This window comes from Streptomyces chumphonensis, assembly GCF_014779715.1.
GTDB classification, from domain to species: Bacteria; Actinomycetota; Actinomycetes; order Streptomycetales; family Streptomycetaceae; genus Streptomyces; species Streptomyces chumphonensis.
Genome location: NZ_JACXYU010000002.1, coordinates 286,417 through 342,613, shown reverse-complemented (window position 1 = coordinate 342,613; position 56,197 = coordinate 286,417). Strand labels below are relative to the sequence as shown.

Here is a 56,197-nt window from a genome sequence, read left to right as displayed (position 1 = left end):
TCGCCGCCGCCGTGACCCGGATCGGCGAGCACACCTGGCCGGTCCACCTGACGCCGACCGTCCGGGCGGCCCTGCGGCGCCTGGCGGAGCTGCACGGCCTCGACGCCGGCGGCCTGGACGGCCCGGACGCCGGCGGCGCCGCCGAGGAGCTGCTGGGCGCGCTCGGGTCCGCCGCCGACCTGATCCGGCCGGTCCTGCGCAACAGCGGCAACCCGACGATGCTCGACGCCGGGTACAAGGTGAACGTCATCCCCGGCCGCGCGGGCGCGCACGTCGACGGGCGGATGCTGCCGGGTGCCGAGGAGGACTTCGCCCGCACCCTCGACGCGCTGACCGGCGACGGCGTCGACTGGGAGTTCCAGCACCGCGAGATCCCGTTGGAGGCGCCCGTCGACAACGCCACGTTCGCCGCCCTGTGCGAGGCGCTGGAGCACTTCGACCCCGGCGCGCACGCCGTCCCGTGGTGCCTGACGGGCGGCACGGACGCCAAGCAGTTCTCCCGGCTCGGGATCGACGGCTACGGCTTCTCACCGCTGCGGCTGCCACCCGGGTTCGACTACGGGGCCCTCTTTCACGGGGTGGACGAGCGGGTCCCCGTCGACGCCCTCCACTTCGGGGTGCGGGCCCTGGACCGCGCCCTGCTGTCCCTCTAGCCTCCCGGCCGTGTTCCGACCGCCCGTCCGAGACCGCAGCAACCGTCAGGAGACGCACCGGTGACGGCTTCGCAGATCCTCCCGCACGGCACCTGGCCCACGCCGATCGACGCCGCCCTGGTGGCCGCGCACGACGGCCGCCCCGAGTACCTGGGCGCCGTCGGCGGGGAGTTGTGGTGGACGGAGCCCCGGCCCGAGGAGGGCGGGCGCCGTGCCCTGATGCGGCTGCGGGCCCCGGGCGGGGCGGTGTCCGGGGACGCCCCCGAGGAACCGGAGTCCGTGCTTCCGGAGCCGTGGAACGTGCGGAACCGGGTGATGGAGTACGGCGGACTGCCCTGGGCGGCAGTGCCCCGGGCGCGGGGCGGCCCCCTCCTGGTCTTCACCCACCACGGCGACCAGCGCCTGTACGCCGTGGAGCCCGACGTCCCCGGCTCGGCGCCCCGCCCCCTCACGCCGGTCTCCGGAGTGGGGGGCGGTCTGCGCTGGGCCGACCCCGTGCTGCGCCCCGGGCGGGACGAGGTCTGGTGCGTCCTGGAGGAGTTCACCGGCGAGCGGCCCACCGACGTGCGCCGCGTGCCGGCCGCGGTGCCGCTGGACGGCTCCGCCGCCGAGGACCGGACCCGCGTGAGGGAGCTGAGCCGCGACGGGACGGCCGTCGGCGGCGGCGACTTCGTCACCGGTCCGCGCGTCTCGCCCGACGGGCGGCACGTGGCGTGGCTCGCCTGGGACCACCCGCGGATGCCCTGGGACGGCACCGAGCTGCGGCTGGCCGAACTCACCGGGGACGGGGTGCCGGGGGAGGCCCGCACGGTCCTGGGCGGCCCCGAGGAGTCCGTGGCGCAGGTGGAGTGGGCCGCCGACGGCTCGCTGCTCGCGGTGACGGACGCCTCCGGCTGGTGGAACCTGCACCGCGTCGACCCCGGCGGCGGGCCGTCCGTCAACCTCTGCCCGCGCGAGGAGGAGTTCGGCGACGCGCTGTGGCGCCCGGGGCAGCGCTGGTTCGCGCCCCTGGAGGACGGGACGGTCGCCGTGCTGCACGGCCGGGGCGCGAAGCGGCTCGGCGTGCTCGACCCGCGCACCGGCGCGGTCGTGGACGCCACCGGGCCGTGGACCGAGTGGTCCGCCGCCCTCGCCGTGGACGGCACCCGGGTCGTGGGCATCGCCGCGGGGCCGCACACCGCCCACGAGATCGTCGAACTCGACACGGCCACCGGGCACAGCACCGTCGTCGCCGCACACCACACCGATCCGGTGGACCCGGCGTACTACCCGGTCCCCGTCCCGCGCACCGTCACGGCCCCCGGAGGACGCGAGGTGCACGCGCAGGTCTACCCGCCCCGCAACCCCCGGGCCCGCGGCCCGCAGGGCACGCCGCCGCCGTACGTGATCTGGGCGCACGGCGGGCCGACCGGTCGCGCCCCTGCCGTCCTGGACCTGGAGATCGCCTACTTCACCTCACGCGGCATCGGCGTCGCGGAGGTCAACTACGGGGGTTCCACCGGGTACGGGCGCGCGTACCGGGAACGGCTGCGCGGCCGCTGGGGCGTGGTGGACGTCGAGGACTGCGCGGCGGTGGCCCGGGCGCTGGCCGACGAGGGCAGTGCCGACCGGCGGCGGCTCGCGATCCGGGGCGGCAGCGCCGGCGGCTGGACGGCTGCCGTCTCCCTGACCTCCCCGGCCGCCGCCGACGTGTACGCCTGCGGCACCATCAGCTACCCGATCCTCGAACCGGAGAGCTGGTCGGGGGACGCCACGCACGACTTCGAGTCCCGGTACCTCGAAGGGCTCATCGGGCACCCCGACCGGGACGCGGAGCGGTACCGCCGGCGTTCACCCGCCCGCAACGCCGCCCGGCTGACGGTCCCGTTCCTGCTGCTCCAGGGGCTCGACGACGCCATCTGCCCGCCCGAGCAGTGCGAGCGCTTCCTCGCCGCGCTGGCCGGGGCGGGGGGCGAGCCGGTCCCGCACACCTATCTGACGTTCGCCGGCGAGGGGCACGGCTTCCGCCGGGCCGAGACCATCGTGCGGGCGGTGGAGGCGGAGCTGGAGCTGTACCGGCGTACGTTCGGCGCCCGCTGAGCCGGGCGGACCGGGCCCGCCCACCGCTACGTCCGCTGCGGTGGGCGGGTGCATGCGGGCCGGACACACGCCGGCGCGGCCGGGCCGGGGCGCGGGGTCAGCGGGCGTAGACGCGTTCGGCGAAGTGGGCGATCTGGTCCTCGCTGAGGTGCTGGGCGAGGTCGGCCTCGCTGATCATGCCGACCAGCCGCTTGTTCTCGATGACCGGGAGCCGCCGGATCTGGTGGCCCTCCATCTCGCCGAGGACCTCGGTCACGTCCGCCGAGGAGTCGATCCAGCGGGGCGTGCCGTGGCACAGCGCCTCGCAGGTCACGCGGGAGGGGTCGTGGCCGCGTGCCACGCACTCGACCACGATGTCGCGGTCGGTGATGATGCCGCAGAGCCGCTCGTCGGCGTCGCTCACGGGCAGGGCGCCCACGTCGAGCTCGCGCATGAGCTGGGCCGCGCGGTCGAGGGTCTCGTGCGCGGGAATCCACTGCGCACCCGGATGCATGATGTCCTTCGCCGTGGTCATCGGGTACCTCCACGTCGAGCCGGTGCCGCACGGGGGCCGTACGACACCAGCCATCCTGCGCCCCGGCCCGGACCCCGGCAACCGCAGTCCGGCGGGCCGCCCGACGGGGCCCGGGACCGGGCTCAGGGGCGGCAGAGGAGCTGTCCGTGCAGCACGCCGAACCAGGCGTCGGGGTCCGCGCCCCAGGCCCGCCAGGCCGCCGCGATCCGCGCCAGTCGCTCCGTCGTGGCGTGGCCGCCCTCCACCGCGAGCCGCGCGTACCGGGACTCCACGGTGCGGTCCGCCCACAGCGCGCTCCACCACGCCCGGTCCTCGGCGGTGGCGAAGCACCACACGTCGGCGGAGGGCGTGATCTCGGTGAACCCGGCCGCCCGGGCCCAGGCGAGCAGTCGCCGCCCCGCGTCGGGTTCGCCGCCGCCCGCCCGCGCGACCCGGCCGTACAGCTCCTGCCAGGCGTCCAGGACGGGGGAGGCCGGGTACCACGTCATGGCGTCGTAGTCCGCGTCGCGCACGGCGACGACCCCGCCGGGGCGGCAGACGCGGCGCATCTCGCGCAGCGCCCGCACCGGGTCGCCGACGTGCTGGAGCACCTGGTGCGCGTGCACGACGTCGAAGCTGTCGTCCGCGAAGTCCAGCGCGTGGACGTCACCCGTGGTGAACACCACGTTCGCCACGCCGCGCTCCCGCGCCGCGGCCCGCGCGGCGGGCAGTACGTCGGCGGCGTGTTCGAGTCCGGTGACGGTCCCGGGGGCCACCCGCGCGGCCAGATCGGCGGTGATGGTGCCCGGGCCGCATCCGACGTCGAGCACGGAACGGCCCGGGCGCAGTTCGGGGAGCAGGTACGCGGCCGAGTTCTCCACCGTGCGCCAGCGGTGCGAGCGCAGGACGGACTCGTGGTGGCCGTGGGTGTACACGGCGGTCTCTTCCGACATGGCCGCCACTCTAGAGCGAAGTCCACATCGCGAGAGAGATTGTCTCATCCTGTGGGCCTAGTGGGCCGGCGCGCCCGTGCGGCGGCGCCGGCCCGGTCCCTCAGCCGCCCTCCGTCTCGCCCTCGGCGTACGGCCAGCGCAGGACGGCGCCGAAGCCGCCGGCCGGCTCGTCGGCGACGGTCGCGCCCGTCCCCTCCCGGTCCGTCAGCGGCCGGACGGCCAGCACCTCCGCGCCCGTGGCCGCGGCGGCGCGCAGCAGCGCGTCGTCGGCCCGTGCCGACAGGGGCTCACCGGTGCCGAGGGTCTTCGCGTCCGTGCGGCGCACCGCGATCTGCTCCGGCTCCCGGCCGACCCACACCTCACGGCCGAGGTCCGGCCCTCCGGTCCGCACCAGCAACTGCGCGATGCGGTGCTCCCGGGCCGCCTCCACCAGGGCGGGCACGCCCTCGGCCGCGTCCGTACGGCCGCCGTCTCCCCGTCCGGCGCGGAAGCGGTCGAGCGCCGCCGAGGCGTGCCGTTCGGCGTGGGCCCCGCGGATCGCGGCCAGCTCCTGGTCCAGCAGGTGCTCACCGGCCCTGGCGCTGCTGCCCGGGTGGCGGGTGCCGTGCTCGGCGAGGACCGTCACCTCCCGCAGGGGCTCCGGCAGCCGGTCGCGCACCGCCACGCACTCGCGCTGCTCCCCGGCGAGGACCACGACCTCGGCACCCGTCCGCTCCCGGTGCTCGGCCAGCGCCTCGGCGACCAGGGCCGCGTTGCGCTCCCAGGTGTTCTCCACGGCGTTCTGGACGTGCCGCTCCGACCAGTCGGCGCTCCCGGTGCGGTGGAGCGGCCGGTCCTCGCCCTCGGCGCCCCCCGCAGGGGCGCTGCTCAGCGGCCCGCGCAGCTCGAAGTCCGCGCCCTGCCGGTCGATCCGGGCCAGCAGGCACACCGGCTCCGTCGCGGCCAGGTCCACCAGCGGCGCGGCGCGCGGCAGCGGTGCCCAGCCGACGTCCACGCGGCTCTCCGGCGCGGTGGACAGCGGCCGGTCGAGGACCACCTGCCCCTCGGTCGCGAAGACCGCGCGTCCCGGCGGGTTGGTGCCGTCCGGGACCGTCCGCAGGGCTTCGTACACCGCCCGGCACGTGGCGTCGTCCGCGCCCTGATCGCCCAGCGCCTCGCGGGCCTCACGGGCGAGCAGCTCCTGCCTGGCGGCCGCGTCCTCGGTACCGCCGGCCGTCGCGACGTAGGCGCTGGCCCACGGGCCCGAGCGGTCGTAGAGCGGGCTGAGGAATGCGAGATTCATGAAGTCTCCCGGAGAGGGGTCGTGCGGTGGTCGGGGTCGGGCGAGCCGGGGCGGGTGACGGCCGTCCGCGCCGGGGCCGTCGGCCCGTGGTCCGCGCGGACGCGGAGGTACCCGTACCCGGTCGTCACCCGTTCCCCCGCCATGTCGTCGCAAGATCGCGAACAGACCCCGGGTACCGCGTGAAGGGAGTGAAAAACCTGGTTTCGTCCCCGCATGCAGGGGTAATCGCCCCGTCGTGCTTCGGACCGTAGGCACATCCTTGGGAGCGTCACGACCGCCGCCCGGGTGTCCACCGGTCCGGTGGCGTGTCCCTCCCGTGCCCGCAGCACCACCCCGCTTGGGAGAGACCCGCATGACCCTCGCAGTACCGCGTACTCACAGCACACGCCATCCGCACGACGACGCCCCCGACACGGCCGAGCGCTTCTGTCGGCTGGCCCGTCTTCCGGAGGGGCACGAACGCGAGGAGCTGAGCCAGGAGATCGTCCGCGCCTGGATGCCCATGGCCCGGCGTCTGGCCCGCCAGTTCCGCAACCGCGGCGAAACCCTGGAGGACCTGGAGCAGGTGGCCGCCCTCGGTCTGGTGAAGGCCGTGGGCCGGTACGACCCGGCGCACGGCAGCGCCTTCGAGAGCTTCGCCGTCCCGACGATCGTCGGCGAGATCAAGCGCCACTTCCGGGACCACACCTGGGGCCTGCACGTACCCCGCCGGGTGCAGGAACTCCGCAACCGGGTCCGCACCGCGCACCGTCAGCTCAACACCGGGCTCGACGCCCACGCCCCCAGCGTCAGCCGCGTCGCCGAACACACCGGGCTCACCGAGGAGGAGGTGCGCGCCGGCTCGGAGGCGATGGAGAGCTACAGCACGCTCTCCCTCGACGCGGAGATGCCCAGCTCCGACGACGGCTACTCCCTGCTGGACGCGCTCGGCACGCGTGAGATCGGCTACGACCTCGTCCTCGCCCGTGAGGCGGTCAAACCCTCCCTCAGCCGACTGCCCGAGCGTGAACGCCGCATCCTGTACATGCGGTTCTTCTGCGACATGACGCAGAGCCGCATAGCCGAGCAGCTCGGCATCTCCCAGATGCACGTCTCACGGCTGCTCAACCGCACCTGCGACCGCCTGCACGCGGACGTCGAGCGGTCGGCCGCCCGTCTGCGGAACTGACTTCCCCGCCCCCGGCGCCGCGCGACGGCGCCGGGGAACTGCGATCGTGGAGGTCAAGGAGCGGCAGCGGAGGGCACGGATGCGCGATGAAGGCCGGAGCCCGGACCTCAGGCGGGCCGCCTGCGGGTACTGGCGGCGGCGCGGCCTGCCCACCGAGGCCGCACAGGTGGTGCCCGCGCGCACCGGCGACCTGCTGCTCCTCGCCCTGCTGGCCGCGACGCCGGGCCGCGTCTACCTGCCCGCGCCCGGGCCCGTCCGGCACCGGGCGCAGGCGCTGCTGCTCGACCGCGCACCGCACCGGTTGCCGACGCCCGCCGAGTGCGGCGGCGTGCCCGACCCCTTCGCCCTGCTGGAGGCCGTGCGCCGGGACCGGGCGGCGGGCCTGCGCCCCGGCGTCCTGCTGCTCTCCGTCGTCGACGACCCCACCGGGACCGTGCCGCCGCCGGAACTGCTGCACGAGGTGTGCGAGGCGGCGGCGGGCGAGGGCCTGGTGGTCGTCAGCGACGAGAGCCTGCGCGACACCTCCCACGACCCGCACGCCACCGTGCTCGTCTCCCCGGCGGAGATCCCGCACCCGAACGGACCCGACGCCCAGGACGTCGTCGTCCTCACCGACCCCCGCGCCGGTCACCTGCCCGGTGCGGAGGGACCCCAGGGGCAGGGGGCGGCCCTGGCCCGGTTCTCCGCCACCGCGCGCGGGGCGTCCCGCGCCGGGGCCGTCCGGCAGGTGCTGGACGCACTGGACGCACACGTGGGCGACGCGCCGGCCGTGGCGCGGGCGCTGGAGGAGCCGGCGGAGCTGCGGGCCGAAGCCGAGGCGGCAGCCCGGGCCGCCGGGCGTCACACCGCGACCCTGAGCCGGGTGGTGGCGGCCGCGGGCGGGGTGTGCCGGCCACCGCAGGCCGGGCGGCACGTCTACGCCGACCTGGAGCCCCTGCGTCCGCGGCTGGCCGCGCGCGGCGCCACGGACGCCGCTACCTTGGAGGCCGCGCTCCTGGTGCGGCTCGGCACCGGGGTGCTGGGCGGCCACCGCTTCGGGGACCGTCCGCGTGCCCTGCACGTCCGGCTGACCGCCGCCGCCCCGGGCGCCCCGGTACCGGAACACCGGGGCGGGCACGAGGCGTTGGCGAGGGCGGAAGCCGCCCTGGCCGACCTGGCGGGTCACTCATCCACGGGGAGTCGACGATGACGGAACAGCACGAGGACACGGGATCACCGCGGCCCACCGCCCCGCCGAGCCCGGCCGCGAAGCCCCGCGGCCGGCCGCGGAGCTTCGCCGACCGGCTCACCGAGCCGTTGCCCGGTACCGGGGCCGTGCTGCGCGCGGGCCTCACGGGCCGCTTCCGGCCGCGCGGGGAGGACGTGCGGGCGCAGGTGCCCCGGCTGCCGGTGGAGCCCGGCCCGCTGCCCGAGGCCGGCCCGCGCACGGTCGCCGTGACGTGGGCGGGTCATGCCAGCTGGGTCGTGAGCATCGCCGGGCTCACCGTGCTGACCGACCCGGTGTGGTCCCGCAGGATTCTCGGCACGCCCGAGCGGGTCACCCCCGTGGGCGTGGCCTGGGAGGCGCTGCCGCCCGTGGACGCCGTCGTCATCTCGCACAACCACTACGACCACCTCGACGCCGCGACGCTGGCGCGGCTGCCGCGCGACACCCCGCTGTTCGTCCCGGCGGGGCTGGCCCGCTGGTGCGCGCGCCGCCGCTTCACCCGGGTGACGGAACTGGACTGGTGGGAGGGGGCCGAGATCCCCGCGCCGGGCGGCGGGAACGTGCGGCTGGACTTCGTCCCCGCCCACCACTGGTCGCGGCGCGGACTGCTGGACACCTGCCGCTCGCTGTGGGGCGGGTGGATGCTCACCGCGCCGGACGGCCGCCGGATCCACTTCGCGGGGGACACCGGCTACGGGCACTGGTTCGCCGAGATCGGCCGCCGGTACCCGGGCATCGACCTCGCGCTGCTGCCCATCGGCGCCTACGCGCCGCGCGCCCTGCTGCGGCCGGTGCACACCGATCCCCCGGAGGCGGTACGGGCCTGTCGTGACCTCGGTGCGGCCCGGATGGCCCCGATGCACTGGGCGACGTTCCTGCTGTCGAGCGAGCCCCCGCTGGAACCGCTGATCCGGGTCCGTGAGGAGTGGGCGGCGGACGGCCGTCCGGCCGAGGACCTCTGGACGCTCCCGGTGGGAGGCTCCCGCGCCCTGCCCTGAACCGTCGGGCGGCGGCGCGCGGCCGTCACCGCCACCCGCCCCCGACCGCCCGTCGTCCGCCCGCGAACAACCTGTGGAGAGGAACACCGCCATGCCCGCACCGACGCCCCTCAGCGACGCCGACCTGTCGGCCGCGCTCGCCGACCTGCCCACCTGGCGGCACGAGCGCGACCGGCTGACCCGCACCTACCGCCTGCCCGGCCATCTGCCGGCCGCCGCCATGGTGATGCACATCGCCGCGCTGCACGAGGAGTTGGACCACCACTCCGACGTGGCGCTCGGCTACGACACCGTCGGCGTCGCGGTGAACACCCACAGCGTCGGGGGTCGCGTCACGGAGCTGGACACGCGACTGGCCCGCCGGATCGAGGAGATCGCGGCGGGCCATGGTGCGCGCTGAGCGGCGCCCTGACGGGCTCTTACGTCAGCCGGTCACCAGCGAGAGACCGTAGGAGTTCAGGATCTCGTTGATCGGCTGGTGGTAGGTGGTGCCGCCGGAGGAGCAGTTGCCCGACCCCCCGGAGGTCACGCCCTGGGCCTGGCTGCCGGAGATGAACGAGCCGCCGGAGTCACCCGGCTCGGCGCAGACGCTCGTGCGGACCAGGCCGTAGACGGTGCCCTGCGGGTAGCGGACGGTGGAGTTGTACTGCTGGACGTAGCCGCAGTGCCAGCCGGTCGTCGAGCCGGAGCGGCAGATGGACGAGCCGACGGCCGCCTGACGCGAGCCCGCCACGCGGTAGCTGCTGCCGCGCACGGACGACGTCGGGGTCCAGTTGCCGTTCACCGCCACCCAGGCCATGTCGTTGCCCGGGAACGAGGACCCCTGGAAGGTGCCCTGCGAGACCCGGTTGTAGCCGGAGGTGGAGGTGCCGGACCGGCCGCAGTGCCCGGCGGTCGCGAAGCCCGGGGTGGACCCGCGGCGCACGGAGAAGCCGACCGAGCAGCGACCGCCGCTGCCCATGTAGTAGGCGTCGCCGCCCACGAGGTTGTACAGCGGGCGGGGCTGCTCGTCGGAGCGCACGACGCGGACGGCGTCAGCGTCCGCACCGCTCGCGGCGACGAACTTCTTGGTGGCGGCCGTGTCCTCGGCGTGCACGACGACGCTGTTGGAGCGGGTGTCGACGTACCACACGGCGGCGTCCTGGGCGTTGTTCCTGTCGCCCTTCGCGGCCCGGTCCAGCTTGGCCCGGACCGACTCCAGTTCGGCCAGGCTGTGCTCGACGACCTCGGCTCTGGCGCCGGCCCGCTCGATCGCGGCGGCCTGGCCGCGGTCGGCGGTCGCCACGACCAGTTCGGCGGTGGGGCCCGTCACCCAGGCGCCGCTGAACTCGGCGCCGAGCGCCTTCTCCAGCCGGGGGGCGAGCGTGCTCGCCTCGGCCTCGTTCGCGACCCGCGTCTTGGCCTGGGCCTGGGTGAGGCCGAGGTCGCGTTCCATGGCCTTCAGCATGCCGGCGGGCAGCTGGACGGCAGTGTCGGCCTTGGGGGCCTCGGCGGCTCCCGCGGTGGCGGGAAGGGTCGAGATGCCCAGTGCCGCGATCGCCACAGCGGCGCCCGCGATCACACGTGTCCTGTGGAGCATGGGGGTTCTCCTCAGTGTCTGGGGGGTGCGCTCAAGAAGTTAGTGCCGCACCCGTGAGGTCGTGTACCTGCCAAAGGACACCTCTTACGGTGTGATGGAGGCCACGTCCCCGCCGAACCCTCAACCGCCGGAGTGAAAATGGGGGTTGGCCTCCAGCCAACGGCTGTAGCGCGGGCTGCGGGCGACCGCGTCCCGGTGCGCGGCACGCGCGTGCACGACGACGGCGGGCGCCGCCTCGGCCGCCGGGGAGTTCCGATCGTGGCCGATCAGGTGACGCCAGCTCAGCGGCGTCCCCACCAGGGGAACCGTCACCACGCCGGGCGTCGGGGGGAACGTCGCCCGGCACAGCCCGACGGCCCGCCCCACCTGGACCAGATGCACACAGGCGGCGATGTCCGTCTCGAAGAGGGAGGCGGGCGTGAACCCCGCCTGGGTGCAGGCGGCGGTGAAGCAGTCGGTGAAGCACCCGCTCCCGGGGGCGGCGACCCATCGTTCCTGGGCGAGCTTGCCCAGCTCCAACTCCTCCTCGTCCGCGCACGGATGGTCGTCGGCCAGCATCACGAAGACCGGGTCGCGCCCGACGAACTGCCACTCCAGCCGCCCCGAGGCCGGGGGCGTACCGTCCCCGCACACGCCCACCAGGGCGAAGTCGAGCCGGGCCTGCGCCACCATGTCGGCCAGCTCGGTCACCGACCAGGCCGTGCAGGTGCTCACCGGAGCCGTGGGGTGGGCCCCGGCCAGACGGTCCACCAGGCCGCCCAGGAGCGGCCCGTGGGTGCCGCCGATCCGGAAACGCGGGGCCGAGCCCCAGGAGCGGGCGAACCGGCGGGCGTCCTCCTCCAGCTGGCGCATCGCGGGGAGCAGCACCCGCGAGCGGTCCAGAACGAGTTCGCCGAGCGGCGTCGGGTGGGCGCCGGTGCGGTCGCGGACGAACAGGGCCCCGCCGAGGGCGCGTTCGATCCGCTTGAGCTGTCCGCTCAGCGCGGACTGTGCGAGGCCGAGCGCGGTGGCCGCGCGGGTGAGGCTCCCCGCGTCGGCTATCGCGCGGATCACCTTCAGATGCCGTAGCTCCAGGTCCATGAGTCCTCTTCTCGCGGACCGCGCTGTCCGGGCGCTCGGTGGGCGGCCGGTGAGCGGTCCGGTGTGGGGGGTGAGGCGCGTACGTGAACTCGTCGCACACGCCCTGCGGGTGAAATTACGGCCCGCTCCACGATGCGGCAAGGTGCTTCCATGGCGCGGCCGGGTGGAGACACGGCGATGCCGCCGCCCGGGCCGGTCGGGCGGCGGCATCGGTCGAGGGGATCAGGACTTCGGCATCAGCACCTCGTCCACGATGTAGACCGTGGCGTTGGAGGTCTGCACGTTGCCGCACACGACGTTGGAGCTGTCGTTGACCTGGTACTCCTCGCCGGAGCCGGAGGTCTTCACCTCCTGCTCGGCCAGCGTCTTGAAGGTGCCGTTCTCCAGGTCGGCGGGCTCCAGGCGCTCGCCGACGACGTGGTAGGTCAGCACCTGCGTCAGCTGCTCCTTGTCGGCCAGCAGCGCGTTCAGGTCCTCCTCGGGGATCTCGGCGAAGGCGTCGTTGGTCGGCGCGAAGACGGTGATGTTCTCCGCGCTGTTGAGCGTGTCGACCAGGCCGGCCTCGGTGACGGCGGTCACCAGGGTGGACAGCGCCGGGTTGTTGGAGGCGGCGGTGGCGACCGGGTCCTGGGCCATCCCGTCGAAGCTGCCCGCGCCGTCCTCGGGGACGGCGGCGCAGCCGGGGCCGAACGGTTCGGCCGTCATGGCGTCCTCGGTTGCGTCCGAGTCCTCGGTGCCGGTGTCCTCCGTGGGCTCGCTGCTCTCCTCCTGCGCGGCGGCGGTGGAGTCGTCGCTCGCGGAGTCACCGTCGGACCCGCAGGCGGTGATGGCCAGCGGGAGGACGGCGGCGGCGACGACGGCCACGGCGGAACGACGGACGCGACGGAAGCTGTTCATGGTGACTCTCTCCAGTAGGTCGCGGGTCTCGGACGAGACCCTGTTTCGGGGGCGAAGAAACGAAGGAACGAAGAAACGAAGAAATATGGTCGTAGTGGGGCAAAGCGGTCTTCGGGAGGCATGGCCGGGGCGGGCCCCGGACCTCTGGGGCGGTGGAATCAGTCGACGGTGACCACCACCGAGTGATGTCCGGAGGCTCCGTCGGGGACGGTCCCGGTGCGGCGGGCCGTCTGGACGCGCCCGTCGCCGTCGGTGGCGCGCACCTCCAGCCGGTGCCGTCCCGCCGTGGCGGGCCACTGCCACACCCACTGGCGCCAGGTGTCGTCGGTGGCGACGGGCGCCAGCTCGGCCCGCTGCCAGGGGCCTTCGTCCACCCGCACCTCGACGCGGGCCACCCCGCGCGTCTGTGCCCAGGCGACCCCGGCCACCGGCACCGTGCCCGCCGGCACCGAGGCCAGCGGACGCGGGGTGTCGATACGGGACTGGGTCTTGATCGGCGCCTTCGCCGCCCAGTCCCGCTTGACCCAGTAGGCGTCGTAGTCGGCGAACGTGGTGAGCTCCAGCTCGCGCAGCCACTTGCACGCCGACACGTACCCGTACAGACCCGGCACGACCATGCGCACCGGGAAGCCGTGGTCGAACGGCAGCGGCTCGCCGTTCATGCCGACGGCCAGGAGGGCGTCGCGGCCGTCCAGGACGGTCTCGACCGGTGTGCCGATCGTCATGCCCTCCACCGAGCGGGCCACCAGCTGGTCGGCGGGCCCGCCGGCCGACGGCGCCCGCACACCAGCGTCCCGCAGGACGTCCGCGAGCCGCACGCCGATCCACCGGGCGTTGCCCACGTACGGACCACCGACCTGGTTGGAGACGCAGGTGAGCGTGATGTCCCGCTCGACCAGCTCCCGCTCGAGCAGGTCCTCGAAGGTGAGCGTGAGCGGTGTGCGCACGCCCGCGCCGTGCACGCGCAGGGACCACCGCGTGGCGTCCACGCGGGGCACCCGGAGCGCCGTGTCGATGCGGTAGAACGCGTCGTTCGGCGTGCGGAACGGCGCGACGTCCCCGATACCGAGGTCCGCGCCCGCGGGTTGCGCAGGGGCGGCCACGTCCGGAGCGGGCAGTGACACAGCGGTACGCGAGGCGGCCGCCTCGGCACCACTGGAGCGGTTCAGGCGCCGACCCAGAGCGCCGGCACCCGCCGAGGCGGCCGCCGCCACCGACGCGGCGATGACGAACCCGCGCCGGTCGAACCCCGGGCCGCCGCCCGGAGCGACGACGGATCCGCCGCCGTCCGGCAGCCCGCCGTCCGTCGGTGGTGGCGAGCCGGCCGGTGCGGCGGTGAGCCGTCCCGCCAGCAGGTACAGCACCCCCGCCCCGACCACGGCCCCGACCACCGGCGGCAGGACGTCGCCCGTCTCGGCGGCCGGGCGGCCCAGCGCGGCCAGCACGCCGACCACGCCGAACACCAGGACGCCCGCCGAGGCGATCCGCCGGTGGCGCAGGCCGAGGACGCCGAGGCCCATGGCGAACAGCGCCACGAAGACCAGCACGCCGCGCCGCAGCCACGTCTTGTTGTCCTGACCGAGCGTCTGGACCGCCCATTCCTTGACCGCCTGCGGCGTCGCGTCGATGACCGAACCGCCGATGACGGTGAGTGGAGCGGACTCCGGCCGGACGGCGGCGGACACCAGCTCCGCGGCGCCCAGGGCGGCCCCGGCGGCCAGCAGGCCGCTGAGGGCGCCGAGCGCCGGGAGGCGGAGACGTTGTGCCGTGTTTGCCTTCACACCCCGCATTCGGGCCCCACCGCCCGGCGGATTGGTACGACCTTCGATCGAGTGAAAAACGTCCGTCGGTGCGGCGTGTCGGCTGCGCACATGTCCCGGGAATGATCCACGCCGGACCAATCCGCCCGCCCGTCGGCACCGAATGCCCCTCGACGCCCCGGCCCGCGCGACGCGGGCGCGCATCCGTGGGGCCCAGGGAGGGAGTGGCATGCCAGGCGAACGACGGCGCACCGCGGTCATCGGCAGCGGGGTCGCGGGACTCACGGCGGGATACGTGCTGAGCCAGGCGCACGAGGTCACGCTCTACGAGGCGGACGTCCGGCTCGGCGGCCACGCCCACACCCACGACGTCACCGACCCCGACGGCACCACGCACGCCGTCGACTCCGGCTTCATCGTGCACAACCGGCGCACCTACCCCCACCTCCTGCGCCTGTTCGACGTGTTGGGCGTCGAGACGCAGGAGTCCGAGATGAGCATGTCGGTGCGGTGCGAGGGATGCGGCCTGGAGTACGCCGGAGCGCTCGGCCCCCGCGGCCTGTTCGCCGACCCCCGCAACGCCCTGCGCCCCGCCTACCTGCGGCTGCTCACCGAGGTGCCCGTCTTCCACCGGCGCGCCCGCGCGCTCCTGGCCGCGCCCGAGGGCGAGGGCGAACCCACGCTCGGCCAGTTCCTCGCCCACGCGCGGTTCTCCCGCTACTTCGTCACCCACTTCATGACGCCGGTGGTCTCGGCGGTCTGGTCCTGCGCGGCCGACACCGCGCTGCGCTACCCCGCCCGCTACCTGTTCCGGTTCCTGGACCACCACGGGATGCTCTCCGTCACCGGTTCCCCCACCTGGCGGACGGTCACCGGTGGTTCCCGCGCCTACGTCGACCGCGTGGCCAAGCAGCTCCCCGTCGTCCGCACCGGCACCCCGGTGCGCAGCGTGCGCCGGCACTCCGACGGCGCGGACGTCGTCACGGCGGACGGCGGGACGGAGCGCTACGACGCGGTCGTCGTCGCCGTCCACCCCGACCAGGCGCTGCGGCTGCTGGCCGACCCCACTGAGGACGAACGCCGGGTGCTCGGGGCGTTCCGCTACTCCCGCAACGCCACCCAGCTGCACACCGACGACTCCCTCCTGCCCCGCCGTCCCGGCGCCCGGGCCTCCTGGAACTACCTGATGCCCGCCTGCGACTCCGGCGCGGACGCGGTGCGGGTCAGTTACGACATGAACCGGCTGCAACGCCTGTCCGCCACCCGCCCGCACGTCGTCACCCTCGGTGGGGCCGACCGCGTGGACCCGGCGAAGGTGCTGGCCGAGATGGTCTACGAACACCCCGTCTACACCCCCGAGTCCGTGGCCGCCCAGCGCGAACTGCCCGCTCTCAGCGGCGCGGTCACCGCCTACGCCGGCGCCCACCACGGCTGGGGGTTCCACGAGGACGGCTGCCGTTCCGGCGTGGAGGCCGCCCGCGCCCTGGGGGTGGAGTGGTGAGTGCGCCCGCCCTCTACCCCAGCGAGGTCGTGCACGTCCGCAACCGGCCGCTGCGGCACACCGTGCGGCACCGCACCTACCTGTGGCTCATCGACGTCGACCACCCGCCGCGGCCGCCCTGGCCGCTGCGCCCGCTGGCCCGCTTCGACGCCCGCGACCACTTCGCCGGCACCGCGCCCACCCTGCGGCAGGGGCTCGCCCGCTTCCTGGCCGCCCACGACGTGCGGCTCGGCGACGGCCGGGCGGTCATGCTGGCCCACGCCCGCGTCCTCGGCCACGTCTTCAACCCGCTGACGCTCTACTGGTGCACCCCCGAGGACGACTCCGGCCCCTGCGTGGTGGCCGAGGTGCACAACACCTACGGCGAGCGGCACTGCTACCTGCTGCGGCCGGGCGAGGCCGGGCGGGTCACCGTCGCCAAGGAGTTCTACGTCTCGCCGTTCTTCCCGGTCGACGGCGGCTACCGCATGCGGCTGCCCGAACCCGGCGACCGGCTCGACCTCACCGTCCACCTCGAACGGGACGGCGTCCGCCCGTTCACCGCCACCGTGCGCGGCCGGCGCCGACCCGCCGGCGTCCGCGAACTGCTCCGGGCGGCGCTGCGCCACCCGTGGTCGACCCTCGCCGTCTCCGCCGCCATCCGGCTGCACGGCGTCCGCCTGTACCTGCGCGGCCTGCCCGTGCTGCCCCGTCCCCGTCACCAGACCCAGGAGGGTGTGGAGTGAACGTGTCCGCAGTTGCCCGAGCCACCGCGATCGATCCCGTGCGGTGGCCCGACGTGGCGGAGGTGCCCCGCGTCTCCCCGGCGCGGGTGCTGATCGCCGAGCGGCTGGTCCGCCGGGCCCTGTCCCGGCTGCCGCTGCGGGTCCGGCGGCCCGACGGCCCCGACATCGGCCTCGGCGGCCCGCTGCTCGAACTGCGCGACCCCCGCGCGTTCCACCGGCGCGTCGCCGCCCACGGGCTCATCGGCTTCGGTGAGTCGTACATGGCCGGGGAGTGGGAGGCCGAGGACCTCGTCGGCGTCCTCACCGTCCTCGCCGCCCACATCGCCGAACTGATCCCGCCGCCCCTGCAGCGCCTGCGCGCCCTGTGGGCCGGCCGCCAGCCGACGTCCCAGCGCAACACCCCGGACGGCTCGCGCGAGAACATCCACCGCCACTACGACCTGTCCAACGACCTCTTCGGGCTCTTCCTCGACGAGACGCTGTCGTACTCGTCGGCCCTCTTCCGGGGATTCCCGGCCTCCTTCGCCGCACTCCCGGCCGCCCAGCACCGCAAGATCGACCAGCTCCTCGACCTCGCGGGCGTCGGCCCCGGGACCCGACTGCTGGAGATCGGCACCGGCTGGGGCGAGTTGGCCCTGCGGGCCGCGTCCCGGGGCGCGACCGTCGTCAGCGTCACCCTCTCCGCCGAACAGCGCGAACTCGCCCTGCGGCGCATCGAGGCGGCCGGGCACGCCGACGCGGTCACCGTCCTGCTCGCCGACTACCGGGAGGTCACCGGGCGCTACGACGCCGTGGTGAGCGTCGAGATGATCGAGGCGGTGGGGGCCGAGTTCTGGCCCACCTACTTCCGGACGCTGGAGAGGCTGACCGTGCCCGGTGGCCGGATCGCCGTCCAGGCCATCACCATGCCCCACGACCGCATGCTGGCCACCCGCCACACCTACACCTGGATCCAGAAGTACATCTTCCCCGGCGGCTTCCTGCCCTCCACCACCGCCGTGCGCGAGGTGACCGAGGCCCACACCGCCCTGCGCCTGGACCGGTGCGACGCCTTCGGCGCGCACTACGCCGAGACGCTGCGCCTGTGGCGGGAGCGGTTCACCGAGCGGGCCGACGAGGTCGGCGCGCTCGGCTTCGACGCCACGTTCCGGCGCATGTGGACGTTCTACCTCGCCTACTCCGAGGCCGGGTTCCGCTCCGGCTACCTCGACGTCCACCACCTGCTGCTGACCACCCCGCCCCCGCACGACCCGCAGGAGATCCCCTCGTGACCACCGGTGCCGCCGCGCGGCTCAGCGACCTCGCGGCCCAGTTCCTCGGCGGTCCGCTGCCCGTGCGGCTGCGGACCTGGGACGGCGACGAGGCCGGTCCCGCCGGCGCCCCCGTCGTCGTCCTCACCTCCCGGCGCGCCCTGCGCCGCCTGCTGTGGCAGCCCGGCGAACTCGGCCTGGCCGAGGCGTACATCACCGGCGACCTCGACGTGGAGGGCGACCTCGGCGACGGCCTGCGCCACGTCTGGCGGGCCGTGCGCGAACGGGGGCTGCACCCGCCCCGGTTGCGCCCCGGCGACCTGCGGGCGAACGCCGCGCTCCTGGGCGACGCGGCCCGGGCGGCCGTCCGCCTGGGCATCCCCGGCCCCCGGCCCGCGTCCCCGGCCGAACAGGCGCGACTGTCCGGCGCGCTGCACAGCAAGCGCCGCGACCGCGCGGCCATCAGCCACCACTACGACCTGTCCAACGCCTTCTACGAGCTGCTGCTCGACCCGTCCATGGCCTACTCGTGCGGCTACTGGACCGCACCGCCGGGCACCGAGGGCTACGGTCTGGCCGAGGCCCAGCGCGACAAGCTGGAGCTCATCTGCCGCAAACTGGACCTCCGTCCCGGCATGCGGCTGCTCGACGTCGGCTGCGGCTGGGGTTCGCTCAGCCTCTACGCCGCCGAACACCGGGGCGTGCGGGTGACGTCGGTGACGCTCGCCGCCGAGCAGGCCGCGTTCGTCCGGGCCCGGGCCGTCGAACGCGGCCTCGCCGACCTCGTCGACGTCCGGCTGTGCGACTACCGGGACATCGACGGCGGCGGGTTCGACGCCGCCGTCAGCATCGAGATGGGGGAGCACGTCGGCGACGCGCGGTACCCGGAGTTCGCCGCGACGCTGCGGCGCGTGCTCCGCCCCCGGGGCCGCGTCCTGGTGCAGCAGATGTCCCGGGGCGCGACCGCGCCGGGCGGTGGCGCCTTCATCGAGACCTACATCGCGCCGGACATGCACATGCGCCCCCTCGGTCGGACCGTGTCCCTGCTGGAGGACGCCGGGCTGGAGGTGCGCGACACGCAGTCCCTGCGCGAGGACTACGTCCACACCGTCCAGGCGTGGCACCGCACCCTGGAGGAACGCTGGGACGACGTCGTCGCCCTGGTCGGCCTGCGCACGGCACGGGTGTGGCGGCTCTACCTCGTCGGCGGGGCCCTCGCCTTCGAGGAGCGCCGCATGGGAGTCGACCAGATCCTCGCCGTCCGCCCCGGCGCCGACGGGGACAGCGGCATGACCGGCACGCCCCGCGCGTGGCACACCGACGAAGGGACGACGCCGTGAACGGCTTCCCCTGGGGCGACTTCGCCCTCAACCTGGCCTTCGCGGCGGGCAGCGCGCTCGCCGTCATGCTCGTCACCTTCGCCGTGGCCGTGGTCCGGGGGATGCACCGCATCGTCGACGTGGCGTGGGGGCTGGGCTTCACGGCCGTGGCCCTGACCGGTTACGTCCTCTCCAGCGGGCAGGGCGACGACGGCCGCCGGCTGCTCGTCACCGTCCTCACCGCCGTGTGGGGGCTGCGGCTGGCCGGACACATCGCCCTGCGCGGCCGGGGCAAGGGCGAGGACCCGCGCTACGACCGGATGCTCGCCAAGGCCCCGCCCGGCACCAGCCGCAACGCCTACGCCTTCCGCATGGTGTACCTGCTCCAGGGCGGCCTGGTCTGGCTGGTCTCCCTGCCGGTGCAGGCGGCCCTCTACGTGCCCTCAGAGCTCGGCCTCCTGGCGGTGCTCGCGGCCCTGGTGTGGCTGACGGGCCTGTTCTTCGAGGCCGTGGGCGACCGGCAGCTCGCCCGCTTCACCTCGGACCCGGCGAACAAGGGCCGCATCATGGACCGCGGCCTGTGGAGCTGGACCCGCCACCCCAACTACTTCGGGGACTTCTGCGTCTGGTGGGGCCTGTACCTGCTGGCCGCCCCCGGGGGCTGGGCGGTGGCCGCCGCGACGCTCGTCTCCCCGGTGGTGATGAGTCTGCTGCTGACCAAGGGCAGCGGCAAGCGGCTGCTGGAGGCCCACATGGCCGAGCGCCCCGGCTACGCCGAGTACGCGGCCCGCACGAGCGGCTTCTTCCCGCTGCCGCCCCGCAGGAGGCGGTGACCGCACGACGACGCGCCGTGGCCCCGCGTCCAGGCGGACGCGGGGCCACGGCGCGTGGAGGTGCCGTCCGGCCGTGCGGTCAGTCCTTGCCGCGCGCGGCCTTGAAGCGGGCCAGGCCGTCGGAGAGCTCGACCAGGGGAGCGGGATAGGGGACGCCGTCCGCCTTCCACGGCTCGTGGATGCTGCGGCCCGGCAGGAAGTCCAGCTCCGGGAGCCAGCGCCGCACGTAGGCCCCGTCCGGGTCGAAGCGGCGCGCCTGCGTCAGCGGGTTGAGCACGCGGTTGGGGCGGGTGTCGGTGCCCGTTCCGGCCATCCACTGCCAGTTCAGCTGGTTGTTCGCCACGTCCCCGTCGACCAGCAGGTCCAGGAAGTGCCGGGCGCCGATCCGCCAGTCCAGGTACAGGGTCTTGGTGAGAAAGCTGGACACCAGCAGCCGGGCCCGGTTGTGCATCCAGCCCTCGTGCCGCAACTGGCGCATGGCCGCGTCCACGATGGGGTAGCCCGTCTCGCCGTCCCGCCAGGCGGCCGCCTCGCGTTCGTCGGTGCGCCACCGGTCGTGCTGGGTGCGGTAGTCGGCGTGCGCCGCCGAGGGCCGGGCGTGCAGCGTCTGGTGGTGGAAGTCCCGCCAGGCGAGCTGCCGCACGAACGCCTCGGCGCCCTCGCCGCCCCGCGTGCGCGCGCGGTGCACGACCTCGAGCGGGGACAGGCAGCCGAAGTGCAGGTAGGGCGAGAGCCGTGAGGTCCCGTCACCGGCCAGGTCGTCGTGCCGCTCCGCGTAGTCGCGGATGCCGGAGGACAGCCACCGGTCGAGCCGCTCGCGTCCCGCCCGCTCACCGCCGGACGGTAGACCCGCGGAGGCGCCCGGCACGTTCTCGGGGAGCGGCTTCGCCGAGCCGACGTCGGGGACCTCCACACGGCGCGGCGCCCCCAGCGGGGAGCGCGTCCTCACCTTCTCCCACTGCCGCAGGTAGGGCGTGAAGACGGCGAAGTGGTCCCGGCCGTCGGGCGTCACGGCGCCCGGCGTCACGGCGGTGATGACCCCGTCGTGCACGCGCAGCGCACAGCCCTGTGCCCCCAGCTCCCGCCGCAGCCGTTCCTCGCGGGCCAGCGCGTAGCGGCTGACCCCGGCGGCGACGTGCACCTCCCGGGCGCCCGTCTCCCGCACGACGGCGCACACCTCGTCCACCACCGGGCCCTCCCGTGTGACGAGCCGGCCGCCGCGCGCCCGCAGCGACGCGTCGAGGTCGGCGAGCGTCTCGGCGAGGAACGCCAGCCGGTTCGGCGCGGTGAAGCCGGCCCGGCGCACCCCGTCGTCCAGCACGAACAGCGGTACCACCCGCTCGGCGGCGTCCAGGGCCGCCCGCAGCGGGGGGTGGTCGTGCACCCGCAGGTCGGAGGTGAACAGTACGATCGCCACCGAGGTCACCGGGGCTCTCTCCTTTCCCGGCCGGAGCCGGTGGTGCGGACGAACGGCTCAGACGCCGAACGGCATGGCGGCCACGGGCTCGGAGGTCGGCTCGGTGGATCCCCCGGGCGGTTCCACGGTGATGCCCATGCCCGAGGCGCCGTCCAGCGGTCCCTCCATGAGCATCGCCGTGTCGCGCGCCCCGGGGTCCATCAGACCGGCCGGGCGCATCGTGCCCTCGTGGTCGAACCACAGCTGGTACACCTTGCCCTCGGGCGGCGGCGGCATGTCGGAGGCGAGGAACGCCGCCCTCCCCTGCTCCAAGGAGACCACGACCGTGGCGGTGGCGCCTCCGGGCAGCTCGTTGGAGATCACCCGGGCGTCCCCCGAGGCCAGCACCTCCGCCAGCCGCTCCGACCGGTCCTGGGCCTGCTCGGCGCGCCGCTGCGCGTCGCGTGCCTCCCCGTGCTGCCACACCGCGACGCCGCCGAACCCGACGGCCGCCGCGAGGCAGGCGGCGAGCACGAAACGGGAGAGCCCGCGGCCGCTGCGCACGGCCCCGGCCCCGCGCCCCTGCCGAGGCACCCGGGGCGGCTCCTGACGCACGGTGGTGATCTGCTCCAGCACCCGCTCGCGCAGGGCCGGGGACGGTGTCGTGGCGACGGCCAGGCCCAGCCGGGAGGCCGTCGCGGCCAGCTCCCGCACCTCCTGCGCGCACGGCTCGCACACCGCGAGGTGGCGCTCGAACGCGTCGCGTTCGTCGTCACCCAGCGCGTGGACGGCGTAGGCGCCGGTCAGCGTGTGAAGGTCGACGGTGGTCATGCGCTCACCCCCAGGCAGTCGCGCATCCGGATGAGGCCGTCGCGCAGCCGCGTCTTCACCGTGCCCAGCGGCAGGGCGAGCAGCTCGGCGACCTCGCGGTAGGTGAGGCCCCGGTAGTAGGCGAGGGTCACCGACTCGCGCTGGCGTTCGGTGAGCGTGCGCAGACAGCGTCGCACCTGCTCGCGCTCCAGCCGGGCCTCGACCTGCTCGGTGACCTCGTCGAAGGCGGGAGTACGGGCCAGCAGGGCGGCCTTCTCCTCCCGGTCGGTGGCGGCCTGCGCGGAGCGCACCCGGTCCACCGCGCGCCGATGGGCCATCGTCATGATCCACGCCATGGCACTGCCCTTCTCCGGTTGGAAGTGCGCCGCACGGCGCCACACCTCCACCAGGACCTCCTGCGTCACCTCCTCGGCCTGGGCCGGGTCCCGCAGCACGCTGCGCACGAGCCCGAGGACGGGCCCGGCCACGCGGTCGTAGACCCCGGCGAAGGCGTCGGAGTCCCCGCGCGCCACCGCTCCCATCAGCTCCTGCAGATCGGGTCCGGGCACGGCCGGAAGACCGATGGAGACCGGCTCCCTCATGCCCCCGACCTCCCCGTACGCACCGAGCGTGGCCGCCTCGCGGCGGCCGGCCGCACGTCGAGGAGCGGACAGATGGACGCCATGTGATTCCTCCCAGAGCCGGCTTCACCCCTGCTTCGGAGCTCGGGCCCGCGCGGATTGGTGTGTTTCCCGGCTTTTCCGGGACGGGCGGACGCCGGGGCGTCCGGCGCGGCCGACCCACGTCCCGGCCGGGCGCGCGGCACACACGTGCGCGCCGCCGAACCGGTGGTCGGTCGGCGGCGCGCACGGACGCGGCACGGTGTCCCGGGGTTGCCGGGCCCGGGATCAGCCCGTCCAGTCCATCTCGGAGGGGTCCGGGCCGAGCCGGGACGCCGACTCCAGCCCCGCGAGGGCGGACAGGTCCTCCGCCGGGAGTTCGAAGTCGAACACGTCGATGTTCTCCCTGATCCGGGACGGTGTGACCGACTTGGGGATCACCACGTTGCCCAGCTGGAGGTGCCAGCGCAGGATGACCTGCGCGGCCGTCTTCCCGTGCCGCTCCGCGATTTTGGTGATCACCGGGTCGTTCAGGATGTCCTTGCCTTGGCCGAGCGGCGACCAGGCCTCCGTCGCGATGCCGTGCGCGGCGTGGAAGGTGCGGGACTGCTCCTGCTGGAGACGCGGGTGCAGCTCGATCTGGTTGATCACCGGAACGGCGGACGTCTCGGCGAGCAGCCGCTCCAGGTGCGGCGGCTGGAAGTTGGACACGCCGATGGCCCGCACCCGCCCGTCCGCGTACAGCTTCTCGAAGGCCCGCCAGGTCTCCACGTACCGGTCGAACATCGGCAGCGGCCAGTGGATCAGGTAGAGGTCCACGTAGTCCGTGCCCAAGCGGTCCAGCGAGGCGTCGAAAGCCCGCAGGGTCGAGTCGTAGCCGTGCTCGCTGTTCCACAGCTTCGTGGTGAGGAAGACCTCCTCACGCGGCACGCCCGAGGAGGCGATGGCCCGCCCGGTGCCCTTCTCGTTCTCGTAGACGGCGGCTGTGTCGATGCTGCGGTAGCCCGCCTCCAGCGCGTGCGTGACCACGGTGGCCGCCTCGTCGTCCGGCACCTGCCAGACGCCGAAGCCGAGCTGCGGCATCGTGACGCCGTTGTGCAAAGTGATGCTGGGAACGCTGCTCATCGAGCGGAGAATCCTTACCTCGTCCGTCAGGGTCTGTGCGTGTCTCTACCGGAGCAACAACATCCGGTTCCCTCCACGCATTCCCGCGCGGCCGCGGGTGATGCTCACCGGCTCCCGTACATCGCCTCGATGTCGGCGGCGAACGTGCGTTCCACCGCCGTTCTCCTGACCTTCAGGGACGGCGTCAGCAGTCCGCTCTCCTCCGTGAACTGCGTGCCCAGTACGCGGAAGGCGCGGATCGACTCGGCCTGCGAGACGGCCGTGTTGGCCGCCAGCACGGCCCGCCGCACCTCGGCCTCCAGCTCCGCGTCGCGCAGCACCTCCCGCGGGCCGAGCGCGGGCTTGTGGCGCAGCGCCAGCCAGTGCGCCACCGCCTCCGGGTCCAGGGTGACCAGCGCCGCCACGAAGGGCCGGTCGTCGCCGACGACGACGCAGTGCGCCACGAGCGGATGAGCGCGCACCCGGTCCTCCAGGGGGCCCGGGGAGACGCTCTTGCCGCCGGAGGTCACCAGGATGTCCTTCTTCCGCCCGGTGAGGGTCAGGTAGCCGTTCTCGTCCAGGTGGCCGAGGTCGCCGGTGGCCAGCCAGCCCTCGTAGCGGGTCTCCCCGCCTCCCGGCGGGTCGTTGTGGTACCCCGCGAAGACCTGACCACCGTGCAGCCACACCTCCCCGTCGTCCGCCACGTGCACCGACGCCCCCGGAACCGGCGTGCCGACCGTCCCGAAGCGGGTGCGTCCCGGCGGGTTGGCCACCGCCGCGCCCGTCGTCTCCGTCAGACCGTACCCCTCGTAGACGCGGATGCCCGCCCCGTCGAAGAACAGCCCCAGCCGCCGCTCCAGCGCCGAGCCGCCCGACATCACCGAGGCGCAGCGGCCGCCCAGCGCCTCCCGGAAGCGGGCGTACACCAGCCGGTCGAAGAGCTGGTGCTGGAGCCGCAGACCGGCGCTCGGTCCGGGGCCCTCTCCGAAGGCCCGCGCCTCGACGGCCTCCGCGTACCGCACGGCCACGTCCACGGCCCGGTCGAAGGCCGTCAGCCGCCCCTCGCGCTCGGCCCGCCGCCGCGCGGAGTGGAACAGCCGCTCCAGCACGTAGGGGACCGCGAGGAAGAAGTCCGGCCGGAACGCGGCGAGGTCCGGCAGCAGCTCCGCCGCGCTCAGCGCCGGCTGGTGGCCCAGCTTCACGCCCCCGCGCACGGCGGCCACCTGCACCATCCGTCCGAACACGTGGGACAGCGGAAGAAAGAGCAGCGTCGCCGGCTGCTCCGACGGCCGTGGTCGGACGACCTTCTCGTACGCACCGAGCATGTTGTCGCACTGGGACATGAAGTTGCCGTGCGAGAGGACGCAGCCCTTCGGCCGCCCGGTCGTGCCGGAGGTGTAGAGGATGGTCGCGGCGGTGTCCGGCGTCAGAGCCATCCGGTGCCGCTCCACCAGGGAGTCCGGCAGGTGGGCACCCGCCTCACGGAGGTACGCCTCGGCTCCGGCGTCGATCTGCCACAGCCGCTTCAGCCCCGGCAGCCGGTCGAGCACCGAGCCGACCGTCATCGCGTGGTCCTCGTGCTCGACGACCACGGCGCTCGCGTCGGCGTCGTGCAGGATCCACGCCACCTGCCGGGCCGACGAGGTCGGGTAGAGCGGCACCGGCTGGGCGCCCACGGACCACAGGGCGAAGTCCAGCAGCGTCCACTCGTACCGCGTCCGGCACATCAGCCCGACCCGGTCCCCGAACCGGACGCCCTCGGCCAGCAGCCCCTTCGCCACCGCCACCACCTCGTCCCGGAAGGTCGCGGCGCTCACGTCCCGCCACAGCCCGGCGGCGTCCTTGCGGGCCAGCAGGGGCGCCTCGGGGTCGGCCTCGGCACGGCTGAACACGGAGTCGGCCAGCCCGCCCACCGGCGGTGCCGACGCCACGGCCGGGGCCGAGATCTCGCGCAAGAAGCCGTCCTCCTCGGTGCCCGTGCGGCGGGTGGGGGGTGTACCGGCGCGCACGGCGAGGCCGACCGTACCCGATCAACCCGGCGCCGGAAAGGCGGTCATCGCAGGTCAGTAGGGGTGAATACGGGCGGCTCGGCCACCGGCGCACGGCCTCGTCGCACCGCGCACGGAAGATCTCCGGGCGCCGTCCCCCGGATCTGCACACCACCCGCACCGATCTCTGTCCCCGGACAAGCCCGCGGGCGGCGCGCGCCGCCTGGTTCAGTGGCCGCCATGCCCCGCCCGCACCGCCTGTCCGGCCTGCTCCGCCTGTGCGACCCGTTCGTCGTGCTGCTCCTCGGCACCGTCGCCCTCGCCGCGCTGCTCCCCGCCCGGGGGCCGGCCGCCGAGGCCGTCGGCACCTGCGCACAGGTCGGCGTCGGGCTGCTGTTCTTCCTCTACGGCACCCGGCTCGCCCCCCGGGAGGCCGTCGCCGGTCTGCGTCACTGGCGGCTGCACCTGACCGTGCTCGCCTGCACGTTCGCCCTCTTCCCGCTCCTCGGTCTGGCTGCCGGCCCGCTCGTGCCGCACGTGCTGACCGAGGAGCTGTGGCACGGCCTGCTCTTCCTGTGCGTCGTGCCCTCCACCGTGCAGTCCTCCATCGCCTTCACCTCGGTGGCCCGAGGCAACGTCCCGGCCGCGATCTGCGCCGGGACGTACTCCGGCCTCCTCGGCATCGTCCTCACCCCGCTGCTGGCGGGCGTCCTGATCGGCACCACCACCGGCTTCTCGGCGCACGGGCTCAGCGCGCTCGGCACCCAGCTCCTCGGACCCTTCCTCGCCGGGCAGCTCCTGCGGCGCCACGTCGGGCGCCTTGTCTCCCGGATCTCCCGGGTCTCCCGGCTCCGCGGGGCGACGGCCCTGGTGGACCGGGGCGTCATCCTGCTCGTCGTCTACGCCGCGTTCAGCCGGGGCGTCACCGACGGCGTGTGGCGGGAGCTCACCCCGGGACGGCTGGCGGCCCTCGGCGCGAGCGAGGCCGTGCTGCTCGCCGTGATGCTGACGCTGACGGCCTGGGGGTCGCGGGCGCTCGGCTTCGCCCGGGAGGACCGGATCGCCATCATGTTCGCCGGGTCGAAGAAGTCGCTCGCGGCCGGGCTGCCGATGGCCGCCGTCCTCTTCGGGCCGGACGCGGCGCTCGCCGTGCTGCCGCTCATGCTCTTCCACCAGCTGCAGCTCGTCGTCTGCGCCGTCCTCGCCCGCCGTCTCGCCCGCACCGCCCCACCCGGGCCCGGAACACCCCGGACCGGGGCCGCTCAGCCTCCGGGGAGCACCAGGCGCGCCTCACCGGTGTAGACGTTCATCGACGTCCCCCGCAGGAACCCCACCAGCGTCAGTCCGCTCTCCTCCGCCAGCCGCACCGCGAGGGAGGACGGCGCCGAGACGGCCGCCAGCATCGGGATGCCCGCCATCACGGCCTTCTGCACCAGCTCGAACGACGCCCGCCCCGAGACCATCAGCACCACCTCCGACAGCGGCAGCCGTCCCTCCTGCAGGGCCCGGCCCACCAGCTTGTCCACGGCGTTGTGCCGCCCCACGTCCTCCCGGACGTCCAGCAGCTCCCCGGCGGGGGAGAACAGCGCGGCGGCGTGCAGCCCACCGGTGCGGTCGAAGACACGCTGCGCGGCCCGGAGGCGTTCGGGCAGCGCGCTCAGGGTGGCGGCCGTGACGCGCGGCGCGGTGTCCGGCGGCATCGGCAGCCGCGCGGTCGTGCGGACGGCCTCCAGGCTCGCCTTGCCGCACACACCGCACGACGACGTGGTGTACACACTGCGGGCCAGCCCCGCACGCGGCGCCGGCACGCCGGGGGCGAGCCGCACGTCGACGACGTTGTAGGTGTTGGACCCGTCGTCCGTGGCGCCCGCGCAGTACACGACGTTCGCCAGCTCGGAGCGCCGGGCCAGCACCCCCTCGCCGACCAGGAACCCGGCGGCCAGCGCGAAGTCGTCCCCGGGCGTGCGCATGGTGACGCTGAGCGGCTCGCCGTTCAGCCGGATCTCCAGCGGCTCCTCGGCGGTCAGGGTGTCCGGACGCGCCGAGACCACCCCGTCCCGGATCCGCAGTACCCGGCGCCTCTCGGTGACCCGGCCCATGGCGCTCACTTCCGTCGAACCGCCGCTTCCCGTACGCCGACCATTGTCCGTCACGGCGTGCCCTGCCCGTGACCGCGCGTACGCTCCCGGCATGGTCACCGAACAGCGCCCCGTCGCCGTCTTCGACCTGGACGGCACGTTGAGCGACGCCCGGCACCGGCTGCACTTCCTCACCGGCCGGCCGAAGAACTGGAACGCCTTCTTCCGAGCGGCCCCGAAGGACCCGCCGCTCGCCGCCGGCGTGGAACTGGCCCTGCGGTGGGCCGAGGAGTGCGACCTCGGCTACGTCACCGGCCGGCCCGAGCGCTGCCGCCGCGACACCGAACGCTGGCTCGCCGCGCACGGGCTGCCTGCCGGGGACCTGTGGATGCGCGGGAACCGCGACTACCGGCCGGCCCGCGAGGCCAAGCGCGCACTGCTCCTGGAACTCGCCGCCACGCGGACCGTCGCCGTCGTCGTGGACGACGACGCGCAAGTGTGCGCGGCGTACCGGGAGGCCGGCTTCTCGGTGGTCGAGGCCGACTGGATGCCCGTGTCGGACGTCGCGGACGCGACCCTGCGGACCGCGCAGGAGGACGAGGGCCGCACCTGAGCCGCAGGACTGCCGTCGCCCGGGCGCCCACGGAGACGACCGGTGGCGGGGAGGGGCTTGCGGTCCTCCCCGCCACCGGGATCATGCCGCCGCCGGGAGGCTCCCGGCGGCGCGCGGGGTCAGGGCTTCGGCTTGCCGCGCGTGCGGCCCTGCTCGTCGATCGTGTCGGACTCCGCGTCGATGCGCTCCTTGCGCACCCGCCCGCGCACGGTCTGGTTCTCGGTGGTCTCCTCGACCCGCAGCCGGACCCGTTCGACGGGCTGGACGCGCGTCTCCACCACGGGCCGGTCCTCGTGCAGCGTCACCTCGTACTCGGCCTCGGTGATCTCCGGACCGGACATCGCCCGGCCCTTGTCGGCCTCCGTGATCGGCTCGCGCTCCAGGCGCACCTGCTCCCTGCGGACCGGCACGGAGATCTGCTCCTCCTCGGTGACCACGTACTTGCGCAGCCGCGCGTGGCCCGTCTCGCGGCGTTCGGTGTGGACGTCGAGGTGCTCCTCGGACCGCGTCATGAAGTCGTCGTCCGAGCCCCGCCGCGCACGCTCCCCGTGCTGCCGCTTCTCGCCCTCCCCGGCCGTGCCGCCCCCCATGCCCTCACGTCCCCGCATGTCGTCGCGTCCTCGCATGTCGCCCCTTCCACGCATCTCGTCGGCCCCGGCGGTTCCCGGCGCCGTCCGCTCCTCCGGCTCGCCCCGGCGGTGCCGGCCGCGGCCCGCCGCTGCTCCCGCCGCGCCCGCCGCTCCGGCGGCTCCCGCACCGGCCGCGGCCCCCGTGCCGCCCGCGCCGCCGCGTTCCCGGGCGGCCCAGCCGCCCGCGCCCGGCTCGTTGGCCTTGCGCCAGTGGGCGTCCCAGTCGATGCCGTAGTGGTCGTAGAGACGGTGCTCCTCGTCCTCGGAGAGGTGCCCGCCGCTGTCGATGTCGACGTGCGGTGCTCCCTTGATCTTGTCCCGGGAGTACGGCACCTCCAGGTGGTCCTCGACCGTCCGTGCGTCCCGCACGGGCACGAACGACTCGTGCGAGCCGAACATGCCGGTCTTCACGGTCACCCACTCCGGCTCGCCGGTGGCGTCGTCCACGAAGACGTGTTTGGCCTCGCCGATCTTGCGGCCGTCGGAGGCGTACACGGGATGGTCCAGCACACTGGGGATCTGGTCTCGTGTGATCACTTGTCTGCTCCCTTGGGTGGTTACGGATGAGCCCGCCCCGGGCCGTCCCGCACGGGCGTGGTCGGCAGGCGCGCGGACCGCGTTCCCCCGGGCGGCACCGGCGACCTGTCCCTCACCTCCTCCGTCACGCGCGGGCCGGCGACCCGCCCCTCACGACTCCTCCTCGGACGTCTCGGTCGTGTGCCCGCTCGTCCGCTCGATCGACGGCGTCCCGCGCACCTCCCGGCGCCCCCGGGCGAAGAGGACCGCCCCGGCCACCGCCCACACGCCGGTGACGATCAGCGCGGCCCAGCGCAGGTCCATCGCGCCCCACAGCAGGAACATCAGCGTCAGGGAGAGGAACCAGAGCACCATGCACCCGGCGAACACGGCGCCGCCGAAGAGTCCGGCCGTCTTCCGCGCCCGCCACGCGTCCTCCCGGAGTTCCGACCTCGCCCGCCGGATCTCCTCGCGGACCAGCCGCTCCACGTCCACCTGTCCGCCCGGGGACGGGCCCACCGATGTCGCCATGTCATACCTCCGTAGGCGTGTCCTGCGCCGGGCCCGCCGAGTGCCGGCGGCCCGGACCAACCGGGGAATCCTCATCGCGCTCCGTCCGCTCGCCCGAACCGCGTGCCCGGCGGGAGCCCGGCCGCGGCGACGGTCCGACTCCGCCCCCGGCCCGACCCGTCGTCGGCCGTGTGCCGCATGAGCGACCCTCCTCCGGAGTGCGTTCCGCAGGCCCGCCCGCATCGGTGCGGATCGCTGTCGCCTCGGACGCCTCCATTCGGGTAACCACCCCTCATGGTGCAAAACGCATCAAAAACCCCGCAACAGGAGAAACGTGGGCCACACTGTTCGCGTGCGGAACGAAGGCCGCGCCGGCCCGTTCCCCGCACCCGCGGTGCCGCCCCCGTCGACAGGGCGTAGCCGCCGCACGGCGGCCGGTGAGCCCGGTGAACCCTGGTGAGACCCGCCCGTAAACCTTGGTATCGTTGTCCGCGCGAGCACGCACCGGGTCCGGGTGGCGGAATGGCAGACGCGCTAGCTTGAGGTGCTAGTGCCCTTTATCGGGCGTGGGGGTTCAAGTCCCCCCTCGGACACCACGAAGAGAACCCCAGCCACGGCTGGGGTTCTTCTGTTTCCCGAGTGCGATGTGCCCCTTGCTCGGTGGCTGACCGCCGGACAGGTCCCCGTGTCCGGCGCCGGGCCCGCCGATGAGGTCACCCCTGTGCCCCGCCGGCGGTTGGGCCTGGCGGGCCGATCGTGTCGGCGGTACGGGGGTCCCTTTCAGTCGCACTGGTGGGCCGTGCGGGAGCAGTGCGGCGAGCGATGGTCGCGGAAGGGGACGAGCCGACGTACGTGGTCAACGGGCGGACCCACACGGGTGGGGTGACGTGCGGGCGCACCGGAGCGGCGCGTTCCCGTCGCGTCACCGCATGGTGCCCGAACGGTCAGTCGTGCAGGGCCGCGAGCAGTGTCGGCAGAGACCTGCGGAACTCCCGGGACCAGTAGGCGGGGTCGTGGGTTCCGGGGTGGAAGTGCGTGCTGAGGCGGGCGCCCACTCGGTCGAGGTGGGCGGCCAGGGTCTCGTTCTCCTCCCGCATGATGGCTTCGGTGGGGGAGTAGACGTCCTCGGGGAAGGGGTTGTCGGGGTTCTCCAGCCCGGGGATGTCCGGGTCGGGTTCGGTCCCCGGCGGGTCGAGCGGCCCGAGCCGGCCGTCGCCGCAGGACAGGTGGACGGGGAGGCCGCGCAGCCGGTGCGCGAGGTGGACGGGGTCGTGCGCCTCCCAGATCGCGCGCTGCCGCACCGGGTGGCCCCACAGGGCGAGCCAGTCCATGCCGAGGTACGTCATCCCGGCCCGGACGGTGTGCGGGTGCCGGAGCGGGTGGACGTAGCCGCTGTAGCTCGCCGCCGCACGGAACAGGCCGGGGCGGCGGGCGCTGTAGGAGAGGGCGCCGAAGCCGCCCTGCGACTCCCCGGCCACCGCGCGCCGCTGCCCGGCGCCGAAGTGCCGCTCCACCAGCGGCATGACCTCCTCCAGGTGGTAGGTCTCCACTCGGGGCGGCCCGCCGACGCCGTGGTTCCACCAGTCGGTGGAGAAGCCGTACAGCGGCATGTCCGGCATGACGACGAGGGTGTCCCGCAGGTCCGTCAGGCGGTGGATGGTGTGGTGCTCCGTCCAGGACAGATGGTCGCCGTCGCCCCCGGGCAGCAGGTAGAGCGTGGGCCAGCGTGCGCCGAGGTGGCGCCGCCGGTACCAGCCGCGTGGGGTGAGCAGCCGGACCGCGCCCCTTCCGCCGAGCGCCGGGGAGTCGAGCGTCAGATCGATGAGGCGCTCACCGGCACGTGCCACCCGGACCACCCGGGGGCGGCGGGGCCCGGCGGGGCCCGGCGGGAGTGGTCGCCCGCGCGGCGGCGGCCGGACCGGCGGACGCCACCAGCCCGAGGGCGGCGAGTGAGGACAGGGCGCGGCGTCGTGAACGGCCGGGCGTGGACGGAGTCATGGGCATCCCTTCGGGAGAGAGCGGCTGTTCTCCCGAATATGGACGGAGTCGTGGTTCCCGGGCATCGGGGACACGCCCCGGATCCACCCCTTGAGGACGGCCTGGCGCGGGAGCGCTCAGCGGGCGGGCAGCAGGACGCCGGGGTTGAGGATTCCGGCCGGGTCGAGCGCCGACTTGGCGGCGGTGAGCGCGGCGGCGAACGGGTCGGGGCGCTGCCGGTCGTACCAGGGGCGGTGGTCCCGGCCCACGGCGTGGTGGTGGGTGATGGTGCCGCCGTGCGCGACGATCGCCTCGGAGACGGCCGCCTTGATCTCGTCCCACTGCGCCACGGTGCTGCCCCAGCGTCCCGGCGCGTAGACGCCGTAGTAGGGGGCGGGGCCGTCCGGGTAGACGTGGGTGAAGCGGCAGGTGACCACGCCCGCGCCGGCCACGGCCCGCAGTGCCCCGGTCGCGGCCTCGGTGATCGCGTGGTGCAGCGCGTCGAACCGGTCCCACGTGCAGGCGGTCTCGAACGTCTCGACGATCATGCCGTGCCGGGCCAGGGCGTCCCGCTGGTAGGGCATGCGCAGGAACGCCGCGCGCCAGGCCCGTTCCGCCCCCGCCCCCGCCTCGTCCGGTATCGCGTCGCCGCCGTCCCGCCCGGCGCTGCGGCCCCGCCCGGCCGGGACGGTGCCGCCGTGCGCCCGGGCCAGTTCGACCGCGCGGCGCAGGGGGGCGTCGACGGGGTGGTCGGCCGACTCGAACCCCAGGACCAGCACGCCGCCGCCCACGGCGACGTCCGCGTTGAGGAACGCCTCACCGGCGTCCAGGAGCCGGCAGTTCGCCGGGTCCAGCCCGCTCTGGGCGACGTCGCGCGTCGCGGCCACGGCGGCCGGCCACGTCTCGAAGTGCACGGACGCGGCGGCCTTCCAGCGCGGTCGCGGCCGCACGCGCATCCACGCCTCCGTGATGACGCCGAGGGTGCCCTCGGAGCCGAGGAACAGCCGGTCGGGTGAGGGCCCGGCGCCGGAGCCCGGCAGTCGGCGGGAGGCGCTGATCCCGCTCGGCGTCACCACCCGCAGGGACTCCGTCAGCTCGTCGATGTGGGTGAGCACGGTGGCGTAGTGGCCGCCGGCCCGGGTGGCCAGCCACCCGCCCAGGGTCGAGAACGCGAAGGACTGGGGGAAGTGGCGCAGCGTCAGCCCGTGCGGGCGGAGCTGGTCCTCCAGGTGCGGCCCGAGGACGCCGGCCTGGACGCGGGCCGCCCGGCTGATCGTGTCGACCTCCACGACGCGGTCGAGCCGCTCCAGGTCCAGGGTGACGACGGCGGGGTGGCCGTCGAAGCGGGGCTCGACGCCGCCGACCACGGAGCTGCCCCCGCCGTAGGGGATGACCGCGTAGTCGCGCCCGGTGCACCACTCCAGCACGGCCACGACGTCGCGTTCGTGACGGGGCCGGGCCACCAGGTCGGGCACGGAGGCCAGGTCGCCGTGCAGGTTTCGCACGACGTCCCGGAACGCCTTGCCGCGCGCGTGCGCCGCGCGGTCGCCGGGCTCGGTGGAGCACAGCGGGGCCAGCGCGTCGGGCACCACGGCCCGGGAGGGCGGCAGCCCGAGCGACGCCACCGGAGGCGGCCGGTGGCCGGTCAGCTCGGCGTCCGGCAGGGCGGCCCGCACCCGGCGCAGCAGCGTGTCCAGTTCGGCGCCGCCTACGGCGTCCTCGACGTGCCCCCAGCCCCACCACGATCGCGTCCCACCCACGCCCGGCACCTCCGCTGGTTCTCGACGTCCGGGTAAGTTACCGCGCGGTCACCGGTGGAGGTACCCCGCGCGGACGGCCCGCGCTCACCCGGGCGGCCCATGCGGGGCTCGACGCGACCGCCGCACGGGTGGACCCTGGAGACGGTGAGGGAGCGGGGAGAAGGGAGCCCGGTGCCATGGGCGGATTGCCGGTCATCGCGGCCGTCGACGGGTCCGAGCCGAGCCTGCGGGCCCTGGACTGGGCCGTGCAGGCCGCCCGGCTGCACGGCGCCGAGCTGCTCGTGGCGCACGTGTGGCCCTGGCCGCCCAACATCCACGGCGCTCCCGAGCCGCCCCCCACCGCGCCCCCCGCCGTCGAGGACCCGGTGCTCGACGGCGTCCGCGAGCGCCTCGCGGGCCGGGAGGGGATGCCGGAGACCCGCTTCACCACGCTCAGCGGCACCCCCTCCGCCGCCCTGCCGGAGCTGGGCGGGCAGGGCCGGTTGCTGGTGTTGGGCTCACGGGGGCGGGGCGGTTTCGCCAGCCTGCTGCTCGGGTCCAACGGACGGGCCTGCGCGGTGCACGCGGGCTGCCCCGTCGTGGTCGTGCCGCACCACGAGCGTGGCCGCGGCGCCGTGGCCGAGCCCGTCGGGCGCGTCGTCCTCGGCCTGGAGCCGCAGGAGACGGTGGACGCGGTCGTGGACTTCGCCTTCCGGGAAGCGCTGCTGCGCGGCGCACAGCTCCAGGTCGTCACGACCTACCCGGTTCCGTTCTCCACGCTGACCCTGCTCGGCGCGCCGCAGATGGACCTGACCGACCCCGAGGGGCCGCAGATCGCCCGGGAGACGGGGCAGGAGCAGCGGGAGCGGTTGGAGCACGCCACGCGGGGCCGCGCCTCGGAGGTCGACGTCGACTGGGTCGTGGCGCCGGGCGACGCGGCCGGACGGCTGGTCGACGCCTCCGACGCGGCCGACCTCGTCGTCGTCGGACGGCATCGCCACCGGCTGCGGCACGCGGGGATGTTCGTCGGCTCGGTGTCGAACGCCGTCCTGCTGCACGCCCGCTGCCCGATCGCGGTGGTGCCGCCGCCGGACCACTAGGGGCGCCGCGGCGGAGCCGTGGGACGGCCACCGGCGTGTCGGCCCCGGATGGGCGTGCGCGAGGTGCGTGCCCCTCCTCACGGATCTAGCGTCATGCGTGACGGTGCGTGGTCAACGTGTGTGCGGAACGGTCCGCAGCGGCCCCGCCCGGGAACCCTGGAGTACCCCCGATGCGCCCCTTGCGCCTGGTGCCCGCGACGCTGGCGGGCACGGCCTGCCTCATAGCCGCGACAGCCGCCCCCGCGTACGCCGCCGACGCCGAGGTCACGCCCCGGCGTAGCGCGCCGGGCGGCACCCTCACCCTCTCCGTCGACTGCGGTCCCACCGACGGGAGCATCCCAGGCGGCATCAAGGCGAGTTCGCAGGCGCTGGCCAGGGGAACGGTCACGCTGCGCCGCGTCGACGGGCGGGAGTCCGGCGACGGGGAGGGCGGACCCGTCTACCGGGGGACGGCGAAGGTCGCCGGTCCCGACGTCTTCTCGGAGCGGGGACCGAACCCCGTCGGGCGCGTCTCGACGTGGGGCGTGGACGGCACCTGTCCGGGCGGTGAGCCGTGGGCGGCGAGCTTCGAGGTCGACCGGGAGGCGGAGGGGCCGAGGCGTTCGCCGCGGCCGACGCACTCGCCGCGGCCGACCGGTTCGCCGCAACCGACGCACCACGGGCAGCCCACGCACCACGGGCAACCCCCGCACGACGGGCAGCCCACGCACCACCCGACCCACCCGAGCGGACCCGTCCGCACCGGTGTGGGGGGCGCCTTCGAGGGCACCGACACCGCCGCCCTCCTCGGCGGCAGCGCCCTGCTGCTGGCCAGCGCCGGTGGCGCGGTGTACTGGAAGCGGCGTTCCGCACGCGGCCGGTCGTAGCGGCCGTCCCCGCGCCCGATCCCCCGGAGACGGTCAGGCTCCGGGGGATCTCGCCCGCGCGCGGCGCGCCTATTTGAGCAGCCGCGACATGCGGCGGTCGGCCAGCACCCGGCCGCCGGTCTGGCAGCGCGGGCAGTACTGGAGGGAGGAGTCGGCGAACGACACCTCCCGGATCGGCTCGCCGCACACCGGGCACGGCTCGCCGGTGCGTCCGTGGACCCGCAGGCCGAGCCTCTTCTCCGCCTTCAGCTCCCCGGCCGCCAGCCCTCGGGCCCGCTCGACGGCGTCCCGCAGGGTGGTGCCCATCGCCTCGTACAGCGTCGCGGTCTCGTCCTGCGAGAGGTCGGCGGCGAGCCGGTAGGGGGACATGCGGGCCGCGTGCAGGATCTCGTCCGAGTAGGCGTTGCCGATGCCCGCGATGACGCTCTGGTCGCGCAGGACGCCCTTGATCCGGTGCCGCCGGCCCGCCAGGAGTTCCCGGAAGGCCGTCAGGTCGAAGCCGGGGGCGAGCGGATCCGGACCGAGCCGGGCGACGCCGGGGACGTCGGCCGGGTCGCGGACGACGTAGACCGCGAGCCGTTTGCGGGATCCCGCCTCGGTCAGGTCGAACCCGGACCGGTCGGCCCCCGCGAGCCGGAGCCGCAGCGCCAGCGGGCCCCGGCCGGGCCGTGGCGGGGTCTGCGGCACGCTGTCGTGCCAGCGCAGCCAGCCGGCCCGTGCCAGGTGAACGACGAGGTGCAGGTCCCCGGCGACGAGGTCGAGGAACTTGCCGTGCCGGGCGACACCGGTGAACGTCGCCCCCTCCAGGGCGGTGACCGGCGGGTCGAACGTCTTCAGGACGCTGACCGCCACCGGTCGGACCGTGGCCACGGTCCGACCGGTGAGGCGGTCGGCCAGGACGTCGCGGAGCGCCGCCACCTCGGGCAGTTCGGGCATGCGCCCAGTGTCGCGCAGCCGTCCCGCCCCGGCACCTCGCGCGGCGGGACGACGCCTACTTCCGGTTGTAGAGGCGCATCGTCACCGTTCCGAAGACGACGCAGATGGCCCCCGCCCACCCGAGGGACCAGGCGATCTCGTCGGCGGGCCAGTCGCCCGCCATCAGCCCGCGCACGGCGGACGTCAGGTGGGTGACCGGGCTGTTGTGCACGAACGCCTGGAGCCACCCGGGCATCGTCGCCGGGTCGACGAAGATGTTGCTGAGGAACGTCAGCGGGAAGAGCACCATCATGCTGACGCCCATGACCGACTTCTCGGTGCGCAGCAGCAGGCCGAACATCGTCCACACCCAGGAGAAGCAGAACGAGAAGACGATCAGCAGCGCGACGCCGGCCAGCACACCGGTGACGCCGCCCTCCGGCCGGAAGCCCATGATCAGCCCGACCGTCAGCATGACCGCCGACCCTATGGCGTACCGGAGCATGTCGCCCAGGAGGTAGCCGACCATGGGGGAGGGGCGCCAGATCGGCAGGGTGCGGAACCGGTCGAACACGCCCTTGTCGATGTCGATGTTGACCGCGACACCGGTGTACATGGTGATCATCACGATGCTCATCACCAGGATGCCCGGCAGCAGCCCTTGCAGGTACTCCGTGGGCGACCCGGCCAGCGCACCTCCGAAGAGGTACGTGTACATCAGCACCATCATGATCGGGAACGCCGTGACGTCGAACAGCTGCTCCGGGACGTGCTTGATCTTCAGCACGGCCCGCCGGCCGAACGCCATGGACGTCGCCCATCCGCTCGGGCGCGGCGGACGCTCGGTGCTGATGAGGAGCGCGGAGAGGCTCTCGGCGGTGACCGGGGCCAGCTCCGCGTCCTGCGGCGCGGTGGGTGCGGGGGCGCTCATGCCACGGCCTCCTTCTGGTTCTTCCGGCCGTTCCGGTCCTCCGCGCTCGTGCGCGGGGCGGTCGTGCGGTCGGTGAGGGCGAGGAACACCTCGTCCAGGCTCGGCTGGCCGAGTGAGAAGTTGTCGACGACGATGCCGTGCTGCGCCAGCTCCGCCAGCACCCGGCCCGCCTGCTCGGCCGCGCCCCGCCCGCCGTCGCCCACCCGGGCGGTGAGCGCCAGCGGGTCCGGGTCGAGCGCCGCCTGGACGCCGAGCACGCCCGACAGCACGTGGGCCGCCTTCTCGCGCTGCTCGGCCTCACGCAGCCGCAGGTGGACGGTGCCGCCGCCCACGGACGCCTTCAGCTCCCCCTTGGTGCCCTCGGCGATGACGGTGCCCTTGTCGATCACGGCGATGCGGGAGGCCAGCTGGTCCGCCTCGTCGAGGTACTGCGTCGTCAGCAGGACCGTCGTCCCCTGGGCGACGACGGCCCGCACGATCTCCCACACCTGGTTGCGGCTGCGGGGGTCGAGGCCGGTCGTCGGCTCGTCCAGGAACAGCAGGTCGGGTGTGTTGAGGATGCTCGCGGCGATGTCGATGCGGCGACGCATGCCGCCCGAGTAGTTCTTCACCTGCCGCCCGGCGGCCTCGCTCAGCCCGAACGCCTCCAGCAACTGGCCCGATCGCTCCCGGGCGGCGCGCTTGCCGTGCCCCAGCAGCCGGCCGAGCAGCACGAGGTTCTCGGTGCCGGTCAGATCCTCGTCGACCGAGGCGTACTGCCCGGTCAGGCTCACCAGGCCGCGCACGGTGTCGGCCTCGTGCAGGACGTCGTGCCCGAAGACGCGGGCCTCGCCGCCGTCGGGCTTGAGCAGGGTGGCGAGCATCCGCACCGTCGTCGTCTTCCCCGCGCCGTTGGGCCCGAGGACGCCGTAGACCGTGCCCGCCGGGACGGTGAGGTCGATGCCGTCCACCGCGCGGGTCTCCCCGAAGGTCTTCACCAGGCCGGAGGTCTCGATGGCCGGGCCTCCGCCCGGGCCCGCACGCCGCGTGGTGCGCCCCGTTCGGTCAAGTGCTGTCATCATCCGCTCGCTTCCGTAAAACGTTGCCGAAGGTTCCGACGGTCGCCACGGCCGTTTCTCATCGGTCGGCCGACGCGCTGCTCCGCGCGCCGCCGCCCGCCGGGCCGCAGCCGGGGTGAGGGCCATCGCTCATCCTGCCGGTCGCCACTGACAACGCCCCCGGGCCGCGGAGCGCGGCACGCCTCCGGACGGGTGCGCGGAGGCGTTGGGCAAAGCATTACGCTCCTGTGCATGACCGCACTCGGCGAGAACGACGCGACCACCTCCGCAGGCCCGGGGCGCCCCACCGGCGCTCTGACCCCCCGACAGGCCCGCCTCGTGCGCGGGGTCGCCGCCGCCGTCGTGATGCTCGCCGTGGCCGTCACCATGGGCGTCCGCTTCGCCGCCGAGCCCTCGCTCCTGACGCTCGGGCTCTACGGCGTGGCGCTGATCCTGTCCGGCACGGCCATCGTGCTGAGCCGTCTGGGCCGCACCCGCGTGGCCACCGCGGTCCTCGGCGGCGGCCTGGCGGTCGCCGTCCTCGCCGTCCTGCTGCGGTGACCGCGGGGGCAACCCCCGGTGTACGCCCGGGTGCTGGGACGGGTGGCGCTGCGCCCGGCCGGGTCCGGTGCGTAGGCTGCCGCCCATGGACGGAGAACTGCCCGACGTGCGGGCTTCGGATGCGGAACGGGACGAGATCGCCGAGGTGCTGCGGGACGCCCTCGCCGACGGCCGCCTCGACACCGACGAGTTCGGCGAACGCCTCGACGCCGCGTACCGCGCCCGCACCCGGGGCGAACTCGTGCCGCTCGTGGCGGACCTGCCCCAGGCCGACCACCGTGCGGCGTCCCCGGCCCCGCGCGCGGCGGACGGCTGGGCCGACCGGTTCGGCGGCACGGCCAGTTCGCGGGGCGGCTTCGCCCTGATGGGGGCGTTCGTCCGCAAGGGCCGCTGGGTCGCGCCGCGCACGTTCACCGCCGTCGCGGTGTGGGGCGGCGGGGAGATCGATCTGCGCGAGGCCCGCTTCGAGGACCGCGAGATCGTCATCCGCGCCACCGCCGTGATGGGCGGGGTGCAGATCGTCGTCCCGCCCGACGCCGAGGTCACGGTGGGGGGCGTCGGCATCATGGGCGGCTTCGACCACTCCGCGACGGGCGGGGGGACCCCGGGCGCCGTCCGGGTCAGGGTCACGGGCCTGGCCTTCTGGGGCGGTGTGTCCGTGGAACGCAAGCCGCTCCAGAGCCCCGGCGGGGAGCGCAAGGGCCTGCCCGGCGGCGCCTCGCCCGGCACGTGACCGGCTACGCCGCGCGGCACACGACCCCGGCCACCGCCGAGGAGGCGGTCGCCGTCCAGGGCGAGCTGCGCGGACGGGTCGTGGTGGCCGACGAGGCACCGCCCCCGGGGCGGCCGGGCACGCTGGTCGCCGGTGTCGACGTCGCGTACGACGACGCGCGCGACACGGTCGCGGCCGCCGTGGTGGTCCTGGACGGCGGCACGCTGGAGGTCGTCGAGGAGGCGACGGCGGCGGGTCCGGTGCCCTTCCCCTATCTCCCCGGCCTGCTCGCGTTCCGGGAACTGCCCGCCGCGCTGGCGGCCCTCGACCGGCTGCGCGGCGTCCCCGACCTCGTCGTCTGCGACGGCTACGGCCTCGCCCACCCCCGCCGGTTCGGGCTCGCCAGCCACCTGGGCGTGCTGACGGGGCTGCCGTCGGTCGGCGTCGCGAAGAACCCGTTCGGCTTCGCGCACGGCCCGTTGGACGCGGAGCGCGGAGCCCGGGCGGCCCTGACGGACCCCGCGACGGGCGAGGTGGCCGGGGCGGCGCTGCGGACGCGGGCCGGCGTCAAGCCCGTGTACGTCTCCGTCGGCCACCGGGTGACGTTGGACGCCGCCTGCGCGCACGTCCTCCGCCTCGCCCGCGACGTCCGGCAGCCGGAGACGACGCGGCGGGCCGACCGGCTGTGCCGGGCGGCGCTCGCCCGCGCGGTGGCGGGGGCCTGACCGGGCGCGCGTCCGCCCGGCCCCCGCCGCCGTCTCAGATCCCGGCCTCCGGCCCGCCCGTGTGCGTCACCCGGAACTGCAGCCCCGCCTTCCGCAGCCGTGCGGTCAGCGCCGATCCCATCGCCTGTGCCGTCGTGACCTGGCCGGAGGTCGCCGGAAGGTCGTCGAAGGCCAGCGAGAGAGCGGACTCGGCGAGCATCTTCGCCGTCTCGTCGTAGCCGGGGTCGCCGCCGCGGACCTCGGTCGCCACCCGTCGGCCGCCCCCCTCGCCGAGGAACCGCACGGAGAAGCGGCTCCGGGCGCGGCGGGCCTCGTCGGGGCCCTCACCGGGCGCCAGCCGGGACGACAGCCAGCGCCGGGCGGGCGGGATCTGGGCCAGGCCGACGAGCCCGGCCACCCCGGCGATGCCGCCCAGGGCCAGCGGCAGCGAACGCGTCCTCACCGCGTGGCGGTAGGTGAAGTGCGGCCCGTACCGTTCCAGGGCGGCGGCGGAGCGGCCCACGATCTGGGTGTCGATCGTCGGCAGGGGCACCGCCCAGGCCCCCAGCAGGCCCTGGCGCCGCACGGACCCCAGCGGCAGTGAGACGCGGCGCCCGGCCGGCCGGGCCTCGGCCCGGCGGCGTTCCCGCGCGGCCTGGAGCATCTGCGGTCCTCGGGAGAAGGCGCCCAGCGCCGAGGCGAACGTGCCGCCGGAGAACGTCGCGTTGCTCCACACGTAGCCGTCCACGGACAGCGGGACGCCCTCGGGGAGCAGGCCGACGGTGAACAGGACGCCCAGGTCGTGCGGGACGGAGTCGAAGCCGCAGGCGTGGACGAGGCGGGCCCCGGTGCGCCGGGCCGTCGCGTCGTGGCGGACGTACATGCGGTCGACGAACTCCGGCTCGCCGCTGAGGTCCACGTAGTCCGTGCCGGTCTCCGCGCACGCGGCGACGAGCGGCTCGCCGTGGCGCAGGTAGGGGCCGACGGTGGTGATGACGACCTTCGTGTCGGCCGCCAGCGCGCGCAGCGCGGCCGGGTCGGCGGCGTCGGCCTCCAGCAGGGGCAGGTCGGCGCAGTGCGGGAAGGAGGCCGTGAGCTCCTCGCGGACGGCGGCCAGCTTGGCCCGGTTGCGTCCGGCGAGCGCCCACCGGCAGTCCCCGGGGGCGTTCTGCGCCAGGTAGCGGGCGGTGAGCCGGCCGGTGAAGCCGGTCGCACCGAAGAGGACGAGGTCGTGGCTGGCGGGCAACGGGGGCTCCTTCGCCGGGTCGGGTCCGGTCCGGTCCGCTCGGGTCCCTGCGGGGTCGTCCCGTGGTGCGGACGGCGGGCGGCTGTCGGTGGCCGCGCCTACGGTGACCGTATGGCCAAGGCAGGCAGTGATCCAACGGCGGTGTGGGACGCGGTACGTGAGTTCGCCCTCACTCTGCCCGGCGCGGTGGAGGAGTTCCCGTGGGGCGAGAGCGTGGTGAAGGTGAACCGGAAGGTGTTCGTCTTCCTCGGCGGGGGTGACGGCGGCCCGGCCCCGGGGATCACGGTGAAGCTGGTGGACGACGAGGTCCACGCGCACGCGCTGAGCTGCCCGGACGCGGCCCCCGCCGGGTACGGGCTGGGGCGCTCGGGCTGGGTCGGCGTGCCGCTGGCTCCCGAGGGCGCGCCGGGGGTGGAGCTGCTGCGGGAGTGGGTCGAGGAGAGCTACCGGACGATCGCCCCCCGGAGCCTGGTCGCCGAATGGGACGCCACGCGGTCGGACGGCTGAGGTCCCCGCCGCGCGGGCTCCGCGACGCCGCGGTGTACCCGCCGGTAATCCCGTGCCCCGAAGGGCTTGTGGAAACAGGAACACGTTCTTAGCATCATCGGTGTTACATCAGTTGTGTCACACGGCTGGGGGCCTGATGGAGGCGGCGAGGAGCGGGACGGGACCGCTGTCCGGGGTGCGCGTGGTGGAGCTGGCCGGGATCGGTCCCGGCCCCTTCGCCGCGATGCTGCTCGGTGATCTCGGGGCCGACGTCGTGCGCGTGGACCGCCCCGGCGGCCCGGGCCTCGGCATCGAACCGCGCCTGGACGTCACCGGCCGCAACAAGCGCTCCGTGCTGCTCGACCTGAAGTCCGCGACCGGCCGGGACACCCTGCTGGATCTCGTGGCCCGCGCCGACGTCCTGGTCGAGGGCTACCGCCCGGGCGTCGCCGAGCGGCTCGGCGTCGGCCCCGGCCCGTGCCTGGAGCGCAACCCGGCCCTCGTCTACGGGCGGATGACCGGCTGGGGCCAGGACGGGCCCCTGGCCCCCCGGGCGGGCCACGACATCGGCTACATCGCCCTGACCGGGGCGCTCGGCCTCACCGGCACGGCAGACGGCCCGCCCCACTTCCCGGCGAACCTGCTCGGCGACTACGCGGGCGGCTCGCTCTACCTCGTCGTCGGCGTCCTGGCCGCCCTGCACCACGCACGGACGCACGGCGCCGGACAGGTCGTGGACGCCGCGATCGTGGACGGCACCAGCCACCTGACGGCCATGCTCCACGGCATGCTCGCCGCCGGAGCCTGGCAGGACGCCCGGGGGAGCAACCTGCTGGACGGCGGCAGCCCCTTCTACGGCGTCTACGAGACGGCCGACGGCGGCCACATGGCCGTCGGGGCCCTGGAGGAGCGGTTCTACGCCGAGTTCACCCGACTGCTGGGGCTGGACGAGGAGACGGCCGACCGTTCTGACCCGGCCGGCTGGGACGCCCTGCGCGCGGCCGTCGCCGACCGCTTCCGCCGCCGGACCCGGGAGGAGTGGACGGCCGTCTTCGCCGACTCGGACGCCTGCGTGGCCCCCGTCCTCTCCCTGCGGGAGGCGCCGGAGCACCCCCACCTCGCCGCCCGGGGGACGTTCGTGGAGCACGCCGGCCTCACGCAGCCGGCGCCAGCCCCCCGCTTCTCCGCCACCCCCGGCGCGGTGCGCACGGCCCCCGCCCCGTCCGGCGCGGACACCGCGTCCGTGGCCCGCGACTGGGGGCTGCCGCCCGAGGCGTTCGGCGGCGGTCCCGGTCGCGGGAGAGCACCGAGTCCCACCGAACCACACAACCCCTCCGCGTACCGAAAGGCCGCACCGTGAGCACCGAAGCGTTCGTCTACGACGCCGTCCGCACCCCCCGAGGACGCGGCAAGGCAGCCGGCTCCCTGCACGCCACCAAGCCCATCGACCTGGTCGTGGGCCTCATCCACGAGATCCGGGCCCGCTTCCCCGACCTGGACCCGGCCGCCATCGACGACGTCGTCCTCGGCGTCGTCAGCCCGCACGGCGACCAGGGTTCCGACATCGCCAAGATCGCGGCCATCGCCGCCGGGCTGCCCGACACCGTGGCCGGGGTGCAGGAGAACCGCTTCTGCGCCTCGGGCCTCGAAGCGGTGAACCTCGCGGCCGCCAAGGTGCGCTCCGGCTGGGAGGACCTGGTGCTCGCCGGCGGCGTGGAGTCCATGTCGCGGCTGCCCATCGGCAGCGACGGCGGCGCCTGGGCCATGGACCCGATGACGAGTTTCGAGACCGGCTTCGTGCCGCAGGGCATCGGCGCCGACCTCATCGCCACCGTCGAGGGCTTCTCCCGCCGCGACGTGGACGAGTACGCGGCCCTGTCCCAGGAGCGCGCCGCCGAGGCGTGGAAGGCGGAGCGGTTCGCCCGCTCGGTGGTACCCGTCAAGGACCGCGCCGGCCTCACGATCCTCGACCACGACGAGCACATGCGGCCGGGCACCACGGCCGACTCCCTGGCCGCGCTCAAGCCGTCCTTCGAGACCATCGGCGACCTGGGCGGGTTCGACGCCGTCGCGCTCCAGAAGTACCACTGGGTCGAGAGGATCGACCACGTGCACCACGCGGGCAACTCCTCCGGCATCGTCGACGGCGCCGCGCTCGTCGCCGTCGGCAACGAGGAGACCGGCCGCCGCTACGGCCTCACCCCCCGGGCCCGCGTCCTGTCCGCCGCCGTCTGCGGCGCGGACCCGACCATCATGCTCACCGGTCCCGCGCCCGCCTCCCGCAAGGCCCTCGCCAAGGCCGGGCTGACGATCGACGACATCGACCTCGTCGAGATCAACGAGGCCTTCGCCGCCGTCGTCCTGCGCTTCGTGCGCGACATGGGCCTGAGCCTGGACCGGGTCAACGTCAACGGCGGCGCCATCGCGCTGGGCCACCCCCTCGGCGCCACCGGCGCCATGATCCTCGGCACCCTGATCGACGAACTGGAGCGGCGCGACCAGCGGTACGGGCTGGCCACCCTGTGCGTCGGCGGCGGCATGGGCATCGCCACCGTCGTCGAACGCCTCTGAGCACCGGACGCCCCCGCCCGCACCCGACACCTCCCTGGAGACCGACCGCCATGCCCGAGTCCACGCCCGCCGCGATCCGCTGGGACCGCGACGCCGACGACGTCGTCACCCTCACCCTCGACGACCCCGACCAGTCGGCCAACACCATGAACGCGGCCTTCACCGCGTCGCTGACCGAGGTGGCCGACCGCCTCGAAGCCGAACGCGACACCGTGCGCGGCGTCATCGTCACCTCGGCCAAGAAGACGTTCTTCGCGGGGGGCGACCTGCGCCTGCTCATCCGGGCCACGCCCGAGGACGCGCAGGACGTCTACGACAGGAGCATGCGGATCAAGCGCGACCTGCGGCGCATCGAGACGCTCGGCAAGCCGGTCGTCGCCGCCATCAACGGGGCCGCGCTCGGCGGCGGTTACGAGATCGCCCTGGCCTGCCACCACCGCGTCGCCCTGGACGCGAAGGGCAGCCGCATCGGCCTGCCCGAGGCCACCTTGGGCCTGCTGCCCGGAGGTGGCGGCGTCGTGCGCACCGTGCGGCTGCTCGGCATCGCCGACGCGCTGCTCAACGTCCTGCTCCAGGGGCAGCAGCACGTCCCGGCCGCCGCGCTGGAGAAGGGCCTGGTGCACGCCCTCGCCACGAGCGAGGAGGACATGCTGGCCCAGGCGCGGGCCTACATCGACGCCCACCCCGAGTCGCACCAGCCCTGGGACGTCCCCGGCCACAGGATCCCCGGTGGCACCCCCGCGCACCCGAAGTTCGCGGCCAACCTCCCGGCGTTCCCCGCCAACCTGCGCAAGCAGACCGGCGGCGCCCCCTACCCCGCCCAGCGCAACATCCTGGCCGCCGCCGTCGAGGGCAGTCAGGTCGACTTCGCCAACGCCGAGGTCATCGAGGCCCGGTACTTCACCGAACTGGCCACCGGGCCGATCGCCAAGAACATGATCCAGGCGTTCTTCTTCGACCTCCAGGCGGTCAACGCCGGAGCCAGCCGCCCCGGCGGCGTCCCCGAGCGCCGGGTCTCCAAGGTCGCGGTCTTGGGCGCGGGCATGATGGGGGCGGGCATCGCCTACTCCTGCGCCAAGGCCGGGATCGAGGTCGTGCTCAAGGACGTGTCCCGGGAGGCCGCCGAGAAGGGCAAGGACTACTCCGTCGCCCTGGTCGACAAGGCGCTGGCCCGGGGCCGGACCACCCAGGAGAAGCGGGACGCGCTGCTCGCCCGCATCACGCCCACCGCCGAGGCGGCCGACGTCGCCGGGTGCGACGCCGTCATCGAGGCCGTCTTCGAGTCCACCGAGCTGAAGCACCGGGTGTTCCAGGAGATCCAGCACCTCGTCGAGCCCGACGCGCTGCTGTGCTCCAACACCTCCACACTGCCCATCACCGGCTTGGCCGAAGGCGTGGAGCGGGAGAGCGACTTCATCGGCCTGCACTTCTTCTCACCCGTCGACAAGATGCCGCTCGTGGAGATCGTGCGCGGGCGGAAGACCGGCGACGAGGCCCTGGCCCGCGCCTTCGACCTGGTGCGCCAGATCAACAAGACGCCCATCGTCGTCAACGACGCCCGAGGCTTCTTCACCTCCCGCGTCATCGGGCAGTTCCTCAATGAGGGTGTCGCGATGGTCGGCGAGGGCATCGAGCCCGCCTCCGTCGAACAGGCGGCCGCGCAGGCCGGCTACCCGGCGAAGGTGCTGTCCCTCATGGACGAACTGACGCTCACCCTGCCGCGCAAGATCCGCAACGAGACGCGCGCCGCGCTGGAGGCCGAGGGAGTCGCCTGGCCCGAGCACCCCGCCGAGGCCGTGATCGACCGGATGGTCGACGAGTTCGGCCGCCCCGGCCGCAGCGGCGGCGCCGGGTTCTACGACTACGAGGACGGCCGGCGCACGCGGCTGTGGCCCGGGCTGCGCGAGCACTTCGGCCGACCCGGGGGCGAGGGCCCCGAGGTGTCGCTGCGGGACCTGAAGGAGCGCATGCTCTTCTCCGAGGCGCTGGACACCGTGCGCTGCCTGGAGGAGGGCATCCTCACCACCGTCGCGGACGCCAACATCGGCTCCGTCATGGGCATCGGCTTCCCGCCGTGGACGGGCGGAGCCCTCCAGTACATCAACGGCTACGAGGGCGGCCCCGAGGGCTTCGTGACCCGCGCCCGCGAGCTCCAGGAGCGCTACGGCGACCGCTTCGCCCCGCCGGCGCTGCTGTTGGAGAAGGCGGAGAAGGGCGAGCGGTTCAGCGACTGACGGCGTCGTCGGGGGGCTCCGCCCCGGCCGCGTCAGGCCCCAGGCGCGGGACGCGCTCCTTCGGGAACGCGTCCCGCAGCTCGGCCTTGAGCGAGCGCTGGAACGCGGTCAGCAGGGCCTGCACGACGACGGGCTGCAGGTGGGCCGAGAGCGACTTCATGCGCTCCACGTCGGCCGGGGCGGGCCCGGCGGCCCGGTAGGGATCCCACACCTCGTCCCGGAAGAGCCGGCTCAGCTCCCGGGCCACCTCACGGGCGTGCCCGACGACGACCGAGCGCGCGGCGAGGATCGACTCCAGTGAGAACGGCACGTCCAGCAGCCGCACCCCCAGGTGGAGCAGCCCGGGGTCGACGAGGAAGACCTCCGGATCGTCCGTGGGCTCCAGGATGTTCATCGCCGTGAGCCGTTCGACGTCGGACTCCTCCAGGGCCCGGCCGCAGCGGCGCCGCAGCTGCTCCCGGGTGACCTCGTCGGTGCTGTCCGGCATCCAGGAGGCCACCAGGGCGCGGTGCACGGCCAGCTCGTCGGCGCTCATGCCCTCCGGCAGCCGCTGCACGTAGCGCTCGATGGCGGCCAGCGTCATGCCCTGGCTCTGCAGCTCCTCGATCAGGGCCAGCCGTGAGACGTGGTCGGGCCCGTACCGGCCGACGCGGCGGGGGCCGATGTCGGGCGGGGGCAGCAGACCGCGCGTGCTGTAGAAGCGGATCGTGCGCACGGTGACGCCCGCACGGGCGGCCAGTTCGTCGACGGTCATGCTCATGGTGCAACAGTATTGCTGTCTCACCAACGCTGTGAAGCCGTCCGCCCCCGCGCGTCCGGCCCCTGCGAGGCGACGGCGGGCAGGCTCACGTTCCCATCCCCTTGAGAGTCTCCTCGATGTCGTCGGCCGTGCCGGGCGGAGGGACCGGCCCGTGGGGGCCGGTCCCGGTCGGCTCAGTACCCGATCACGGGATAGTGGTCGGAGAGGTTGGTGTAGGTGTACGACGTGCCCCAGCTCGTGACCGTCCACGGCGCCGAGCGCTCGTCCACGGTCTCGTTGTGCCACTGGGCGGGGCGCGCGTGGCCGGCCCGGTGCAGGACGTGGTCCAGGTGCTCGCGGGCCTCGCCCGGGTAGCGGTCGGCCGCGATGGAGTTGCGCCGCGGGTCGAAGGAGTACGCGGGACCGGAGCGGCCGTCGGCGTCCACCAGGTCCGCGTCGGCCAGCATCGTCGGGTACTCGGAGCTGTGGCTGTCGACGTTGAAGTCCCCGGCGACGATCACCTGCTCACCGGCCGGGATGCGCCGGGCGTCCAGGAAGGCGTCGAGCTCCTCGAACTGGCTGCTGCGCACCCGCGCGGCCTCGCCCTCCCCGCAGCCGGGGTCGGTGGACTGGGCGTGCGTGCCCACGACGTGCACCGGCGTGCCGTCCACGTCCAGCTCGGTGTAGACGAAGCCCTTGTTGGAGTACCAGTCCGAGCCGCAGCCCTCCGCGTAGACGTACTGCTCCTTGCGGACGATGGGCCAGGTGCTCAGCACGGTGACACCCCCGTCCTCCGGGGTGAAGGAGGAGTACGCGCCCCCGGTCGCGTCCCAGCCGCCGCGCGAGCGGCCGAGCACCGGGGTGCGGTGCGGGTAGTCCTCGGCGGCGGCCGCCAGCAGGGCGTCGGAGGAGGAGTTGTCGAACGCCTCCTGGAGGACGACGACGTCGTTGCCCCGGAAGAAGTCGGTGCGGGGGATCTCGGCGGCCCGGTGGTCCTGGCCCCAGTTGGGGTACAGGTTCTTGCTGAACAGGAACGCGTTGTAGCTGAGGACCCGCAGCCGCGGGGTCTCGGCGGTGGCCGTCGCCGCCGCCGTCGGCGCCGCAGCGGCGGCGGGCGGGGCGGCACCGGCCACCACGGCGGCGGTGACGGCGACGGCGGCGAGGGCCGTCGAGCGGACGGAGCGAAGCCAGGGGCGCTTCGGCACGGGGACTCCCTTGGGGTGGGGACACGTTGACGCACAGGAAAGCAGCCGCGATTACTCCGAAGTAACCCTCAGGAGTGAGCGAAGTGCACCGCCGGCCAACTCCCGGCCTCAGCCCCTCACCGGATCCAGCGTCTCCGGGTCCGCCTCCCTCACCTCCCCGTCCAGGTGCAGCCACCGGGTGATGCCCAGAGACCGCAGGAACGGCACGTCGTGACCGGCCACGACGAGCGCGCCCTCGTAGCCCTCCAGGGCCTGCGTCAACTGGTCGACGGAGGCGAGGTCCAGGCTGTTGGTCGGCTCGTCCAGCAGCAGGAGCTGCGGTGCGGGCTCGGCCAGCATGAGGGCCGCCAGCGTCGCCCGGAGGCGCTCGCCGCCGGAGAGCGTCCCCACGAGCCGGTCCGCCCGCCCGCCGCGGAAGAGGAACCGCGCCAACTGCGCCCGGATGCGGTTGTCCCCGGCCTTCGGGGCCGTCCGCGCCACGTTCGCGACGATGCTCAGCCCCTCGTCGAGCACGTCCAGTCGCTGCGGCAGCATCCGGGTCGGGACATGGGCCGTCACCGTCCCGGACCGGGCCGGGAGCACCCCGGCGACCGTGCGCAGGAGCGTCGACTTCCCGGCGCCGTTGGCGCCGATCAGCGCGATCCGCTCGGGCCCGTGCACGTCGAAGGTCGCCCGTGCGCCGCAGCGCAGTTCGACCTCGTGCAGGCTCAGCACCTGGCGTCCGTGCGGGACGGCCGTGGACGGAAGCTCCACCCGGATGCGGGCGTCGTCGCGTACCTGCTCGGCCGCCTCGTCCAGCCGCTCGCGCGCGTCGGCGAGCCGCTGCTCGTGCAGGACGCGGTGCTTGCCGGCGGAGACCTGCGCACTGCGGGCGCGCAGCCGCATGACGGCGCGGGGCTCCCGCTTGGTGGCGTACATCTTCCGGGCGTAGCGCGTGCGGGCGGCCAGCTTGCCGTGCGCCTCGACCAGTTCCTGCTTCTGGCGGCGCAGATCGGACTCGGCCGCGCGCAGGGTGCGCTCGGCCGCCGCCTGCTCGGTGGCGAGCGCCTCCTCGTAGGCGGAGAAGTTCCCGCCGTACACGCGCACCTCCCCGTCGTGCAGGTCCGCGATCCGGTCGACGCGCTCCAGCAGTTCGCGGTCGTGGCTGACGACGACGAGCACGCCGCGCCAGCCGTCCACCGCCGCGTACAGCCGCCGCCGGGCCGCGCGGTCGAGGTTGTTGGTCGGCTCGTCGAGCAGCAGCACGTCGGGCCCGCCCAACAGCAGCGCCGCGAGCCGCAGCAGGACGCACTCGCCACCGGAGACCTCGCCGACCGTCCGGTCGAGCCCGACGCCCGTCAGGCCGAGGGAGTCGAGCGTCGCGCGGGCGCGCTCCTCGATGTCCCAGTCGTCCCCGAGTGCCGTGAAGTGCTCCTCGCGCGCGTCCCCCGACTCGATGGCATGCAGCGCCGCGCGGCGGGACGCGACGCCCAGGACCTGCTCGACGCGCAGGCCGGTCTCCAGCGTGACGTCCTGCGGCAGGTACCCGATCTCGCCGGTGACGCGCACCGTGCCGCTCTCCGGGGTGAGTTCCCCCGCCAGCAGCTTCAGCAGGGTGGACTTCCCGCTGCCGTTGGAGCCCACGAGGCCGGTGCGCCCGCAGCCGAGGGCCAGGTCGAGGCCGGCGAAGACGGGTGAGCCGTCCGGCCAGGCGAACGTGAGACCGGTGGCGGTCACGGAGAGGGACGGGCGGCCGGGGGTGGGGTGGGTAGACACAGGGCGCCTCCTGGTTGCTTCTCGAACGGGCTGAGAGGGGGAGCAACACGGGAAGACACCGCGGACCGGGCGGCGGGGGAGGGCGGCCGGAGGGGAGCGTCGGGAGGCCGGCCGGGGCCGGGCGGGGCTCGCCTCATCGAGGTCGCACCCGTGGCACGCGCCGGGCGGCGCGGACGTCCCGGGGGCCGGGACGTCGAACGGTGCACACGGTGTCTTCCGACCTCAGACGAGCAACGGCCTCTCCTATCAACGACTCCATGGCCGAAAGCGACGTTAGGACGGGGACCGTTACCGTGCAACGCATTTACGCGGTGACCGTGGATGTGCTGTGCTGCCGCACATGGTCCATACCAGTGCGCATTCCGCTCATCCCACGGTTCCGCTCCGGCCGATGACCGTTCCCGCTCACGAGGCGGCGGACCGGGGTCGGGCCTTCCACGCGATCATGTCCCAGCGCCGTACCGTCCGGGACTTCGACCCCCGGCCCGTCCCCGCCGAGACGGTGGACTGGGCGATCCGGACGGCGGCCACCGCGCCCAGCGGGGCCCACGTGCAGCCCTGGCGCTTCGTCGTCATCACCGACCCCGACCGCAAGCGGCGGCTGCGGGAGGCCGCCGAGGCCGAGGAGCGGGAGTTCTACGAGCGCCGCGCCTCCCAGGAGTGGCTCACGGCGCTCGCCCCGATCGGCACGGACTGGCGCAAGCCGTTCCTGGAGACCGCGCCGGTCGTCATCGTCGTCTTCGAGGTGCACAAGGGGCCGCACACACCGCGCCCCTACTACACCAAGGAGTCCGTCGGCATCGCGGTCGGGCTGATGCTGGCGTCACTGCACCAGTCCGGGCTGGCCACCCTCACCCACACACCGAGCCCGATGCGCTTCCTGAACGAGGTGTGCGAGCGGCCGGCCGAGGAGCGCGCCGCCTACGTCGTGCCCGTGGGGTACCCGGCCGCGGACGCGCGCGTGCCGGACCTGCGGCGCAAAAGCCTGGACGAGGTCGTCGTCCGGCTCTGAGAAGGCCCCCGTGGGGCGCCGGCACTGTCGGCGCCCCACGGACGGCGGCAGCCGTCAGCGCAGCCCGGCGCGGCGCAGGGCCTCGGCCATCGCGTCGTTGGCCGGGGCGCCGCCACCCTGCCGGCCGTCCCGCCGGCCGCCGCGCTGCCCGCTCCCGCGCTGCCCGCCGCGCTGGTCACCGCGTGCGCCGCCGCCGCGCTGCCCGCCGCGTTCGCCCTCCCGGCGGGCCGGCACGGCGCCACGGCGGCCGCCCCGACCGTCGCCCGGGCCCTTCCCCGGCTCGTCGTCGAGGCGCAGCGTCAGCGAGATGCGCTTGCGGGCCTCGTCCACCTCCAGGACCTTCACCTTCACGATGTCACCCGGCTTGACCACGTCGCGCGGGTCCTTCACGAACGACTTCGACATCGCCGAGACGTGCACCAGGCCGTCCTGGTGGACACCGACGTCCACGAACGCGCCGAAGGCCGCCACGTTGGTGACCACGCCCTCCAGCACCATGCCGGGGCTCAGGTCGGCGAGCTTCTCCACGCCCTCCTTGAACGCCGCCGTGCGGAAGGCCGGACGCGGGTCGCGTCCGGGCTTCTCCAGCTCGCCCAGGATGTCGGTGACGGTCGGCAGGCCGAACGTCTCGTCCACGAAGTCGGCGGGCCGCAGTGTCCGCAGGACCGTGGAGTCGCCCACGAGGGCCGCGACGTCCCCGCCGTGCGCCTTCGCCATCCGGCGCACCACCGGGTACGCCTCCGGGTGGACGCTGGAGGCGTCCAGCGGGTCGTCCCCGCCCCGGATGCGCAGGAAGCCCGCGCACTGCTCGAACGCCTTGGGCCCCAGGCGGGGCACGGACTTCAGCCCGGTGCGGCTGCGGAAGGGACCGTTGGCGTCGCGATGGGCGACGATGTTCTCCGCCAGGGTGCCGCCGATGCCCGACACCCGCGACAGCAGCGGCGCCGAGGCGGTGTTGACGTCGACCCCGACGCCGTTCACGCAGTCCTCCACCACCGCGTCCAGCGAGCGGGAGAGCTTCACCTCGGACAGGTCGTGCTGGTACTGGCCGACGCCGATGGACCTCGGGTCGATCTTCACCAGCTCCGCCAGCGGGTCCTGCAGGCGGCGGGCGATGGAGACCGCGCCGCGCAGGGAGACGTCCAGGTCCGGCAGCTCCTGCGAGGCGAAGGCCGAGGCCGAGTACACCGAGGCACCGGCCTCGGAGACCATGACCTTCGTCAGGCCCAGCTCCGGTTCCCGGGCCAGCAGGTCGGCGGCCAGCCGGTCCGTCTCCCGCGAGGCGGTGCCGTTGCCGATCGCGATCAGCTCCACGCCGTGCTCCCGGGCCAGCGCGGCGAGGGTCGCCAGCGAGGCGTCCCACTTGCGCGCCGGGGCGTGCGGGTAGATCGTGTCGGTCGCCGCGACCTTGCCGGTGGCGTCCACCACCGCCACCTTCACGCCGGTGCGCAGGCCCGGGTCCAGGCCCATCGTGGCCCGGCTGCCGGCGGGCGCGGCCAGCAGCAGGTCCCGCAGGTTGGCCGCGAAGACGCCGACGGCGTCGTCCTCGGCCGCCTGGCGCAGCCGGGTGCGCAGGTCGATCCCGAGGTGCACCAGCACGCGCGTGCGCCACGCCCACCGCACCGTCTCGGCCAGCCAGTCGTCCGCCGGGCGGCCCCGGTGGACGATGCCGAATCGCGCGGCGACGGCCCGCTCGTAGGCGGTCGGTCCCGGCTCCGACGCCGCCTCGGCGCTCGCCTCGGGCTCCAGGGTGAGGTCGAGGACCTCCTCCTTCTCACCGCGCAGCATGGCCAGCACGCGGTGCGAGGGCAGCTCCGTGAACGGTTCGGCGAAGTCGAAGTAGTCGGCGAACTTCGCGCCCTGCTCCTCCTTGCCGTCCCGCACCTTCGCGGCGAGCCGGCCGTGCCGCCACATCCGCTCCCGCAGCTCACCGATGAGGTCGGCGTCCTCGGAGAAGCGCTCGGTGAGGATCGCCCGCGCGCCCTCCAGCGCCGCGGCGGTGTCGGCCACGCCCGCGTCGGCGTCGACGAACGCCGCCGCTGCCGCGGCCGGCTCCACGGAGGGGTCGGTCAGCAGGCCGTCGGCCAGCGGCTCAAGCCCGGCCTCCCGGGCGATCTGCGCCTTCGTGCGCCGCTTGGGCTTGTACGGCAGGTAGATGTCCTCCAGGCGGGCCTTGGACTCCGCCGCGCGGATGCGCGCCTCCAGGGCGGCGTCGAGCTTGCCCTGCGTGCGCACCGACTCGAGGATCGCGGCGCGCCGGTCCTCCAGCTCCCGCAGGTAGCGCAGCCGCTCCTCCAGGGTGCGCAACTGCGCGTCGTCCAGGGTGCCGGTGGCCTCCTTGCGGTAGCGGGCGATGAACGGCACGGTCGAGCCGCCGTCGAGGAGCTCGACGGCGGCCCGGACCTGGCGCTCGGCGACGCCGAGTTCGTCGGCGATCCTGGCTTCGATGGAGATGGTCGTAGCGGTCACGCCCCGCATTGTGGCAGGCCGCGCCGACGGGCGGCGGCAGCCCCGCCCGCGCCGGGGCCGCTCAGCCCTTGCCGAACATGTCGGCGGGGAAGGCGCCCGCCTGGAGCGCGGCCCCGGAGAAGACGGTGCCCAGCTCCGTCAGCCGCTCGACGCCGGCGGCCCCCAGGTGCTCGTAGGGGGCACGGTCGCGGCGGTCGGTGTCCTCCTCGATCGCGCGGCGCAGCGCCACGCCCTCCTCGGTCAGCTCCCCGTCGGCGTCCAGCAGCCCGCGTGCCCGGAGCCGTTCCTGCGCGGCGGTCCAGTCCTCGCGGGTGTAGCCGCGGGTGCCCAGGGCCCACTTGGGGCTCATGCCCTTGCCGGTCGCGGTGTGGCTCACCTGGGCCTCCAGTCCGGTCAGGCCGGCGCCCATGAGGGCGGCCAGGTGCCCGTCGCCCCGGTGCTCGCGCAGCAGGGTGGCCGCGTGCCACAGGGCCAGGTGCGGCTCCTCGGGCACCGGCAGGTCGGCGTGGGCCGCGTAGAGGGGACGTGCTCCCCGCTCGCACGCCTCGGTGGCGCGCAGGGCCAGCTCGGCCGCCTCCGCCATCTCCGCGGAGGCGACGGCCTCCTCACCCAGCAGGCGTCGCAGGGTGCGGTCGGCGGCCCGCAGCCGGGCGTCCAGCACCTGCTGCGGGGTGGCCGTCCGCCAGGCGGCGGGCAGGTGCCGGGCGATCAGGGCGTGGTCGAAGCTGTAGAACGTCGCGGCGACGACGCCGGGGCCGACGGCGCCGAAGGCCGCCGCGCGGGTGGTGAAGTAGACGGCCCGGGGGTCGGTGATGCCGAGGGCCGCCAGTTCCTCGCCGGTGTCGGGGGAGAAGTAGACGGTCGAGTGGAGCGGATTGACCATGTTGTGGCAGCGCCGACCGGCCCGCGCGTGGAGAGTCGTCATGCCGCCACGTTACTGAGCGCTTGCTTATCTGACTAGGTCGACGGTCCCGCCCCGGTCGGCGGAGACCAGGTGAACACGGGGGCGCGGCGCTCCAGGAACGCGGCCACGCCTTCCTGGGCCTCCGTGCCCGACGCCGCCTGCCCGCTCCAGTACCGCACGCGGTCCGGCCGCGCCGGTCCGGCGGCGAACTCCTTGGCGGCGGCCTGCGTCAGCTGCGAGCGCCGGGTGAGGGCGCGGGTGAACTCCGTCACCCGCGCGTCCAGCCCCTCCTCGGGCAGCACCTCGTCCACGAGCCCCGTGCGCAGGGCGCGGTCGGTGCCGATGAGCTCGGCGGAGAACAGCAGGTGCTTGGCGGCCGACGGTCCGACGAGTTCCACCAGCCGCCTGGTCGAGGGCGCCGGGTAGACGATGCCGAGCTTCGCCGGGGTGATGCCGAACCGGGCGCCCTCGGCCGCGAACCGCAGGTCGCAGGCGACGGCCAGTTGGCAGCCGCCGCCCACGCAGAACCCGCGCACGACGGCGAGCGTCGGCTTCGGGAAGGCGGCCAGACGCTCCTCGGCGGCGAGCGCGAGCCCCTGCGGGGCGCTGTCCCCGCGCAGGCTGGCGATGTCCGCCCCGGCGCAGAAGGTGGCCCCCGAGCCGGTCAGCACCACGGCCCGCACGGCGGCGTCGGCGGCGAGGTCGTCGAGCAGCGGGGGCAGCTCCCGCCACATGGCGGCGGTCATCGCGTTGCGTTTGGCGGGGTGGTGCAGGCGCACGGTCGCGACCCCGTCCCGCCGCCCGCACTGAAGACCTGACTCCATGGCCGGGATGCTACGGCCCCTGTGGCGGGCCGCGACGTCCGGCCTGTGCCGACGCGTTGTCAGTGGCCCGGAATACGCTGCCCGCATGCGCGCTTCAGGAACGTTCACAGTTGCCGATTTCACGCCCGCGCCGGTGCCCGGCCCGCAGATCGACACCGCGGTGCCGGTG

General features: G+C 74.6%; 51 protein-coding genes and 1 tRNA gene (2 of these 52 running past the window's edge). 25 read left to right on the top strand and 27 right to left on the bottom strand.

Annotation, left to right across the window (positions count from 1 at the left end; all coding sequences use genetic code 11):
- A protein-coding gene (locus IF129_RS06800) for a M20/M25/M40 family metallo-hydrolase (protein WP_191208565.1) crosses the window boundary here: on the top strand, positions 1–653 show its end. The gene continues 700 nt to the left of window position 1, outside the view; the window shows 653 of its 1,353 coding nt (coding positions 701–1,353); its start codon lies beyond the left edge, outside the window; it ends in the stop codon at positions 651–653.
- 60 nt (positions 654–713) lie between these two features.
- Entirely contained in the window at positions 714–2,732 is a 2,019-nt protein-coding gene (locus tag IF129_RS06795) for a S9 family peptidase (protein WP_318153593.1), read from the top strand.
- 97 nt (positions 2,733–2,829) lie between these two features.
- On the opposite strand, the gene IF129_RS06790 is transcribed toward IF129_RS06795, so the two are convergent.
- From IF129_RS06790 to IF129_RS06780, 3 genes are all read right to left on the bottom strand, one after another.
- Positions 2,830–3,246 carry a CBS domain-containing protein gene (locus IF129_RS06790; protein WP_191208564.1) on the bottom strand — a complete coding sequence of 139 codons (417 nt, stop codon included), beginning with the start codon at positions 3,244–3,246 and terminating at the stop codon, positions 2,830–2,832.
- A gap of 122 nt (positions 3,247–3,368) precedes the next feature.
- Positions 3,369–4,178 (bottom strand): methyltransferase domain-containing protein, encoded by an 810-nt coding sequence (locus IF129_RS06785; protein ID WP_191208563.1) that lies wholly within the window; start codon positions 4,176–4,178, stop codon positions 3,369–3,371.
- Between the two features lie 100 nt (positions 4,179–4,278).
- Positions 4,279–5,460, bottom strand: a complete 1,182-nt coding sequence (locus IF129_RS06780) for a baeRF2 domain-containing protein (protein ID WP_191208562.1) — start codon at positions 5,458–5,460, stop codon at positions 4,279–4,281.
- Positions 5,461–5,812: 352 nt separating this feature from the next.
- Here IF129_RS06780 and IF129_RS06775 point away from each other — a divergent pair, with 352 nt between their 5' ends.
- The 4 genes from IF129_RS06775 to IF129_RS06760 all read left to right on the top strand — a co-directional run bounded on the left by IF129_RS06775 (position 5,813) and on the right by IF129_RS06760 (position 9,233).
- Positions 5,813–6,628 carry a SigB/SigF/SigG family RNA polymerase sigma factor gene (locus IF129_RS06775; protein WP_191208561.1) on the top strand — a complete coding sequence of 272 codons (816 nt, stop codon included), beginning with the start codon at positions 5,813–5,815 and terminating at the stop codon, positions 6,626–6,628.
- Between the two features lie 79 nt (positions 6,629–6,707).
- Positions 6,708–7,817, top strand: coding sequence for an aminotransferase class I/II-fold pyridoxal phosphate-dependent enzyme (locus IF129_RS06770; protein WP_191208560.1), 1,110 nt, complete (start codon positions 6,708–6,710; stop codon positions 7,815–7,817).
- The gene (locus IF129_RS06765; protein WP_191208559.1) at positions 7,814–8,833 is read left to right on the top strand and encodes an MBL fold metallo-hydrolase; all 1,020 of its coding nucleotides are present in this window, start codon (positions 7,814–7,816) and stop codon (positions 8,831–8,833) included. Before IF129_RS06770 ends, IF129_RS06765 begins: the two co-directional genes overlap by 4 nt.
- 91 nt (positions 8,834–8,924) lie before the next feature.
- Positions 8,925–9,233: a 4a-hydroxytetrahydrobiopterin dehydratase gene (locus IF129_RS06760; protein ID WP_191208558.1), complete on the top strand. Its 309-nt coding sequence runs from the start codon at positions 8,925–8,927 to the stop codon at positions 9,231–9,233.
- Positions 9,234–9,257: 24 nt separating this feature from the next.
- Here IF129_RS06760 and IF129_RS06755 read toward each other — a convergent pair whose 3' ends face one another.
- From IF129_RS06755 to IF129_RS06740, 4 genes are all read right to left on the bottom strand, one after another.
- Positions 9,258–10,412 (bottom strand): trypsin-like serine protease, encoded by a 1,155-nt coding sequence (locus tag IF129_RS06755; RefSeq protein WP_191208557.1) that lies wholly within the window; start codon positions 10,410–10,412, stop codon positions 9,258–9,260.
- A 120-nt stretch (positions 10,413–10,532) separates the two neighbouring features.
- Positions 10,533–11,492 (bottom strand): LysR family transcriptional regulator, encoded by a 960-nt coding sequence (locus IF129_RS06750; RefSeq protein ID WP_191208556.1) that lies wholly within the window; start codon positions 11,490–11,492, stop codon positions 10,533–10,535.
- 222 nt (positions 11,493–11,714) lie between these two features.
- On the bottom strand, positions 11,715–12,389 hold the full coding sequence (locus tag IF129_RS06745; protein ID WP_191208555.1) for a fasciclin domain-containing protein: 675 nt from the start codon (positions 12,387–12,389) through the stop codon (positions 11,715–11,717).
- Positions 12,390–12,547: 158 nt separating this feature from the next.
- Complete coding sequence (locus IF129_RS06740) at positions 12,548–14,179, bottom strand: molybdopterin-dependent oxidoreductase (protein ID WP_191208554.1); 1,632 nt, start codon at positions 14,177–14,179, stop codon at positions 12,548–12,550.
- A 199-nt stretch (positions 14,180–14,378) separates the two neighbouring features.
- On the opposite strand from IF129_RS06740, the gene IF129_RS06735 reads away from it, so the two are divergent.
- The 5 genes from IF129_RS06735 to IF129_RS06715 are packed head-to-tail and all read left to right on the top strand — an operon-like array spanning position 14,379 to position 19,777.
- Positions 14,379–15,650 carry an NAD(P)/FAD-dependent oxidoreductase gene (locus IF129_RS06735; RefSeq protein ID WP_191208553.1) on the top strand — a complete coding sequence of 424 codons (1,272 nt, stop codon included), beginning with the start codon at positions 14,379–14,381 and terminating at the stop codon, positions 15,648–15,650.
- Complete coding sequence (locus IF129_RS06730; protein ID WP_191208552.1) at positions 15,647–16,375, top strand: DUF1365 domain-containing protein; 729 nt, start codon at positions 15,647–15,649, stop codon at positions 16,373–16,375. The genes IF129_RS06735 and IF129_RS06730 overlap by 4 nt, the downstream gene beginning before the upstream one ends.
- 2 nt (positions 16,376–16,377) lie before the next feature.
- The gene (locus IF129_RS06725) at positions 16,378–17,646 is read left to right on the top strand and encodes a cyclopropane-fatty-acyl-phospholipid synthase family protein (protein ID WP_318153592.1); all 1,269 of its coding nucleotides are present in this window, start codon (positions 16,378–16,380) and stop codon (positions 17,644–17,646) included.
- Entirely contained in the window at positions 17,643–18,965 is a 1,323-nt protein-coding gene (locus IF129_RS06720) for a class I SAM-dependent methyltransferase (protein ID WP_191208550.1), read from the top strand. Before IF129_RS06725 ends, IF129_RS06720 begins: the two co-directional genes overlap by 4 nt.
- On the top strand, positions 18,962–19,777 hold the full coding sequence (locus IF129_RS06715) for a DUF1295 domain-containing protein (protein WP_191208549.1): 816 nt from the start codon (positions 18,962–18,964) through the stop codon (positions 19,775–19,777). The genes IF129_RS06720 and IF129_RS06715 overlap by 4 nt, the downstream gene beginning before the upstream one ends.
- A 79-nt stretch (positions 19,778–19,856) precedes the next feature.
- Here the strand turns inward: IF129_RS06715 and IF129_RS06710 are convergent, their stop codons facing one another.
- The 5 genes from IF129_RS06710 to IF129_RS06690 all read right to left on the bottom strand — a co-directional run bounded on the left by IF129_RS06710 (position 19,857) and on the right by IF129_RS06690 (position 25,662).
- A complete protein-coding gene (locus tag IF129_RS06710) occupies positions 19,857–21,203 on the bottom strand; it encodes a cryptochrome/photolyase family protein (protein ID WP_191208548.1) in 1,347 nt (448 codons plus the stop codon).
- Between the two features lie 48 nt (positions 21,204–21,251).
- On the bottom strand, positions 21,252–22,004 hold the full coding sequence (locus IF129_RS06705; protein WP_191208547.1) for an anti-sigma factor: 753 nt from the start codon (positions 22,002–22,004) through the stop codon (positions 21,252–21,254).
- Positions 22,001–22,585 (bottom strand): sigma-70 family RNA polymerase sigma factor, encoded by a 585-nt coding sequence (locus IF129_RS06700; RefSeq protein WP_191208546.1) that lies wholly within the window; start codon positions 22,583–22,585, stop codon positions 22,001–22,003. The genes IF129_RS06705 and IF129_RS06700 overlap by 4 nt, the downstream gene beginning before the upstream one ends.
- 306 nt (positions 22,586–22,891) lie before the next feature.
- Positions 22,892–23,728 carry an aldo/keto reductase gene (locus IF129_RS06695; protein WP_191208545.1) on the bottom strand — a complete coding sequence of 279 codons (837 nt, stop codon included), beginning with the start codon at positions 23,726–23,728 and terminating at the stop codon, positions 22,892–22,894.
- Positions 23,729–23,832: 104 nt separating this feature from the next.
- The gene (locus IF129_RS06690) at positions 23,833–25,662 is read right to left on the bottom strand and encodes an AMP-dependent synthetase/ligase (RefSeq protein WP_191208544.1); all 1,830 of its coding nucleotides are present in this window, start codon (positions 25,660–25,662) and stop codon (positions 23,833–23,835) included.
- Between the two features lie 273 nt (positions 25,663–25,935).
- Here IF129_RS06690 and IF129_RS06685 point away from each other — a divergent pair, with 273 nt between their 5' ends.
- The gene (locus IF129_RS06685) at positions 25,936–26,997 is read left to right on the top strand and encodes a bile acid:sodium symporter family protein (RefSeq protein WP_191208543.1); all 1,062 of its coding nucleotides are present in this window, start codon (positions 25,936–25,938) and stop codon (positions 26,995–26,997) included.
- Here the strand turns inward: IF129_RS06685 and fdhD are convergent.
- Positions 26,958–27,794, bottom strand: coding sequence for a formate dehydrogenase accessory sulfurtransferase FdhD (gene fdhD, locus IF129_RS06680; RefSeq protein ID WP_191208542.1), 837 nt, complete (start codon positions 27,792–27,794; stop codon positions 26,958–26,960). The two genes, IF129_RS06685 and fdhD, sit on opposite strands and share 40 nt — an antisense overlap.
- A gap of 91 nt (positions 27,795–27,885) precedes the next feature.
- Here fdhD and IF129_RS06675 point away from each other — a divergent pair, with 91 nt between their 5' ends.
- Positions 27,886–28,386: a phosphatase domain-containing protein gene (locus IF129_RS06675; protein ID WP_191208541.1), complete on the top strand. Its 501-nt coding sequence runs from the start codon at positions 27,886–27,888 to the stop codon at positions 28,384–28,386.
- Between the two features lie 119 nt (positions 28,387–28,505).
- Here the strand turns inward: IF129_RS06675 and IF129_RS06670 are convergent, their stop codons facing one another.
- A complete protein-coding gene (locus IF129_RS06670; RefSeq protein ID WP_191208540.1) occupies positions 28,506–29,552 on the bottom strand; it encodes a PRC and DUF2382 domain-containing protein in 1,047 nt (348 codons plus the stop codon).
- Between the two features lie 150 nt (positions 29,553–29,702).
- Complete coding sequence (locus IF129_RS06665) at positions 29,703–30,062, bottom strand: phage holin family protein (protein WP_191208539.1); 360 nt, start codon at positions 30,060–30,062, stop codon at positions 29,703–29,705.
- A 487-nt stretch (positions 30,063–30,549) separates the two neighbouring features.
- Between IF129_RS06665 and IF129_RS06660 the strand changes: the two genes are divergently transcribed.
- Positions 30,550–30,637, top strand: a tRNA-Leu gene (locus tag IF129_RS06660).
- A 348-nt stretch (positions 30,638–30,985) separates the two neighbouring features.
- Here IF129_RS06660 and IF129_RS06655 read toward each other — a convergent pair.
- Together IF129_RS06655 and IF129_RS06650 are read right to left on the bottom strand one after the other, a co-directional pair.
- Positions 30,986–31,888: an alpha/beta hydrolase gene (locus IF129_RS06655; protein WP_318153591.1), complete on the bottom strand. Its 903-nt coding sequence runs from the start codon at positions 31,886–31,888 to the stop codon at positions 30,986–30,988.
- A gap of 267 nt (positions 31,889–32,155) precedes the next feature.
- Positions 32,156–33,778, bottom strand: coding sequence for an FAD-binding oxidoreductase (locus IF129_RS06650; RefSeq protein ID WP_191208537.1), 1,623 nt, complete (start codon positions 33,776–33,778; stop codon positions 32,156–32,158).
- A 176-nt stretch (positions 33,779–33,954) separates the two neighbouring features.
- On the opposite strand from IF129_RS06650, the gene IF129_RS06645 reads away from it, so the two are divergent.
- Together IF129_RS06645 and IF129_RS06640 are read left to right on the top strand one after the other, a co-directional pair.
- On the top strand, positions 33,955–34,857 hold the full coding sequence (locus IF129_RS06645; protein WP_191208536.1) for a universal stress protein: 903 nt from the start codon (positions 33,955–33,957) through the stop codon (positions 34,855–34,857).
- Positions 34,858–35,027: 170 nt separating this feature from the next.
- Entirely contained in the window at positions 35,028–35,723 is a 696-nt protein-coding gene (locus IF129_RS06640) for a hypothetical protein (RefSeq protein WP_191208535.1), read from the top strand.
- Between the two features lie 69 nt (positions 35,724–35,792).
- Here the strand turns inward: IF129_RS06640 and IF129_RS06635 are convergent, their stop codons facing one another.
- From IF129_RS06635 to IF129_RS06625, 3 genes are read right to left on the bottom strand one after another with little or no spacing between them, the layout of a single operon-like run.
- Positions 35,793–36,659 (bottom strand): Fpg/Nei family DNA glycosylase, encoded by an 867-nt coding sequence (locus IF129_RS06635; RefSeq protein WP_191208534.1) that lies wholly within the window; start codon positions 36,657–36,659, stop codon positions 35,793–35,795.
- Positions 36,660–36,714: 55 nt separating this feature from the next.
- Positions 36,715–37,569: an ABC transporter permease gene (locus IF129_RS06630; RefSeq protein ID WP_191208533.1), complete on the bottom strand. Its 855-nt coding sequence runs from the start codon at positions 37,567–37,569 to the stop codon at positions 36,715–36,717.
- Positions 37,566–38,627 carry an ATP-binding cassette domain-containing protein gene (locus IF129_RS06625; protein ID WP_191208744.1) on the bottom strand — a complete coding sequence of 354 codons (1,062 nt, stop codon included), beginning with the start codon at positions 38,625–38,627 and terminating at the stop codon, positions 37,566–37,568. The genes IF129_RS06630 and IF129_RS06625 overlap by 4 nt, the downstream gene beginning before the upstream one ends.
- A gap of 231 nt (positions 38,628–38,858) precedes the next feature.
- On the opposite strand from IF129_RS06625, the gene IF129_RS06620 reads away from it, so the two are divergent.
- The 3 genes from IF129_RS06620 to IF129_RS06610 all read left to right on the top strand — a co-directional run bounded on the left by IF129_RS06620 (position 38,859) and on the right by IF129_RS06610 (position 40,604).
- A complete protein-coding gene (locus IF129_RS06620; protein WP_224754484.1) occupies positions 38,859–39,167 on the top strand; it encodes a hypothetical protein in 309 nt (102 codons plus the stop codon).
- A gap of 85 nt (positions 39,168–39,252) precedes the next feature.
- The gene (locus IF129_RS06615; protein ID WP_191208532.1) at positions 39,253–39,900 is read left to right on the top strand and encodes a DUF1707 SHOCT-like domain-containing protein; all 648 of its coding nucleotides are present in this window, start codon (positions 39,253–39,255) and stop codon (positions 39,898–39,900) included.
- On the top strand, positions 39,897–40,604 hold the full coding sequence (locus IF129_RS06610) for an endonuclease V (protein ID WP_191208531.1): 708 nt from the start codon (positions 39,897–39,899) through the stop codon (positions 40,602–40,604). The genes IF129_RS06615 and IF129_RS06610 overlap by 4 nt, the downstream gene beginning before the upstream one ends.
- Positions 40,605–40,638: 34 nt before the next feature.
- Here IF129_RS06610 and IF129_RS06605 read toward each other — a convergent pair whose 3' ends face one another.
- A complete protein-coding gene (locus tag IF129_RS06605) occupies positions 40,639–41,829 on the bottom strand; it encodes a saccharopine dehydrogenase family protein (RefSeq protein ID WP_191208530.1) in 1,191 nt (396 codons plus the stop codon).
- A gap of 111 nt (positions 41,830–41,940) precedes the next feature.
- Between IF129_RS06605 and IF129_RS06600 the strand changes: the two genes are divergently transcribed.
- From IF129_RS06600 to IF129_RS06585, 4 genes are all read left to right on the top strand, one after another.
- A complete protein-coding gene (locus IF129_RS06600; protein ID WP_191208529.1) occupies positions 41,941–42,336 on the top strand; it encodes an MmcQ/YjbR family DNA-binding protein in 396 nt (131 codons plus the stop codon).
- A 136-nt stretch (positions 42,337–42,472) separates the two neighbouring features.
- Entirely contained in the window at positions 42,473–43,675 is a 1,203-nt protein-coding gene (locus IF129_RS06595; protein WP_191208528.1) for a CaiB/BaiF CoA transferase family protein, read from the top strand.
- Positions 43,672–44,886, top strand: a complete 1,215-nt coding sequence (locus IF129_RS06590; RefSeq protein ID WP_191208527.1) for an acetyl-CoA C-acetyltransferase — start codon at positions 43,672–43,674, stop codon at positions 44,884–44,886. Before IF129_RS06595 ends, IF129_RS06590 begins: the two co-directional genes overlap by 4 nt.
- Before the next feature lie 50 nt (positions 44,887–44,936).
- Positions 44,937–47,120 carry a 3-hydroxyacyl-CoA dehydrogenase NAD-binding domain-containing protein gene (locus IF129_RS06585; protein WP_191208526.1) on the top strand — a complete coding sequence of 728 codons (2,184 nt, stop codon included), beginning with the start codon at positions 44,937–44,939 and terminating at the stop codon, positions 47,118–47,120.
- On the opposite strand, the gene IF129_RS06580 is transcribed toward IF129_RS06585, so the two are convergent.
- The 3 genes from IF129_RS06580 to IF129_RS06570 form a co-directional block, all read right to left on the bottom strand.
- Positions 47,110–47,880 (bottom strand): MerR family transcriptional regulator, encoded by a 771-nt coding sequence (locus IF129_RS06580; RefSeq protein ID WP_191208525.1) that lies wholly within the window; start codon positions 47,878–47,880, stop codon positions 47,110–47,112. The genes IF129_RS06585 and IF129_RS06580 overlap by 11 nt on opposite strands.
- Positions 47,881–48,053: 173 nt before the next feature.
- Positions 48,054–49,064, bottom strand: a complete 1,011-nt coding sequence (gene sph, locus IF129_RS06575) for a sphingomyelin phosphodiesterase (protein ID WP_191208524.1) — start codon at positions 49,062–49,064, stop codon at positions 48,054–48,056.
- 108 nt (positions 49,065–49,172) lie between these two features.
- Positions 49,173–50,819, bottom strand: coding sequence for an ABC-F family ATP-binding cassette domain-containing protein (locus IF129_RS06570; protein ID WP_191208523.1), 1,647 nt, complete (start codon positions 50,817–50,819; stop codon positions 49,173–49,175).
- A gap of 340 nt (positions 50,820–51,159) precedes the next feature.
- Here IF129_RS06570 and IF129_RS06565 point away from each other — a divergent pair, with 340 nt between their 5' ends.
- On the top strand, positions 51,160–51,831 hold the full coding sequence (locus tag IF129_RS06565; RefSeq protein ID WP_191208522.1) for a nitroreductase family protein: 672 nt from the start codon (positions 51,160–51,162) through the stop codon (positions 51,829–51,831).
- Between the two features lie 54 nt (positions 51,832–51,885).
- On the opposite strand, the gene IF129_RS06560 is transcribed toward IF129_RS06565, so the two are convergent.
- The 3 genes from IF129_RS06560 to IF129_RS06550 form a co-directional block, all read right to left on the bottom strand.
- Positions 51,886–54,300, bottom strand: coding sequence for a Tex family protein (locus IF129_RS06560; protein ID WP_318153590.1), 2,415 nt, complete (start codon positions 54,298–54,300; stop codon positions 51,886–51,888).
- A 61-nt stretch (positions 54,301–54,361) separates the two neighbouring features.
- Positions 54,362–55,225 (bottom strand): SCO6745 family protein, encoded by an 864-nt coding sequence (locus IF129_RS06555; RefSeq protein WP_191208520.1) that lies wholly within the window; start codon positions 55,223–55,225, stop codon positions 54,362–54,364.
- A gap of 32 nt (positions 55,226–55,257) precedes the next feature.
- Positions 55,258–56,028, bottom strand: a complete 771-nt coding sequence (locus IF129_RS06550) for an enoyl-CoA hydratase/isomerase family protein (protein WP_191208519.1) — start codon at positions 56,026–56,028, stop codon at positions 55,258–55,260.
- Between the two features lie 85 nt (positions 56,029–56,113).
- Here IF129_RS06550 and IF129_RS06545 point away from each other — a divergent pair, with 85 nt between their 5' ends.
- Positions 56,114–56,197, top strand: partial view of a DUF3224 domain-containing protein gene (locus IF129_RS06545; RefSeq protein WP_191208518.1) — the 5' end (the start) only. It continues 327 nt past the right edge of the window; 84 of the gene's 411 nt are visible here — the first part of the coding sequence; the start codon lies at positions 56,114–56,116; its stop codon lies beyond the right edge, outside the window.

Coding starts and splice junctions, on each gene's coding strand:
- IF129_RS06790 (WP_191208564.1), bottom strand. CDS start 3,246: ATGACCACGGCGAAGGACATCATGCATCCGGGTGCGCAGTGGATTCCC.
- IF129_RS06785 (WP_191208563.1), bottom strand. CDS start 4,178: ATGTCGGAAGAGACCGCCGTGTACACCCACGGCCACCACGAGTCCGTC.
- IF129_RS06780 (WP_191208562.1), bottom strand. CDS start 5,460: ATGAATCTCGCATTCCTCAGCCCGCTCTACGACCGCTCGGGCCCGTGG.
- IF129_RS06775 (WP_191208561.1), top strand. CDS start 5,813: ATGACCCTCGCAGTACCGCGTACTCACAGCACACGCCATCCGCACGAC.
- IF129_RS06770 (WP_191208560.1), top strand. CDS start 6,708: ATGCGCGATGAAGGCCGGAGCCCGGACCTCAGGCGGGCCGCCTGCGGG.
- IF129_RS06765 (WP_191208559.1), top strand. CDS start 7,814: ATGACGGAACAGCACGAGGACACGGGATCACCGCGGCCCACCGCCCCG.
- IF129_RS06760 (WP_191208558.1), top strand. CDS start 8,925: ATGCCCGCACCGACGCCCCTCAGCGACGCCGACCTGTCGGCCGCGCTC.
- IF129_RS06755 (WP_191208557.1), bottom strand. CDS start 10,412: ATGCTCCACAGGACACGTGTGATCGCGGGCGCCGCTGTGGCGATCGCG.
- IF129_RS06750 (WP_191208556.1), bottom strand. CDS start 11,492: ATGGACCTGGAGCTACGGCATCTGAAGGTGATCCGCGCGATAGCCGAC.
- IF129_RS06745 (WP_191208555.1), bottom strand. CDS start 12,389: ATGAACAGCTTCCGTCGCGTCCGTCGTTCCGCCGTGGCCGTCGTCGCC.
- IF129_RS06740 (WP_191208554.1), bottom strand. CDS start 14,179: ATGCGGGGTGTGAAGGCAAACACGGCACAACGTCTCCGCCTCCCGGCG.
- IF129_RS06735 (WP_191208553.1), top strand. CDS start 14,379: ATGCCAGGCGAACGACGGCGCACCGCGGTCATCGGCAGCGGGGTCGCG.
- IF129_RS06705 (WP_191208547.1), bottom strand. CDS start 22,004: ATGACCACCGTCGACCTTCACACGCTGACCGGCGCCTACGCCGTCCAC.
- IF129_RS06700 (WP_191208546.1), bottom strand. CDS start 22,585: ATGAGGGAGCCGGTCTCCATCGGTCTTCCGGCCGTGCCCGGACCCGAT.
- IF129_RS06695 (WP_191208545.1), bottom strand. CDS start 23,728: ATGAGCAGCGTTCCCAGCATCACTTTGCACAACGGCGTCACGATGCCG.
- IF129_RS06685 (WP_191208543.1), top strand. CDS start 25,936: ATGCCCCGCCCGCACCGCCTGTCCGGCCTGCTCCGCCTGTGCGACCCG.
- fdhD (WP_191208542.1), bottom strand. CDS start 27,794: ATGGGCCGGGTCACCGAGAGGCGCCGGGTACTGCGGATCCGGGACGGG.
- IF129_RS06675 (WP_191208541.1), top strand. CDS start 27,886: ATGGTCACCGAACAGCGCCCCGTCGCCGTCTTCGACCTGGACGGCACG.
- IF129_RS06665 (WP_191208539.1), bottom strand. CDS start 30,062: ATGGCGACATCGGTGGGCCCGTCCCCGGGCGGACAGGTGGACGTGGAG.
- IF129_RS06645 (WP_191208536.1), top strand. CDS start 33,955: ATGGGCGGATTGCCGGTCATCGCGGCCGTCGACGGGTCCGAGCCGAGC.
- IF129_RS06640 (WP_191208535.1), top strand. CDS start 35,028: ATGCGCCCCTTGCGCCTGGTGCCCGCGACGCTGGCGGGCACGGCCTGC.
- IF129_RS06635 (WP_191208534.1), bottom strand. CDS start 36,659: ATGCCCGAACTGCCCGAGGTGGCGGCGCTCCGCGACGTCCTGGCCGAC.
- IF129_RS06630 (WP_191208533.1), bottom strand. CDS start 37,569: ATGAGCGCCCCCGCACCCACCGCGCCGCAGGACGCGGAGCTGGCCCCG.
- IF129_RS06625 (WP_191208744.1), bottom strand. CDS start 38,627: ATGACAGCACTTGACCGAACGGGGCGCACCACGCGGCGTGCGGGCCCG.
- IF129_RS06620 (WP_224754484.1), top strand. CDS start 38,859: ATGACCGCACTCGGCGAGAACGACGCGACCACCTCCGCAGGCCCGGGG.
- IF129_RS06615 (WP_191208532.1), top strand. CDS start 39,253: ATGGACGGAGAACTGCCCGACGTGCGGGCTTCGGATGCGGAACGGGAC.
- IF129_RS06600 (WP_191208529.1), top strand. CDS start 41,941: ATGGCCAAGGCAGGCAGTGATCCAACGGCGGTGTGGGACGCGGTACGT.
- IF129_RS06595 (WP_191208528.1), top strand. CDS start 42,473: ATGGAGGCGGCGAGGAGCGGGACGGGACCGCTGTCCGGGGTGCGCGTG.
- IF129_RS06585 (WP_191208526.1), top strand. CDS start 44,937: ATGCCCGAGTCCACGCCCGCCGCGATCCGCTGGGACCGCGACGCCGAC.
- IF129_RS06580 (WP_191208525.1), bottom strand. CDS start 47,880: ATGAGCATGACCGTCGACGAACTGGCCGCCCGTGCGGGCGTCACCGTG.
- IF129_RS06565 (WP_191208522.1), top strand. CDS start 51,160: ATGGTCCATACCAGTGCGCATTCCGCTCATCCCACGGTTCCGCTCCGG.
- IF129_RS06555 (WP_191208520.1), bottom strand. CDS start 55,225: ATGACGACTCTCCACGCGCGGGCCGGTCGGCGCTGCCACAACATGGTC.
- IF129_RS06550 (WP_191208519.1), bottom strand. CDS start 56,028: ATGGAGTCAGGTCTTCAGTGCGGGCGGCGGGACGGGGTCGCGACCGTG.